General features: G+C 36.9%; 57 protein-coding genes and 1 other annotated feature (1 of these 58 running past the window's edge). Of the genes, 16 read left to right on the top strand and 41 right to left on the bottom strand.

The annotated features are described in order from the left end of the window. A protein-coding gene (locus tag QGM71_RS00285; RefSeq protein ID WP_327605505.1) for a PspA/IM30 family protein crosses the window boundary here: on the bottom strand, positions 1 to 446 show its 5' portion. Its footprint begins 223 nt before the window's first position; only the first 446 of its 669 coding nucleotides appear in the window; it begins with the start codon at positions 444 to 446; the stop codon falls past the left edge of the window. 154 nt (positions 447 to 600) lie between these two features. On the opposite strand from QGM71_RS00285, the gene QGM71_RS00280 reads away from it, so the two are divergent. Then, entirely contained in the window at positions 601 to 1698 is a 1098-nt protein-coding gene (locus QGM71_RS00280; RefSeq protein WP_327605504.1) for a M24 family metallopeptidase, read from the top strand. A 40-nt stretch (positions 1699 to 1738) separates the two neighbouring features. Here the strand turns inward: QGM71_RS00280 and ald are convergent, their stop codons facing one another. Then, a complete protein-coding gene (ald, locus tag QGM71_RS00275; protein WP_327605503.1) occupies positions 1739 to 2857 on the bottom strand; it encodes an alanine dehydrogenase in 1119 nt (372 codons plus the stop codon). 166 nt (positions 2858 to 3023) lie between these two features. Then, a complete protein-coding gene (locus QGM71_RS00270; RefSeq protein ID WP_327606414.1) occupies positions 3024 to 3179 on the bottom strand; it encodes a hypothetical protein in 156 nt (51 codons plus the stop codon). A 133-nt stretch (positions 3180 to 3312) separates the two neighbouring features. On the opposite strand from QGM71_RS00270, the gene QGM71_RS00265 reads away from it, so the two are divergent. After that, positions 3313 to 3741, top strand: a complete 429-nt coding sequence (locus tag QGM71_RS00265) for a universal stress protein (RefSeq protein ID WP_327605502.1) — start codon at positions 3313 to 3315, stop codon at positions 3739 to 3741. Positions 3742 to 3778: 37 nt separating this feature from the next. Here the strand turns inward: QGM71_RS00265 and QGM71_RS00260 are convergent, their stop codons facing one another. The 6 genes from QGM71_RS00260 to QGM71_RS00235 form a co-directional block, all read right to left on the bottom strand. Continuing rightward, positions 3779 to 4294: a MogA/MoaB family molybdenum cofactor biosynthesis protein gene (locus QGM71_RS00260; protein ID WP_327605501.1), complete on the bottom strand. Its 516-nt coding sequence runs from the start codon at positions 4292 to 4294 to the stop codon at positions 3779 to 3781. Between the two features lie 98 nt (positions 4295 to 4392). Further along, positions 4393 to 5574 carry an acetate kinase gene (locus QGM71_RS00255; RefSeq protein WP_327605500.1) on the bottom strand — a complete coding sequence of 394 codons (1182 nt, stop codon included), beginning with the start codon at positions 5572 to 5574 and terminating at the stop codon, positions 4393 to 4395. A gap of 33 nt (positions 5575 to 5607) precedes the next feature. Continuing rightward, positions 5608 to 6591 (bottom strand): class I SAM-dependent methyltransferase, encoded by a 984-nt coding sequence (locus tag QGM71_RS00250; protein WP_327605499.1) that lies wholly within the window; start codon positions 6589 to 6591, stop codon positions 5608 to 5610. Between the two features lie 241 nt (positions 6592 to 6832). Continuing rightward, a complete protein-coding gene (tpx, locus tag QGM71_RS00245) occupies positions 6833 to 7333 on the bottom strand; it encodes a thiol peroxidase (protein WP_327605498.1) in 501 nt (166 codons plus the stop codon). Between the two features lie 142 nt (positions 7334 to 7475). Next, on the bottom strand, positions 7476 to 7928 hold the full coding sequence (ytfJ, locus tag QGM71_RS00240; RefSeq protein WP_327605497.1) for a GerW family sporulation protein: 453 nt from the start codon (positions 7926 to 7928) through the stop codon (positions 7476 to 7478). 12 nt (positions 7929 to 7940) lie between these two features. Next, complete coding sequence (locus QGM71_RS00235) at positions 7941 to 8516, bottom strand: DUF2953 domain-containing protein (RefSeq protein WP_327605496.1); 576 nt, start codon at positions 8514 to 8516, stop codon at positions 7941 to 7943. A 135-nt stretch (positions 8517 to 8651) separates the two neighbouring features. On the opposite strand from QGM71_RS00235, the gene QGM71_RS00230 reads away from it, so the two are divergent. Then, on the top strand, positions 8652 to 9458 hold the full coding sequence (locus QGM71_RS00230) for an NAD kinase (RefSeq protein WP_407702983.1): 807 nt from the start codon (positions 8652 to 8654) through the stop codon (positions 9456 to 9458). A gap of 18 nt (positions 9459 to 9476) precedes the next feature. On the opposite strand, the gene QGM71_RS00225 is transcribed toward QGM71_RS00230, so the two are convergent. The 6 genes from QGM71_RS00225 to refZ form a co-directional block, all read right to left on the bottom strand. Continuing rightward, a complete protein-coding gene (locus tag QGM71_RS00225) occupies positions 9477 to 11078 on the bottom strand; it encodes an amidohydrolase (RefSeq protein ID WP_327605494.1) in 1602 nt (533 codons plus the stop codon). 106 nt (positions 11079 to 11184) lie between these two features. Next, positions 11185 to 11385 (bottom strand): alpha/beta-type small acid-soluble spore protein, encoded by a 201-nt coding sequence (locus QGM71_RS00220; protein ID WP_327605493.1) that lies wholly within the window; start codon positions 11383 to 11385, stop codon positions 11185 to 11187. 113 nt (positions 11386 to 11498) lie between these two features. Continuing rightward, positions 11499 to 12701, bottom strand: a complete 1203-nt coding sequence (gene thiI, locus QGM71_RS00215) for a tRNA uracil 4-sulfurtransferase ThiI (protein ID WP_327605492.1) — start codon at positions 12699 to 12701, stop codon at positions 11499 to 11501. 6 nt (positions 12702 to 12707) lie between these two features. Beyond that, positions 12708 to 13847 (bottom strand): cysteine desulfurase family protein, encoded by a 1140-nt coding sequence (locus tag QGM71_RS00210; protein WP_327605491.1) that lies wholly within the window; start codon positions 13845 to 13847, stop codon positions 12708 to 12710. Between the two features lie 71 nt (positions 13848 to 13918). Then, a complete protein-coding gene (ezrA, locus tag QGM71_RS00205; RefSeq protein ID WP_327605490.1) occupies positions 13919 to 15610 on the bottom strand; it encodes a septation ring formation regulator EzrA in 1692 nt (563 codons plus the stop codon). Positions 15611 to 15799: 189 nt separating this feature from the next. Beyond that, positions 15800 to 16438: a forespore capture DNA-binding protein RefZ gene (gene refZ, locus QGM71_RS00200; RefSeq protein ID WP_327605489.1), complete on the bottom strand. Its 639-nt coding sequence runs from the start codon at positions 16436 to 16438 to the stop codon at positions 15800 to 15802. 132 nt (positions 16439 to 16570) lie between these two features. Here refZ and QGM71_RS00195 point away from each other — a divergent pair, with 132 nt between their 5' ends. Beyond that, positions 16571 to 17056 carry a GAF domain-containing protein gene (locus QGM71_RS00195; protein WP_327605488.1) on the top strand — a complete coding sequence of 162 codons (486 nt, stop codon included), beginning with the start codon at positions 16571 to 16573 and terminating at the stop codon, positions 17054 to 17056. A gap of 80 nt (positions 17057 to 17136) precedes the next feature. On the opposite strand, the gene QGM71_RS00190 is transcribed toward QGM71_RS00195, so the two are convergent. Then, positions 17137 to 18972 carry a sensor domain-containing diguanylate cyclase gene (locus QGM71_RS00190; protein ID WP_327605487.1) on the bottom strand — a complete coding sequence of 612 codons (1836 nt, stop codon included), beginning with the start codon at positions 18970 to 18972 and terminating at the stop codon, positions 17137 to 17139. A gap of 382 nt (positions 18973 to 19354) precedes the next feature. Here QGM71_RS00190 and rpsD point away from each other — a divergent pair, with 382 nt between their 5' ends. After that, positions 19355 to 19957 (top strand): 30S ribosomal protein S4, encoded by a 603-nt coding sequence (gene rpsD / locus QGM71_RS00185; protein WP_327605486.1) that lies wholly within the window; start codon positions 19355 to 19357, stop codon positions 19955 to 19957. A gap of 618 nt (positions 19958 to 20575) precedes the next feature. On the opposite strand, the gene QGM71_RS00180 is transcribed toward rpsD, so the two are convergent. After that, complete coding sequence (locus QGM71_RS00180; protein ID WP_327605485.1) at positions 20576 to 20797, bottom strand: hypothetical protein; 222 nt, start codon at positions 20795 to 20797, stop codon at positions 20576 to 20578. 358 nt (positions 20798 to 21155) lie between these two features. Beyond that, positions 21156 to 22427 carry a tyrosine--tRNA ligase gene (gene tyrS / locus QGM71_RS00175; protein WP_327605484.1) on the bottom strand — a complete coding sequence of 424 codons (1272 nt, stop codon included), beginning with the start codon at positions 22425 to 22427 and terminating at the stop codon, positions 21156 to 21158. Between the two features lie 55 nt (positions 22428 to 22482). After that, positions 22483 to 22696 (bottom strand) — a binding site (T-box leader). A gap of 123 nt (positions 22697 to 22819) precedes the next feature. Between tyrS and QGM71_RS00170 the strand changes: the two genes are divergently transcribed. The 4 genes from QGM71_RS00170 (at position 22820) to QGM71_RS00155 (ending at position 28410) form a co-directional block, all read left to right on the top strand. Beyond that, on the top strand, positions 22820 to 25792 hold the full coding sequence (locus QGM71_RS00170; protein ID WP_327605483.1) for a transglycosylase domain-containing protein: 2973 nt from the start codon (positions 22820 to 22822) through the stop codon (positions 25790 to 25792). 157 nt (positions 25793 to 25949) lie between these two features. Next, positions 25950 to 26603: a GNAT family N-acetyltransferase gene (locus tag QGM71_RS00165; RefSeq protein ID WP_327605482.1), complete on the top strand. Its 654-nt coding sequence runs from the start codon at positions 25950 to 25952 to the stop codon at positions 26601 to 26603. Beyond that, a complete protein-coding gene (locus tag QGM71_RS00160) occupies positions 26603 to 27256 on the top strand; it encodes an acetoin utilization AcuB family protein (RefSeq protein ID WP_327605481.1) in 654 nt (217 codons plus the stop codon). The genes QGM71_RS00165 and QGM71_RS00160 overlap by 1 nt, the downstream gene beginning before the upstream one ends. Next, on the top strand, positions 27253 to 28410 hold the full coding sequence (locus QGM71_RS00155) for an acetoin utilization protein AcuC (RefSeq protein WP_327605480.1): 1158 nt from the start codon (positions 27253 to 27255) through the stop codon (positions 28408 to 28410). The genes QGM71_RS00160 and QGM71_RS00155 overlap by 4 nt, the downstream gene beginning before the upstream one ends. Positions 28411 to 28431: 21 nt before the next feature. Here the strand turns inward: QGM71_RS00155 and motS are convergent, their stop codons facing one another. From motS to ccpA, 3 genes are all read right to left on the bottom strand, one after another. Beyond that, entirely contained in the window at positions 28432 to 29217 is a 786-nt protein-coding gene (gene motS / locus QGM71_RS00150; protein WP_327605479.1) for a flagellar motor protein MotS, read from the bottom strand. Further along, positions 29207 to 30028: a flagellar motor protein MotP gene (gene motP, locus QGM71_RS00145; RefSeq protein WP_327605478.1), complete on the bottom strand. Its 822-nt coding sequence runs from the start codon at positions 30026 to 30028 to the stop codon at positions 29207 to 29209. The genes motS and motP overlap by 11 nt, the downstream gene beginning before the upstream one ends. A gap of 63 nt (positions 30029 to 30091) precedes the next feature. After that, a complete protein-coding gene (ccpA, locus tag QGM71_RS00140) occupies positions 30092 to 31090 on the bottom strand; it encodes a catabolite control protein A (protein WP_327605477.1) in 999 nt (332 codons plus the stop codon). Positions 31091 to 31405: 315 nt separating this feature from the next. On the opposite strand from ccpA, the gene QGM71_RS00135 reads away from it, so the two are divergent. After that, the gene (locus tag QGM71_RS00135) at positions 31406 to 33538 is read left to right on the top strand and encodes a cell division protein FtsA (protein WP_327605476.1); all 2133 of its coding nucleotides are present in this window, start codon (positions 31406 to 31408) and stop codon (positions 33536 to 33538) included. Positions 33539 to 33846: 308 nt separating this feature from the next. Here QGM71_RS00135 and QGM71_RS00130 read toward each other — a convergent pair whose 3' ends face one another. From QGM71_RS00130 to QGM71_RS00090, 9 genes are all read right to left on the bottom strand, one after another. After that, positions 33847 to 34272 carry a YtxH domain-containing protein gene (locus QGM71_RS00130; protein ID WP_327605475.1) on the bottom strand — a complete coding sequence of 142 codons (426 nt, stop codon included), beginning with the start codon at positions 34270 to 34272 and terminating at the stop codon, positions 33847 to 33849. Between the two features lie 28 nt (positions 34273 to 34300). After that, positions 34301 to 34705: a DUF948 domain-containing protein gene (locus QGM71_RS00125; RefSeq protein WP_327605474.1), complete on the bottom strand. Its 405-nt coding sequence runs from the start codon at positions 34703 to 34705 to the stop codon at positions 34301 to 34303. 267 nt (positions 34706 to 34972) lie between these two features. After that, on the bottom strand, positions 34973 to 36286 hold the full coding sequence (murC, locus tag QGM71_RS00120; RefSeq protein ID WP_327605473.1) for a UDP-N-acetylmuramate--L-alanine ligase: 1314 nt from the start codon (positions 36284 to 36286) through the stop codon (positions 34973 to 34975). 147 nt (positions 36287 to 36433) lie between these two features. Next, the gene (locus QGM71_RS00115) at positions 36434 to 37549 is read right to left on the bottom strand and encodes a nicotinate phosphoribosyltransferase (RefSeq protein WP_327605472.1); all 1116 of its coding nucleotides are present in this window, start codon (positions 37547 to 37549) and stop codon (positions 36434 to 36436) included. Between the two features lie 88 nt (positions 37550 to 37637). Further along, positions 37638 to 39800 (bottom strand): DNA translocase FtsK, encoded by a 2163-nt coding sequence (locus tag QGM71_RS00110; RefSeq protein WP_327605471.1) that lies wholly within the window; start codon positions 39798 to 39800, stop codon positions 37638 to 37640. Between the two features lie 185 nt (positions 39801 to 39985). Further along, positions 39986 to 40588, bottom strand: coding sequence for a YtpR family tRNA-binding protein (ytpR, locus tag QGM71_RS00105; RefSeq protein WP_327605470.1), 603 nt, complete (start codon positions 40586 to 40588; stop codon positions 39986 to 39988). 13 nt (positions 40589 to 40601) lie between these two features. Further along, positions 40602 to 41408 (bottom strand): DUF1444 domain-containing protein, encoded by an 807-nt coding sequence (locus QGM71_RS00100; RefSeq protein ID WP_327605469.1) that lies wholly within the window; start codon positions 41406 to 41408, stop codon positions 40602 to 40604. A gap of 34 nt (positions 41409 to 41442) precedes the next feature. Further along, entirely contained in the window at positions 41443 to 41760 is a 318-nt protein-coding gene (locus QGM71_RS00095; RefSeq protein WP_327605468.1) for a thioredoxin family protein, read from the bottom strand. A 127-nt stretch (positions 41761 to 41887) separates the two neighbouring features. Beyond that, entirely contained in the window at positions 41888 to 42415 is a 528-nt protein-coding gene (locus QGM71_RS00090; protein ID WP_327605467.1) for a hypothetical protein, read from the bottom strand. Between the two features lie 165 nt (positions 42416 to 42580). Between QGM71_RS00090 and QGM71_RS00085 the strand changes: the two genes are divergently transcribed. Continuing rightward, on the top strand, positions 42581 to 43021 hold the full coding sequence (locus QGM71_RS00085) for a YtoQ family protein (RefSeq protein ID WP_327605466.1): 441 nt from the start codon (positions 42581 to 42583) through the stop codon (positions 43019 to 43021). A gap of 57 nt (positions 43022 to 43078) precedes the next feature. On the opposite strand, the gene QGM71_RS00080 is transcribed toward QGM71_RS00085, so the two are convergent. Continuing rightward, positions 43079 to 43579, bottom strand: a complete 501-nt coding sequence (locus QGM71_RS00080; RefSeq protein ID WP_327605465.1) for a DUF84 family protein — start codon at positions 43577 to 43579, stop codon at positions 43079 to 43081. 63 nt (positions 43580 to 43642) lie between these two features. Continuing rightward, a complete protein-coding gene (locus QGM71_RS00075; protein ID WP_327605464.1) occupies positions 43643 to 44710 on the bottom strand; it encodes a M42 family metallopeptidase in 1068 nt (355 codons plus the stop codon). A 191-nt stretch (positions 44711 to 44901) separates the two neighbouring features. Between QGM71_RS00075 and QGM71_RS00070 the strand changes: the two genes are divergently transcribed. Continuing rightward, on the top strand, positions 44902 to 45219 hold the full coding sequence (locus tag QGM71_RS00070) for a PepSY domain-containing protein (protein WP_327605463.1): 318 nt from the start codon (positions 44902 to 44904) through the stop codon (positions 45217 to 45219). Positions 45220 to 45320: 101 nt separating this feature from the next. On the opposite strand, the gene QGM71_RS00065 is transcribed toward QGM71_RS00070, so the two are convergent. Together QGM71_RS00065 and trmB are read right to left on the bottom strand one after the other, a co-directional pair. Beyond that, positions 45321 to 46187: a YtnP family quorum-quenching lactonase gene (locus QGM71_RS00065; RefSeq protein ID WP_327605462.1), complete on the bottom strand. Its 867-nt coding sequence runs from the start codon at positions 46185 to 46187 to the stop codon at positions 45321 to 45323. 251 nt (positions 46188 to 46438) lie between these two features. Continuing rightward, a complete protein-coding gene (trmB, locus tag QGM71_RS00060; protein WP_327605461.1) occupies positions 46439 to 47086 on the bottom strand; it encodes a tRNA (guanosine(46)-N7)-methyltransferase TrmB in 648 nt (215 codons plus the stop codon). A gap of 73 nt (positions 47087 to 47159) precedes the next feature. On the opposite strand from trmB, the gene QGM71_RS00055 reads away from it, so the two are divergent. Further along, positions 47160 to 47447, top strand: a complete 288-nt coding sequence (locus QGM71_RS00055) for a YtzH-like family protein (protein ID WP_327605460.1) — start codon at positions 47160 to 47162, stop codon at positions 47445 to 47447. Here the strand turns inward: QGM71_RS00055 and QGM71_RS00050 are convergent. The 6 genes from QGM71_RS00050 to QGM71_RS00025 all read right to left on the bottom strand — a co-directional run bounded on the left by QGM71_RS00050 (position 47434) and on the right by QGM71_RS00025 (position 53136). After that, positions 47434 to 48252 (bottom strand): phosphotransferase family protein, encoded by an 819-nt coding sequence (locus QGM71_RS00050; protein WP_327605459.1) that lies wholly within the window; start codon positions 48250 to 48252, stop codon positions 47434 to 47436. The two genes, QGM71_RS00055 and QGM71_RS00050, sit on opposite strands and share 14 nt — an antisense overlap. An 84-nt stretch (positions 48253 to 48336) precedes the next feature. Further along, entirely contained in the window at positions 48337 to 49275 is a 939-nt protein-coding gene (locus QGM71_RS00045; RefSeq protein ID WP_327605458.1) for a diacylglycerol/lipid kinase family protein, read from the bottom strand. A 3-nt stretch (positions 49276 to 49278) separates the two neighbouring features. Then, entirely contained in the window at positions 49279 to 50205 is a 927-nt protein-coding gene (locus QGM71_RS00040) for an NERD domain-containing protein (protein WP_327605457.1), read from the bottom strand. Further along, positions 50198 to 50764 (bottom strand): RNA 2',3'-cyclic phosphodiesterase, encoded by a 567-nt coding sequence (gene thpR / locus QGM71_RS00035; RefSeq protein WP_327605456.1) that lies wholly within the window; start codon positions 50762 to 50764, stop codon positions 50198 to 50200. The genes QGM71_RS00040 and thpR overlap by 8 nt, the downstream gene beginning before the upstream one ends. 18 nt (positions 50765 to 50782) lie before the next feature. Beyond that, positions 50783 to 51499 (bottom strand): pseudouridine synthase, encoded by a 717-nt coding sequence (locus QGM71_RS00030; protein ID WP_327605455.1) that lies wholly within the window; start codon positions 51497 to 51499, stop codon positions 50783 to 50785. 17 nt (positions 51500 to 51516) lie between these two features. Continuing rightward, positions 51517 to 53136, bottom strand: a complete 1620-nt coding sequence (locus tag QGM71_RS00025; protein ID WP_327605454.1) for a putative polysaccharide biosynthesis protein — start codon at positions 53134 to 53136, stop codon at positions 51517 to 51519. Between the two features lie 176 nt (positions 53137 to 53312). Here QGM71_RS00025 and QGM71_RS00020 point away from each other — a divergent pair, with 176 nt between their 5' ends. The 3 genes from QGM71_RS00020 (at position 53313) to QGM71_RS00010 (ending at position 56209) form a co-directional block, all read left to right on the top strand. Further along, entirely contained in the window at positions 53313 to 54584 is a 1272-nt protein-coding gene (locus tag QGM71_RS00020) for a BaiN/RdsA family NAD(P)/FAD-dependent oxidoreductase (RefSeq protein ID WP_327605453.1), read from the top strand. A gap of 74 nt (positions 54585 to 54658) precedes the next feature. After that, complete coding sequence (locus QGM71_RS00015; RefSeq protein ID WP_327605452.1) at positions 54659 to 54841, top strand: hypothetical protein; 183 nt, start codon at positions 54659 to 54661, stop codon at positions 54839 to 54841. A 177-nt stretch (positions 54842 to 55018) separates the two neighbouring features. Further along, positions 55019 to 56209, top strand: a complete 1191-nt coding sequence (locus QGM71_RS00010) for a dicarboxylate/amino acid:cation symporter (protein ID WP_327605451.1) — start codon at positions 55019 to 55021, stop codon at positions 56207 to 56209. Positions 56210 to 56401: 192 nt separating this feature from the next. On the opposite strand, the gene QGM71_RS00005 is transcribed toward QGM71_RS00010, so the two are convergent. Next, entirely contained in the window at positions 56402 to 57148 is a 747-nt protein-coding gene (locus QGM71_RS00005) for an SDR family NAD(P)-dependent oxidoreductase (RefSeq protein ID WP_327605450.1), read from the bottom strand. Between the last annotated feature and the right edge of the window lie 523 nt (positions 57149 to 57671).

Here is a 57671-nt window from a genome sequence, read left to right as displayed (position 1 = left end):
GTTTTGGCAGTTTCAGCACGCGCCTTCAGGGCATCTTTTTTTAACTGCATTTGATTGTATTCCTTTTTCATTTCAGCTAGCTTCGCTTTAATTTCTGTTGAATCACTTTTTGCCTTTAACCATGATTCATTTAATTGTTCATATTGTTTTTCATTTCCCGATTTATCTTCTAATGCTCGACGCGCTAAATCGTCGTTGCCTGCTTCAATTGCTTTCTCTGCCTGATTCTGTCTTTTTTCTACTAATGCCTGAGCGTCATTTGCTTTTCGTTTTAGCATTTTTTCATTTGCAATTTGTTTCGCTACTGCTCCTTCTGCTTCCCTGATATCTGCTTCCATATCTCGCATAAACTGGTCCAGCATTTTAACTGGATCTTCAGCCTTATCCAACATAGCATTCAATTCAGAACCAACAACTGTTTTCATCCGTTTGAAAAATTTAAACATATAAATTCCTCCTTAGAATTTTAGTATTTTTAAAATACACTTATTATATAGTACGTCTATTCCCTATTTATAGTTTCATAAAAATACATTTTTATTAATTCCCGTATATCTCTGCTATAATAGCACCACAAATAAATTTCATGAGGTGAAACGAATGTCAGAACGTCTGGAATCGTTAATAAAGGAATTGAAACGGAATAATTTAGATAGCATGCTCATTACATCGAAAGCAAATTTTTATTATTTAAGCAACTATTATACAGAACCACATGAGCGTATTATAGCTGTATACGTAAGTACCTTACATGATCCCATACTAATTGTGCCTGCTATGGAAGTAGATGATGCAAAAGCAGCTGGATGGAATCATGAAATCATCAGTTACCACGATCATGAGAATCCATGGCAATTATTTTCAAACAAATTAAAAGCAATCGATAAGACCCCGCAAACAATTGGTCTTGAGCATGATCATATTACATTAGAACGCTATGAGGCAATTAAAGAGATCCTACCTAGTGCAACTATAACAGATGCTCAGGAAATAGTGGCAAACTTACGTGTTATTAAAAGTAAGGAAGAATATGAACTCATAAAAGAGGCCGCATCACTTGCAGACTTTGGAATAGAAACAGGTGTAAAATCGCTCCGGGAAGGCATCGGTGAACTGGAGGTTATCGCAACAATTGAATATGAATTAAAAAAACAAGGCATTCAGGAAATGTCTTTTAATACAATGGCATTATCCGGCACAAAAACAGCGTCTCCCCATGGAACCCCATCCATAAAGGAAATCATCTCAGGAGATATGGTATTGTTTGACCTGGGTGTTATATATAAAGGATATTGTTCAGATATTAGCAGAACAGTTGCCTTTAAATCTGTCACAGATCAGCAAAAAGACATTTACAATACGGTTTTAGCTGCTGAACAAAAATCGATTGATGCATCACAAATTGGTACACCAGTTGGAGAACTGGATCTAGCTGCCAGGAATCATATTGAAGAAGCAGGTTATGGAAAGTATTTCACGCACCGAATAGGTCATGGATTAGGCATACAAACACATGAATATCCTTCCATGCACAGTAATAATAACCTTCTACTTAAAGCAGGTATGTGCTACACCATTGAACCTGGTATTTATGTTCCCGAAATAGGTGGTGTAAGAATTGAAGATATGATCTTCATGACCGAAAATGGGCCGGAAATTCTAACCAAGTACCCTAAAGAATTACAGATAATCGAATGATAAAAAAAAGAGCACATCGTAAAATGTGCTCTTTTCATGTTTACTTTTGTAAAAGCATATGTGCGTCGTTAAATTCAAGTCCATGTGCTTCTGCTACGCCCTGATACGTTGTAAAGCCATCTAATGTATTGATTCCCTTCATCAATGCTTCGTTATCAAGACATGCTTGTTTAAAACCTTTATTAGCCAATTGCAATGCATAAGGAACCGTGACGTTTGTTAATCCAATTGTAGATGTACGTGGAACTGCTCCAGGCATGTTGGCAACTGAATAATGAACGACACCATGTTTTGTAAAGGTTGGATTGTCATGTGTTGTTATTCGATCACTGGTTTCAACAATGCCACCTTGATCAATCGCAACATCCACAATAACCGATCCTTCAGACATTGCTTGAACCATTTCTTCCGTTACTAATTTTGGTGCTTTCGCTCCAGGAATTAAAACTGCTCCAATTAATAAATCAGATTCCGCAACTGCTTCACTGATGTTTAACGGGTTGGACATCATCGTATTGATTGATGTACCAAAGATGTCATCTAATTGACGAAGACGTTCCGGGCTCAAGTCTATTATTGTAACATCAGCTCCTAACCCAACAGCTATTTTAGCAGCATTAGTACCTACTACCCCACCCCCAATTATTGTCACTTTTCCTCGTTTTACTCCTGGAATACCAGCAAGAAGAATACCTTTTCCTCCTTTTGGCTTCTCTAATATCTGTGCACCAATTTGTGCTGACATGCGTCCTGCTACTTCACTCATTGGTGTAAGTAATGGCAATGTCCTGTTTGGCAGCTGAACTGTTTCGTACGCTATACCCACAACTTTTTTATCGATTAACGCTTTTGTTAATTCAGGTTCTGCTGCAAGGTGTAAATATGCAAATAAAATTAGTCCTTCATAAAAATAACCGTATTCTTCGGGTAGTGGTTCTTTTACCTTCATAACCATCTCTTGTGACCAGGCTTCTTTAGCCGTAGAAGCAATAAAAGCACCTGCTTCTTTATATTGTTCATCTGTAAAACCTGAGCCCAAACCTGCACCTGTTTCGACGTATACATCGTGACCTGAACTTTTCAAGGTCAAAACTCCTGAAGGCGACATAGCAACCCTGTTTTCGTTATTCTTAATCTCTCTTGGTATTCCAATTCTCATCTTTGTACCTCCATTTTATCTTTCCTGTATTCTTCACATGTCTGAGCGTTCTTCATCTTAATAAATCATACCGGTAAAAAATTTATTCTATTCTAGATTACCAAATTATATAATGAAGGGAAAGCGAAAAATATTCCACCCTGTAATCAGGATGGAATATTTGCAATTATCTTTTGCGGTTATTGAAGGTATATATATTCTTATTATTATGAAGTTGCTCAACAACTCCACTTTGGTAGCTTTCATTCAGTTGATTTTGTACTGCAGCAATCCCACTAGTGTCTTCAATCAGCTGCTCTTGTTTTTTATTTTTCTTATCCAAGAATATCACCTCCATTTTTAGTGTATCCATAAAGTTGTCACTATCTCAAAAAATCTTTTTCCATTTTTAACAAAAGTTGATTGTTGCTGCTTGGATAAGGGTATATAATTAGTAGAGGAAGGGGAGATAAAACATGGAATATAAAAATATTGTTGTAGCAGTTGACGGTTCTGAGGCCTCTGAAAAAGCTTTCAAAAAATCATTGGATATAACCAAGCGCAATCATGCACGACTTATTCTTGCTCATGTAGTTGATTCCCGAACATTTGCCACAGCGGAAGCTTATGATCGCACACTTGCAGAACGTGCCGAGGAGTATGCAAAAGAACTACTGGATAGTTATGTTGAAAACGCAAAATCAGTTGGTGTCGAGGATTTGGTTAGGTGTGTTGAGTATGGTTCACCTAAAGTGAAAATCGCCAAGGACATTGCAAAGGATTTTGACGCAGACTTAATTATCTGTGGTGCTACTGGTATGAGTGCAGTAGAGCGATTTTTAATCGGTAGTGTCTCAGAAAGCATAACACGGTATGCTAACTGTGACGTGCTAGTGGTACGTTAATTTTTTATTGAGGTAGCGCTTCTTATACGAAGCGCTGCTATTTTTTTATGTCTTTTTTAATTTCATGGACAATATGGGATAATTCAGGAAGGATTAGTTTAACCATAGCCAGTCGTACCGCACCAGATGAACCTGGCGTTGAAAATATAGCAGTATCTTTGCGCACCCCTGCAATAGCTCTAGAAAGAATTGCTGCGGAGCCTATATCTTCCTGATAGCTTAACAATCTGAAAATCTCACCAAAACCTGGCATCTCCTTCTGAAGCATTTCTTTTACAGACTCTATTGTTACATCTCTATGTGCAATTCCTGTACCGCCATTTGTTATGACAACATCCACTTCGGGGTTTTCACATCCAGCTTCGATTATTTTCTTTATTTCATTTCGATCGTCTTTAATAATTTCTCTGTATTTAACCTTATGTCCCGCATTGTCCAGGAGTTCTGCCATCAAGTTGCCACTCTTATCTGTCTTTTTTGTTCTTGTATCACTGATTGTTATAATCATACAATTAACTACTTTCCGGTTCTTTTTATGTTCTTCAACCGACATCCTCTTTTTCCTCCCCATTATTTCGTTTTTATAACTGTATAAAAAAAGGTTTTGCCATGGATAACCATATCAAAACCTCATTGTTTAACATAATCTTTCTAAGTTAATCTAACCGTATCCCTTGCAATCATGACTTCTTCATTGGTTGGAATAACAATTACCTTAACTGGAGAATGAGGATAATTAATAAATTGCTCTTTTCCCCGAACTTTATTTAAGGCAGGATCCCAGTATATACCCATGAATTCCAAGCCCCTCAATACCTTCTCCCTGACGATGTCACTATTTTCGCCAACACCCGCCGTAAAGATGATTGCATCCACACCAGACATTTTTGCAGCATAAGAGCCTAAATATTTATGAATTCTCCCGGCAAAAACCTCTAATGCCAGCTCAGCACGCTTGTTTGTCTCAGCCTCTTGTTCAATATCTCTTAAGTCACTGGAAAAACCAGAAAGGGCAAGCATTCCACTTTTTTTATTTAAAACATTAATTACTTCTTCCACCTTTTTACCTGTTTTATTCATAATATAAGGGATTAAGGCAGGGTCAATATTGCCCGATCTCGTGCCCATTGTTACTCCTGCTAATGGGGTAAAGCCCATTGAAGTGTCAATTGATTCACCATTTTGGATAGCAGCAATACTTGCTCCGTTACCTAAATGACAAGAAATCAAACGAAGCTGCTTTAATGGTACTCCTATTAATTCAGCTGCACGTTGTGATACGTATTTATGTGAGGTACCATGGAAACCATATTTTCGGATTCCGTATTCTTTATAATATTCATATGGCAAGCTGTATAAGTAGGACGATTCCGGCATCGTTTGATGGAATGCCGTATCAAACACTGCTACCATAGGCACATTAGGTAAAATGGCTTTAAACGCATGAATACCCGTCAAGTTAGCAGGGTTATGCAGTGGTGCCAATTCGGATACCTCATCAATAATTCGAATTACTTCATCGGTTATTTTTACAGAATCACTAAAACGTTCCCCACCATGAACGACACGGTGTCCAACTGCATCAATTTCATCCAGGGTTTGAATTACCCCAGATGTTGTGAGAGCATTCAAGAGCCTTTTTACAGCTTCCCCATGATCAGGGATATCACTTACTACCTTTTCCTTGTTTTCGTTAACTTCCAAAGTAAACACTGAATCACTTATACCAATACGCTCAACCAACCCTTTTGCAGTAACTTTTTCTTCTGGCATCTGGATTAATTGAAACTTTAAAGAAGAACTACCAGCATTTATAGCTAACACATTACTCATAGATGTATAACTCCTTTATTTAATGACCCGTGTTTAGTCAGCCTTGTATGTTTTAAACCACGAGTTCATCTGTTCTAGAATATCTTCCATGCCTTTTGTATTTTTAAACGACGGCATCTTCACTAACAATGGCTGCTTTGGAGCACTTGTATTTTGCCCCTTCTTTTGCAGGATTAAAATACTCTTGATGTTCTTTTCTGATTTAAACGCACTTTCAGGTAAACGGATAACCCCGACAATATGTGCATTCCCCTGAATATACCGATGAAGTTTGTCAGATTGATCGCTATCAAACAAAAAGTCGGGAATTACAAATAATAAATAACCCCCATCTACTGTATAATTCATACTTTGCTCAATAAATAAATGATGAGCATAGGAATGTCCTTCATCTGCTTTAAGTTCATATTCTGTTGCTGTAATATCATCGGGATAATATCCAACAGGTAAGTCTGCAACGATCAGATCAACAGGATCCATCAGGAATGGACGTAAGCTGTCCTGATGAAAAAACTCTATCTTTTTTTGCTGCAGATTCGCATTCAGTACTGCTAGCTGGATCAGCGTCGGGTCCACCTCACTTGCATAGGTCACCACCTGTTGTTTCAGTAGCCCTAGAACAGTTGTTATTAGATTTCCTGTTCCACTTGCAGGATCAAAAACACGAAGATGTTCTTTATCCTGTGTGACTTTATCTGCAAGGTAGCCAACTAGCAACGCAACTGTTTCAGGCGTCATTAAGTGTTGTTGCTGTGTTGAATCTTTCATTCCCTTTAAAATTGCTAATTGGGTTGCTTTGCGAATTTCATCTACTTTAAAAGTCGAGAGATCAATATCTTTCAAAACAGCCTGTAACTTATGAGTAATTATATCATCCAGCTCTTCTGAGATACTTTGGTGAAAAAGCATTTCCATGGTTAATCCTAAACTGTCTAAATATGGTTCTTTTACTTGCTCCTGTATTAATTCCGTCGTATTGTTCATCCATTCATATAATAGTTCTACATTTGATTTCATGTCATAAATCCTCTCCATTCGGCTCCATATAAAGCGTATCTATTGTACCAAAGTAAACAGGTATATGTACAAAATTATGGCACCGGGGCTGTGCTATGGAAATAAAGTAATGGTCCGGATTCGTATTACTAGTATTAACTGTATACTAGTTCCTTATGGGTGTGTCGAGGTAAATCATATTGACTGTTTATTATTAAAAACTCTCCCTCACAATTAACAGCGAGGGAGAATTATGTGAATTCTATTCAGCTTTGCCCGCAGCTTCCAAAGCTTTATCATAATCGGGGTGATTGGTGTTCTCTGAAACATACTCGGCATAAGTAATCCTGTTATTAGAATCAACAACAAATATTGATCTAGTAAGTAACCGCATTTCCTTAATTAATACACCGTATTTTTCTCCGAAATCAGCATCTCGGTGATCGGACAATGTGTCCAGTTTCGTAATATCATGCTTTTTCACCCAACGTTTTTGAGCAAAAGGCAAATCCATACTAACTGTTAGTACTTTCACGTTTCCGATTTTATCTGCTTCTTCATTAAATCTTTTTGTTTGATCAGCACATACACCAGTATCAATAGATGGGACTACACTAATTAATTTAACTGAACCTTTGTAATCATCCAGTGTAACCTTTTCCAAGCCATTTGAAAGTACGGTAAATTCAGGTGCCTGATCACCTGCCTTTAGTTCGTTTCCCATTAGTGTGACAGGATCTTGATGGAATGTAACATTAGCCATATGAATCATTCCTCCTCCTAAAAAATTGTCTACTCTCTAATTATGAATAGATAACTTGAACATGTCCACTATTTCACATTTTAAACATGTATTGGTGTCGCAGTAATGAATATTCCCGGCATTTTACCATTCAAAACTAAAATTATATATCATACTGTGTTGAACTACGTGAATTGCGCTTCTGTTCTTTATTTCTTGATTGATTCGTTTGACCTGATTCCTTGATTATTTGCTGTACCTTGTCTACTACCTGTGGAGCGAAATCAAGCATTTTCTCATATAAGTGTGTGTGTTGATCCAAATGAACCATCTTTATCCCTTTGTCACTTACAATCAGAAATGCAACTGGAGTTATAGAAACCCCACCTCCGCTTCCCCCACCAAACGGCAATTCAGATTCGGAATCTCCCTGACTATTACTGGAACTAAATTCGCTGCCTCCAGCTGCAAAACCAAATCCCAGTTTTGATACGGGAATAATAACACTTCCATCTGGGGATTCTACGGGATCACCAATTATAGTATTTACCTCAATCATACCTTTTAAGTTTTCCATCGCTGTTGTCATTAAGCCCTGAATTGGATGTTCTTCCATTATGATCCTCCTTTAAATAACTGCCTTATTTTTTATTGGATATAGCCGTATTACCTTAATAAGTGCGTGTATAGCATGTCCGATTTTTATCGATATCATACAGTCAAAATTAGATTGAAAAAATCTATTTTGGTAATGAGGAATAACTTCTACTACTGGCTTGCATACCAAATTGCTTCTTTCTTTAAGAATACCAATCAGCATATATTTAACTGTCCAAGTACCACCTGTCGCAATGCCAGTAGTACTTGCATCACCAGTGCCTCCTCTTGTGATCCATACTAGCTTATGGAATTGGGATTTTTTTAATATCGTATTGGTATAACTATTTACTTTACGCATCATATGAATGGAGTGATGGATGCGGGCTGATAAATTGTCATAATTGAGTTCACCTATCAACTCAGTTACGTCCGTGTTATTCTCATTAATCGGCACCCTTTTTGTAAAAATGGGTATGCGTAACACAGTAGCAGTGATCCCAATAAAGCGTTCATTTGGTGTGTATGTAAAGTTGCAAGTAAAATAAACCCGTGAAAATAAAATGATAAATAGTAGAATCAAAAACACAAGAAAAAGCCATAGCATGATTCCCAACTCCTTTCTGGAATTCATTTTATTTTGCTGCATATCTCATTATTTACTCTTAATTATGACAATTTATTAGGAGATGGCTGAATAAAATGATAAAATTAATTTAATTCAAACACAGCATGGGAGGTTATGTTAGTGACCAATCGACGAAATATGTTCTTTTATTACAAAAAAGAAAAAGAAATCGAACATAAATTACAGGCTCTTTTTAGTTTGGCACGTCAAAATGGCTTCTCCATCGTTGAGGATGCTAAAGATGCTACCATTATTATTAGCGTCGGTGGCGATGGCGCTTTTTTACAAGCTGTAAGAAAGACAGGTTTTCGAGAAGACTGTTTATATACAGGAATAACACAAGCAGAAGAGTCAGGGCTATACTGTGATTTTAATATGGATAATTTTGATGAAATGCTTCACAGTATGGTACATGAAGAGATGGAAGTTCGCCGCTTTCCAGTAATAAATGTTTTGGTTAATGGAGAAACATCATTTGAGTGTTTAAATGAAGTAAGTGTCCGCTCAACAATTATTAAATCGATTGTTATTGATGTCCACATTGATGACATGCACTTTGAAACATTCCGGGGAGATGGTTTAATTATAGCAACTCCAACTGGAAGTACAGGCTATAATAAATCAACAAATGGCGCAGTTATTGACCCTATAATACCTTGCTTTCAAGTATCTGAACTTGCCTCTATAAACAATAATAGGTATCGGACACTAGGATCTTCTTTTGTACTAAGTCAGGATCGTCAACTTTCATTAAAGATTATTCAGGATGGGAATGACTACCCTATCATCGGCCTGGACAACGAAGCATATTCGATACGAAATATCCAAAACATTGCCGTGACATTAAGTAATAAAGTGGTTAAAACTGTAAAGCTTAAAAACAACTCTTACTGGGACCGCGTGAAGCGAACATTTTTATAAAAAAAGTAGAATCCTTCTTTAGTAAGAAGGATTCTTTTCATATACAATTTCGCCGTCAATTACAGTCATCTCTACTTTTATATCATGAATGTAATTTGGATCGACTTGGAATATATCTTCTGCCAAAATTGTAAAATCGGCTTTGTAGTTTTCAGCTATAATACCCCTTACAGATTCCTGATTAATAGCATAGGCACTGCCAATAGTATAAAGCTGTATTGCTTCAAATACGGATAATCTTTCATCAGGACTATAAACTTCTCCATTATAAGTTGATTTACGCAGTACAGCGGCCTGGATGCCCAGCAAAGGATCCACCTCTTCGATGGGAGCATCAGACCCGCCAGCACAATGTATGTGATTAGTAAGTAACGTCTTCCAAGCATAAGCAAGTTGCATTCTATTTTCTCCAACCCGGTCAATTACCCACGGGAAATCAGAACTTACAAATGATGGCTGGATATCAATTACAACAGATAACTCCTTTAAAAGCTCTAGTGTTTCTTCGTTTAAGATCTGCCCATGAATAATTCTATCCCTTGCACCATTTTTAGTTGGATATTTCTGAATTACTTCTGCTATTTCAGCTACAGCTTTATCACCAATTGCATGAACAGCAATTGGTAAATCATGTAGCCGTGCTTCCTTAACAATCGCTTCCAGTCGTTCTCTGCTATGTATTGCAACACCTTTATTTCCGGTATCATCTGCGTAATCTTCCGTTAACCAGGCCGTTCTACCTCCAATAGCTCCATCAGAAAAAATTTTAACTGCACCCAATTCTACATACCTTGTACCATCCAAATAGCCTAAGTTCTGTTCCACCATGGCTGGCAGTACTTCATGATGGACCAATAAATGGGCTTTAAACCTCTTTTCTCCCCCATTTATTGCATTCTTAAAAGATTCGTAAGTTTTTCTAAAGCCCCCGTAGTAGTTAAGATCTTCGCTGTGTCCACCCACTAGACCTTTAGAAAGAAGATCGTCAACAGCAATCCTAATTATTTGTTCTAAATACTTTTGAGATACACTAGGCATCGCCTTTTTAATTAGATCTTGCGCAGTATCAAGAAAATAACCCGTAGTGCTCCCGGTTTTATCTCTAACAATAATTCCGCCTTGTGGGTTTGCTGTATTTTTATTTATATTTGATAGTTCAATTGCTTTTGAATTAGTTATAATGGCATGTCTGCACACCCTTGTGAGCATTATAGGATTTATTTTACTTATTTTATCCAATTCTGATTTATGTATAATGGATGTATCTTCCCATTGATTTTCATTCCAACCTTCACCTAGCAGCCACTCATCTTCCGATAAATTTGCTGTACGATTTTCCAGCGCTTCCAACACCTCACCAGCTGACTTCATTTGGGATAAATCCAATCGGAGTAATTTTTCACCATGCCCAATTATATGTAAATGACTGTCAACAAAACCGGGAAGCATTGTCTTCCCATACAGGTTAATTTCCTGATGAATTTGCTCATAATAGGTGTGGTATAATTTTTCATATGTACCTACAGCTTTAATAATATCATTTTCTGTAAAGACTGCCTCCACTGCTTCCCCTTCATTCTCTAATGTATAAATCTGTCCACCGAACCATAATATCCCCATATGTTAATCTCCTTTAAGTAACACTTTACTTTGATAAAGTTTTTTTATCAAGATAAAAATCAAGGGCTATCCCTTAAAAAGGAATAGCCTGTTAGCCATATTATTGTTATTGAGATCCACCGAATTGCTGTTCAGCCATCTGAACAAGACGTTTTGTAATTTCTCCACCAACAGAACCGTTAGCACGAGAAGTTGAATCAGCACCAAGCTGCACACCGAATTCTTGAGCAATCTCCGTTTTCATCTGATCTAAAGCTTGCTGAACACCAGGAACTACTAATTGGTTTGAATTATTATTATTAGCCATGTTAGTTCACCTCCTTGGTACCTTTATAATGTGTAACAAGGGAGGAAAACATTCATAATTAAAATTGGTAGTTGTTGTTATAATATCCTTGTTTTTTAGTTTCGGGAAATTTATTATAGAAGGTCTTCAAATTTACTCTCAATATCCTTTTTATCGGTCACTTTCATAACCTCTATACCCGATACAGCTTCTTCTATCAATTGTGTGAAATCAGTTTTTGTTTCAAATTGATTAGCTTTATCACGTCTGGGCTTTGTTTTTGGAGACTTTGGTACAAATATTGTACAGCAATCTTCGTATGGCAAAATCGATGTTTCATACGTGCCAATTTTTTTAGAAATAGCAATAATCTCCGTCTTATCCATTGTAACCAACGGACGAATTACTGGATAGTTTGTAACCTCATTAATTGTATTCATACTCTCCATTGTTTGGCTGGCAACTTGCCCAAGGTTTTCACCAGTTGTCATGGATAAGATTGATTCTTTATCACACACTAGCTGACTAATCCGCATCATCATACGACGCATGATTGTCATCGCATACCCATCAGGCATTTCCCGAAAAATCTCTTGTTGGAGTTTGGTAAAGGGTACGATGTGCACCTTGACAGAAGTCCCATACTTAGTCAACTGCTTCGCTAAATCAAGTACTTTATCCTTCGCCCGCTCACTTGTAAAAGGTGGCGAATGAAAATGAATCGCCTCTATTTGAACGCCACGCTTCATAGCTAAATAACCTGCTACCGGACTGTCAATACCTCCAGATAGGAGCAATAGTGACTTACCTGAAGTACCAACTGGTAATCCGCCAAGTCCAGACACAACACTTGAGGTAATATAAGTAGCTTCCAATCTTGTTTCTACTTTTATCTCTATGTCGGGGTTATGGACATCTACAAGAATACCTTCTGTATGCGAAAGTAGATGACCACCTAGAACTTGATTCATTTCTTGAGAACGCAATGGGAAGTTTTTGTTAATTCTCCTGGAAGACACCTTAAATGTGGATGCATTTTCTGCATTTTTTAATGCAAATAATGCTGCTTCCTTTATGTGCTCTACCTCATTTTCAACTTTTACGGCCAGACTGAGACTTTGAATCCCAAAGATATTTTTACATTTTTCAATTATGGGGTCCGGTTCATGTCCATTTAGTAAAACAAACATTCTTCCTTGTGTGCGTTTAACCTTTGCTGCTGGAAATTCTTTAAGTTTCTGCTGAATGTTTTCTTGTAGCTTTATGATGAATTTTTTAATATTTTTCCCTTTTAATGCCATTTCTCCATAGCGGATTAATATATGGTCATACTGCATAATTATCTACTCCATTACTTCTTTAAATTGTGTGATCGCCTTCTGTAAAGCCTCTATGAAAAGTTCTATATCCTCTTTTGTTGTATCGTAGGAAAGGCTAACCCGAAGTGCTGAGACAGAACGCACTGAATTAAATCCACATCCAGCAAGAATTCTGCTTTCGTTTGTTTGCTTAGACGAACAAGCTGACTTTGTTGATATATAGATATCTTGCTCTCCAAGAATGTGAATAATCACTTCTGGTTTTACATTTGGCACTGAAAAATTCATGATGTGGGGGGCCGCATGTGCCGGTGTGTTTACTATTACCCCTGCCATATTTAATAATGCATCACGAAGGTACTTTTGAATCTCATACATTTTATGGACGTTATGTTTTTCCTGCTCCTTAATTAAACGTAAGGCTTTAACCATAGTAACTGTTCCAGCTAAATTTTCTGTGCCGGAACGGATAGCCTGTTCTTGATTTCCTCCGTGGAATAATGGGAATAAACTAGTACGTTTTTTTATAAATAAGATACCAGTACCTTTCAGGCCGTGAATTTTATGACCTGAGAAAGTACATAAATCAATTCCACTATCCCTCAGATCCAGTGGTATTTTACCAAGGCCCTGAACATCATCCACATGAAAAAAAAGCTTTGGATGCTGCTTAGCAACTTTACCAATTTCCTCGATTGGCTGAATCGACCCAAGTTCATTATTTACATGCATGATACTGATTAGAATAGTATCTTTTCTAATGGCAGCATGTAAATCCTCTATAGATATTACACCATTTTGATCAACAGGTAAATACGTTATCTCAAAACCTAAGGATTCCAAACTTCTGCATGTATCATATACAGAAGGATGTTCAACCTCCGACGTGATAATATGCTTTCCTCTGCCTTGGTGCTCTAGTGCTATCCCTTTAATGGCTATATTGTTTCCTTCTGTACCACCTGAAGTGAAAACTATTTCTTCTCTGTTAACCTGCAATAAATCTGCTGCTTGTTTTTTTGCTCTTATCAAAAGTTTCTCAGCCTCTCCACCGAACTGATGAATAGAGGAAGGATTTGCGAAAAACCTGGTTGATACTTGCTCGAAGCTTTTTAATATGGAAGGATGGGGTTTTGTTGTTGCACTATTATCCAAATAAATCATTTCTGTAACTCCTTTGTCCATGAAGAAAAGGATATTATATAATATCCTTTTCAAGTAAGTAACTTATTCATTTAATGTACTGCTGCTTGGAACTCTTCAATTCGCTTTAAAGCTCCCGGCTCAATTTCTTCTACTGCTTTTGCAGCTTGTTCTAAAGATAATTCATATTCATAGGATCTGAATAATCGTTCTGATTCTGCTAATTTCGCAGCTAAGAAAGGATATTGACTGCGATATCTGTTTGCATACTGGATTACTTGTTCAGTAAGGAACGCTTGGTCAAGCATGATATCTGCTTGTTCTACTGCATGACTGATGGCAGTCTTCGCTTCACTTAACGCTTGTTGGACTTCAGCCATATCCAGAGGCTGTTTTTCAAGCGTCCTTAGCACACGGCTATTCTTTTCAGATGCTGCTTCTATCATATCCCAGATGAAGTTTGGTATTCCGGGAATGTTGCTCTTTATTAACTTCCTATTTGTTTCACTGAGCTGATCTCGCATTTCTATAAGCTTTTCTTTTGCTTCCAGCTCATCTTTACGTAAATTGTAGATCCTTTTCTTAAATGCCTCGTGCTTCTCTTGCAGCTCTTCAATTTGCTTAAAACCATTTTCTACTTCTTCTCGTAATTCTGAATGAGTTGTACTTTCGTCATCCATACCCACAGCTAATTCATCCAGTTGTTTTTTTAATCCAGTTATCGTTTGCTCCAGAGACAGATATCTCTCCATATCTGTATCCTCAAAATAATAAGCCTGCTTCAGTTTTTCCACTTCAGATTTCGTTTGTTCAAAGGTTTCACTAAATTGATCTAATGAATGCTGATAGCTTGGTATTTGATTGTCAAGATAGTTCTTTGCAAGTGCTTCTCTTTCCAACAGCTGGTACATTTCTATTATTCTCTCTTCTATATCTACAGCAATAGATTCTGCTTCTGACGTGTCTCCGTTTTCCATTCTGGTTACACTGCTCAAAAGACGTTCCTGATATGTACGTATTTCTTTCTCGAAAGCCAGATGCTCTACTCGGTAGCCGTCTTCTTTCATCCCTTTTAACCCAGAATAAAGATTATCTAACTGAGCTGGTAAATCATGTTTACACAGCTTATATATTGCAGGGAAAGAATCAATCTGTTGGTCCAGGCCCTTCAAATCAGAATTCAATTGATCCACCAGTCGCTTTGCTTCTAAATAATCTCCTGATTCTACCAATTCATGATATTCCGAAAGCCTTCTTTCCAGCTCATCAATTTCAATATCAAAATGATATTCTGCTTTACCATATTGGTAGCGGCTTTGTGCAAGCTTTTTGCGCAGCAATTTAATTTGGGGTTGTATTCCTTCTATTTCTTTTCGGCTTATTTCTTCTGATTCCAGGAGTTCATCTACTTCCTGAAGCATTTTTTCAATATCATTTTCAATGGATTGCAGTATCTGTTCTACTTTACTTAATCTTTTATTAGCCAGGGAAAACCTGTAGCGATCAGCGGCTTCCTCAGCATCAAATAAATGCTCTTCAATATCAGGTAGTTCTTTCGTTAAAATGAACTCCCATCTCTCTTTCCATGTCTCAAACTTTTCTTGTGTTTCGCCTGACAAATTCAGTGTCTTAATGCGTCCCAACTGGGAAGCGACGTCTCGGCCCATGATATCCATTTTCCAGCTTTCATGCCTGTCAACAACATCATATACCCGCTTGCGCAAAATAAGCCCTATGATAATTAATGCGATTATTACTAGAATGATGCCAATAAAATATGCCATATAATGCCTCCTAACTAAATTCCTATATAAGAGGATGTTGTTTTTGAGCCTCTTGAAGTACAAGGGTGTAATAAGATTTATTGAAAAACCGTCATTTAAATAATATAGTACCTATAATACCATGTTAATTGCACTTTTGGCTAAAAATATACAAATAAATTAATCTACCAACAATTTTTTTGCTTTTTTTTAACTACTGACTTCATTATTCTTTTTACCGCCTTGATGGTGCACGATAAAATCCAGCCATTCATGAATAGTTTTAACATATTTTTTCACAAAAATAGCATGAGAATAATCTCCTATAATATGGTTTTTCCATTCATTATGTAGAATATATGGGGTGATTAGCATTCCTTTCAATTGCATTAACATATAATGCCGGTCTTCTTCACTCTTTTTATCCCTTTTTATCGTATTAAAAAAGGTGGAGCTTATGTAATGGTTTTCTTTTGCTAAGTAGGTTACTGCCATTTCCCTTACAAAAACCGAGTCCAGAGATAATTCTCGATGAATGAAACAAGATAATTGATGATTCTGTTGTTTGTACTGTATAATGGTGAAAATCATTTTTTTTAATTTATCTAATTCGGTATTTGTCTCAAGGCTTGCCAGCGTTTCATCAATTGCATTTAAATATGCTTCGTAATACTCGGTGACCGCATATTCCAATAATCCTTGTTTCCCTTTAAAGTAATAACTTATCAAAGAAACATTGACGGAAGCTTTCTCTGCTATATCACGTACCGATGTTCCGTGAAATCCCTTTTGAAAAAATAAGACTGAGGCAGCGTCTATCACTTTTTGTTTAGATGGGTTCGTTTTCATCAATATTCATCTCCTTACAACTCAAATACGACAAAGAAACAATATATCCTGCATTTTATTATCGACAAAAAACACACAGACTGTCGAACCTTGCAGATTTATTCTAAATTTCATTATGGAAGGAAAGTGTATATGTTTCAAGAATCAGCATACTCGGGAAGCAAACGTAAAGATTACGAATTACTTTTAAAACAGTTACAGGCCTTAAGCGAGGATGAAGTAGACTCAACTGCTATCTTAGCGAATGCTTCTGCTTTATTAAATCAATTTTTATCAGAGGTAAATTGGGTTGGCTTTTACCTTTGGAAGGAAGAGGATAATCAACTTGTACTTGGACCATTCCAAGGGTTACCAGCATGTATTAGAATAGGATATGGTAAAGGTGTTTGCGGAACTGCAGTCAAAGAAAGAAAAACCCAAAGGATAGCTGATGTACTGCAATTCCCTGGTCATATTGCATGCGATAGTGCGAGTAGATCTGAAATAGTAGTTCCAATTATTAAAAATAACGCTGTATATGGAGTTCTTGATATCGACAGCCCCACCACTGACCGGTTTGACGAAGCAGACCAGCAATATCTTGAAGAATTCATACACATACTCGAAACATTTATCTGAAAAGGAACATACCAAAATATAGCTGGCTAATTCTTCTTAGCCACTATATTTATTTAATCATTCTTTCTGAAGGGAAATCCTCATTTGATCTTCACATTTTTTACAACACTGTTTTTCCCAGTAGTCTTCGCTTCATAAAGTGCTCTATCTGCCCGAATAAAAAGCTCATCAACGGAATCATCTACAGACTTTGTCCAGGAAGAAACTCCACATGAGAGTGTCACCATTGGCTCCGTGAATTTTTCTACTTGTCTTCTAATTAAACCAGCAATTTGAACCCCTTCATTTATCGTAATTTCAGGGGCATATATTGCAAGTTCTTCTCCTCCCCACCTTGCCGGCGTGTCTTCGCTATCAAGAAATGTCATTATAATTTTTGCTACTTGAATAAGTACCTTATCCCCAATATGATGACCGTATTGATCATTAACCAATTTAAAGTCGTCAATATCGAATAATATAAGAGATCCCATCTCCCCTTTTTGCATATGTGTAACTATCTTGTCTTCCAAATGATTTCTTGAATATAATTTTGTAAGATAGTCTGTTATTACAGCTTTTTCCAGCTTGTCTTTTAGTATAGTATTTGTAACAGCTAAAGTGGAATGTTGAACAAGAGCTTGCATTAATTTAAATTTTTCAAAACTAAAGTAGTATGGCTCTTCATGCATAATAACAATCAAACCATGATTTGTACCGGAGTTGCTCATTGGTATTACCATTAATGAACGATAATCAAAATTATCTTTCCAGCTGTAATTACCATTAAAAACAGATTCCTCCTTTCCCATTTCGGTTACAGACAAATATGCTGCAAATGCATCCCCTTTTTCTGTATAAAAAAATGCAGTACTTCCAGTTAATATATCAAATTTCGGATTCTTCTCTTCATTATAATAGATAAAACCTACCTGTGTGGCTTGACATGAAGCTATAATTTTATTTCTGACTAATTTTGTGATTTCAGATAGCTTTAAGTTGGAATTCAACTTATGTGTAGTATCATTAATTAATTTCAAATCAGATACTAAATGAATTGAATTCTCGTACAATGTCGCGTTTTCAATAGCTTTTCCAGCAGTTTGTGCAAATTCAGTAATGAATTCTATTTCCTGTTCTGTTAAATCAACTGCATACTTCGTTACAAGTTGTATGACCCCATAGACACCTTGTGTACCGATAAGCGGCGCATACAAGTATGTACTCTTTCCATTTAACCTATTTTCTATCTGTACTTCCCCTGACAGAAAGGCCTGTGTACTGACTCTTTTTGTTACATCATCACTATACTCTATTGTTTGAACCGGCAGGGTAGGGTCAACCTCGCTATCCTGAGATAATAATAAGTTAAACGAAAGGTTTGGGTAAAGTCCTTGTAACTCGGCAATAATTTCTCTTATTATGTCTGTCTTATCTGTGTTTGACAGCAAGCGTGATGACAGTTCATACAAGAACTTGTAATTTAGATCACTTTCACTTTTCGATTGGTATTGGTGAATCATAGTGAGCAGTATTTCTGTCTCACTTTTACTGACTTGCAACAGCTCTTTATTATATTGATTATCAAAAGCCAGATATAACAATGCCTTTGGGCCTTTTTTCGGTTTTAAAGTTAATATACATGTTTGAACCCTATCCGGGCTGATCTTGTATATCTTTTCTTCGGTAACAGTCCCACCTTCAGCATCTATTTCTTCATTTAGAAATTTCTCTTCATCTATTAAATGTGAACCTAACTGATAGGTTTTACTCCAATGATCATAAATATATAAACCAATGTACCGCGCATTTGTTATTTGTTTTAATTGTTCAATTATTATTGTAAAAATCTGTTCATTTGGGTGATTATAGAACTCGGAAATCAATTCAAAATAAACACTGCGTAATTTTCCTTGTAACTGATTTATATTTTCCATTAATATCACCTATCATAAGTTTTCGTATAGTCTAACATGAGAATTTTTTGTTGTCTGAAGTCTATCCAATATATATATCCATTATATACTAACTAGTTCTTTTTTCCTATAGTTTGTTTCGCACTTGCCGTTTGTTTTTTTTAGGTTGACATATGGTTGTTTAACTTATATACTATACTTTGTGTAAAATAATAGGTAGCCTATGTGAACCAACGCTTGAAACCATTTTGTTCCTCTTCGATGAATTTCATCTGTAACCCAAGAGGTGTATCGTGTAACTCTCTGCTGCTGGAGCGATGGTACATGAAAACATAATGGACAACGAAATGGAACACGCTCATTTATTTTTTATGCAAATAAAATTAAAGAGGAGTCATGTCTTATGGCACGCTATACTGGATCAGTATGGAAAAAGTCTCGTCGTCTTGGCATTTCATTAACTGGAACTGGTAAGGAATTAGATAAACGTCCTTACGCACCAGGTCAACACGGACCAAATTCACGCAGGAAAGTCTCTGAATATGGTTTACAACTACAAGAGAAACAAAAATTACGTTTTATGTACGGATTAAATGAACGTCAATTCCGTAACTTGTTTACTCAAGCAGGTAAAATGAAAGGTATTCATGGTGAAAACTTCATGATTTTACTTGATGCACGTTTAGATAACATGGTTTACCGCATGGGCCTAGCTCGTACGCGCAGACAAGCCCGTCAGCTAGTAAACCACGGTCACGTGTTAGTTGATGGATCACGCGTTGATATTCCATCCTATCGTCTGGAACCAGGTCAAGTTGTCAGTTTACGTGAAAAATCAAGAAACCTGGATGTAGTTAAGGAAGCTTTGGATGTGAACAACTTTGTTCCTGAATATATCTCTTTTGATGCAGATAAATTAGAAGGTACTTTCACTCGTTTCCCAGAGCGTTCAGAACTGCCAGCTGAAATAAATGAAGCACTTATTGTTGAGTTCTACTCTCGTTAATAACTTAACAAAAATTAACCCCTTGGAAATGTTGGTAAACAACATCTCCAAGGGGTTTTTAAGTATTTATAATACCTGTTTTGTTCTATTAAGTAAAAGCCCCGATTGGTTAATAACAAAGGCGTAAGCGCCTGGGTAGGACGTATGGCCTGCGTCCGCGCATCCGCGGGTGGGGGCGACGTTGCCGCGCAGGAGCGGCGTAGTTAGTCGTTCTTCCACTGCCCGCAGGAGATTCACTCCAGAGTATAAGATACATTTAGACTTTCGCCATTTCTGGCGATAAGTCAAGTTCATCAAAAGGAAACATGCTCACTTCCGCGGGTATGCCGACGCCTGAGCACAAACCCGGTTATAGGTGGCCTTCCTTATGTGTAACGAATTGGTTTATGTTGAGTTAGATTAATAAGAGGCTGGAAGGGCACTAGGTGATGGGCGCTGGTCGATGATAACACCACGTTCTTGAAATAGGTAAGATGTATCGCCGACGTAGCTATCCCTATCCTGTCCGTTGAAACTGGACTTAGCTCTTGCTGTCAGAGAGTTTTATAGAGCCAAATTTATCTCTTATTTCATAAATACAAAAATAAGGTGCCGATTAGGCACCTTGTCCAACTTTCGCTAGCAATGTTTTCTTCTTTTTCTAAATCTGCGGCCAGTGAATCTTCCTGCCACTCTTTGGTCTCTGTGCTTATCCCTGTCTCTGACTCCTTCTACAACTCCTCGGTCTCTGTGCTTATCCCTATCTCTGACTCCTTCTACACTTCTCCGTTCTTTCTTCCTGTCCTCATCTCTGACATCTCTTCTCCTTCTTCGAAAGGATTCTTGGCATCTACAGCCCATATACTCACCTCCTATACAATATTTTATGTAATAAAGCCACTAGAGTAACGGCACCAACTAAAAAGGTGTTAAATATGTGTTAGTTAATCATTAAATACCACCGAGTTCAGTAATGTTCTCCTTGTTTATCCATTTCTACTATCACGGGATACCTTGAGAATACCTATTGGCTTCATCGGCACTAGGACGTCCTCGAAAAGGGAGGTCAGCTTTTCTTAGTACGACGTATCGTTGACGTAGTTTTCCCTATCCTATCTGTCGAAGTTGATTATGGCTCTTGCTGTCAGCTGTTTTGGAGCCATATTCATATATTTTCTAGCAAAAAAAGACACGAACAAAGTGTTCGTGTCTTTTCGTTCTATTTAAAATCGATTAAGTAGTATTTTTTCTTTCCCCGACGAATAATAGTAAATTTCCCTTCAATACGATCCACTTCACTTACCGTGTAGTCCAAATCCCGTTTCCGTTCTCCATTAATGTAAATCGCACCATTACTGATATCTTCTCTTGCTTGCCTTTTGGAAGAAGAAATTGATGCATTCACTAATAAGTCAATTAGCGTAATATCTTTTTTAGATACTTGATATGTTGGTACATCTTTAAAGCCTTGTCCGATGTCGCTTGCTGATAATTGCTTTAAATCTCCGCTAAATAATGAAGCTGATATTTTTTGAGCTTGCTTCAAAGCCTCTTGGCTATGAACTATTTCTGTCATTTCTTCCGCTAGACGCTTTTGTGCGATACGATTTTCGGGACTGCTGTTCACTTCATTTTCAAGCTCATTCATTTCATCTTCAGAGATAAATGTGAAGTAACGCAGGAACTTGATAACGTCACGGTCATCTGTGTTTAGCCAAAATTGATAAAACTCATATGGTGTTGTTTTCTCAGGGTCAAGCCAAATCGCACCACCTGCAGTTTTACCGAATTTTGTACCATCCGCTTTTGTAATTAGTGGCACAGTCAATCCATAAACTTTTATCTCTTCTTCTTGCTGTTCTCTTGAACGGCGTATAAATTCCATGCCTGCAGTAATGTTTCCCCACTGATCACTTCCGCCAATTTGTAATGTGCAATTTTCTTGTTCATATAATTTTAGAAAGTCTAGCGATTGCAGTATCATATAGCTGAACTCGGTAAAAGTTATCCCCTGTTCGATCCGTGCAGAAACAGACTCTTTTGCAAGCATGTAATTTATCCCGAAATGCTTTCCTGCATCACGAAGAAAATCGATTACAGTCATACTTGCTAACCAATCATGATTGTTTCTTGAGAGAACAGGGTTTTCCCCATTATCAAAATCAAGCAGCCTGGCTATTTGCTGTCTAATTTTTTCACTATATTCTTTAACAACTTCAGTTTCATTTAACGAACGCTCACTGGTTCGACCACTTGGATCGCCAATCATTCCTGTTCCCTCTCCAATTAAAGCAATTGGCTTGTGTCCCGCTTTTTGGAATCTCTTTAGCATGGTTACAGGAAGCAAATGCCCAATATGCAGGCTGTCAGCTGTCGGGTCAAACCCGCAATATAATGTGACCTTGTTTTCTGTGAGGTGCTTTTCCAGTCCTTCTCTATCTGTTGTTTGATGAATTAACCCTCTTGTTTCCAGATCCTGTAGAATTGTCATACCATTCACTCTCCATATCTTAAGTTAAATAACAAAAAAACTCCCCCCTTAAATAAAAAGGGACGAGTTTAACACGCGGTACCACCCTTGTTGCAATTAAATTGCCACTTGGGGTTGTTAACGATGTTTCCACCGTTTCTTAAATGGTTGCCATAAAAGAAATTGCTCCAGATTGTAATTCACCTGCAAATATATACTAGCTTACACCTACCGCCAGCTCTCTTTAAAAGGGATTTGCAAAAGCTACTATATTCTTTCCTCGCAAATTGTTATCTTGTTTATATATATATTCATATCATATTAATGCTTAAAAAGCAATATAGTGGTATTTCTTATTCAACATAAAACGTACTTATGCTATAATTAGAGGTGGAATTTTAGGAGGTTTTACAATGGATTTTAAACAACGGATTCATAAATACAATCAAAAAATACAACAAATATGGAAAGAAGGAATTATCCAGAGATCATCACGTATCACATACGATGTGTTTTGGAATGTAGTACTATTTTTCTTTATAGTTGGATTTGTCGGGTTATTCTTTGCCGGTGGTATTGGTGCAGGTTATTTTGCATCTCTGGTAAAGGATGAACCAATAAGAGCGTACGACGTTATGGCACAGGATATTTACAATTATGAGGAAACATCCAAACTCTATTTTTCCAACGATATATTCCTTGGGGATGTTCGTGCCGACATACATAGAGAAGAGGTCTCGCTTGACAATATTTCTGAAACACTCATAAATGCAGTTATTGCAACAGAGGATGAATATTTTGATGAACATAAAGGGGTTGTTCCTAAAGCCATTGTTCGTGCAATGATGCAGGAAGCATTTAACTCAGATATGAAAACAGGTGGAAGTACACTAACGCAGCAGCTGATCAAAAATCAGATCTTAACAAATGAAGTTTCTTTTGAACGTAAAGCTGTTGAAATTTTACTAGCACTTCGACTCGAACGTTTCTTTGAAAAAGAGGAAATCTTAGAAGCTTATCTGAATATAGTTCCATATGGACGTGAAGCATCCGGAGGAAACATTGCTGGAATTCAAACAGCAGCCAGAGGTATTTTTGGTGTAGATGCAAAAGACGTAAACCTGCCACAAGCAGCTTATTTAGCAGGACTTCCACAGAGCCCCTCTGCTTATACACCGTTTGAAAATTCGGGTGGATTAAAGGATGAGGATAGGTTAAAACCCGGTCTGAATCGGATGAACACTGTCCTAAACAGAATGTATGAATCTGAATATATTACAAGAGATGAATACGATGAAGCACTGAACTATGATATCGTTGCAGACTTCACTGAAGCCAGGGAATCTCCTTTAGATAATTACCCGGATTTAACTTATGAAATTCAAGCAAGAGCCAAAGATCTGCTGGTAAACTATTTAAGTGAGAAAGATGGGTATACAGAAGAAGATTTAGCCAATAACCAAGAATTGAAAGATGAATATGAAATAAAAGCAGACCGTGATTTAAGAATGAATGGCTATCAAATTCACTCTACAATTGATAAAGATATTTACGATGTCTTTAAAGAAGTTATAAAAAATTATGACCACTATGGTCCTGACCGAACATTTACAGTAAAAGATGAAGAAACTGGAGAAACCATAGAGAAGACAGAGCAAATTCAAGCTGGTGGAATGTTAATCCAGAATAACACTGGAAGAATAATCAGTTTTGTTGGCGGTCGGGATCAAAGTCATGAAGAAGAGTATAATTATTACAATTATGCAACGAAAGCAAAGCGATCTATTGGTAGTACAATTAAACCATTACTTGATTATGCACCTGCCATGGAAAAAGGTGTCGTACAGCCTGCTACAGCGCTAGCTGATTATAATAAACAGCTAGCTGGCTGGCCCGCAGATAAGCCGAGAAACTATGGTGGTGGGAATTACGGGATTGTTTCTGCACGTACAGCTTTTGCTAATTCCTATAATATTCCAGCGGCTGAAATATATACGAAAATAATAAATGATAATCCTGCTAAAGAATATTTAGATAAAATGGGTATTACCTCACTATCAGAAGGTGACTACGTTTACCCATCACTTTCTATCGGTTCTATGGATGTTGGTATTACAGTTGAAGAGAACACCAATGCCTTTGCCACCTTTGGTAATGACGGAAAGTTTGCAGATGCATATATGATTGAGAAAATTACAACCAATGATGGCGAAGTAATCTACGAACATGAACAAGAGACCGTAGATGTATTTACCGCCCAAACAAACTACCTAACAATTGATATAATGCGTGATGTCATTAGTAGCGGAACAGCACGTTACCTGAATTCTCGATTAAAACATGGGAATGTAGATTGGGCAGGCAAAACCGGAACATCAAATGATTATAATGATGCTTGGTTTGTCGCAACAAATCCAAATGTGACTTTCGGTACTTGGATTGGCTATAGGACACCGCATTCTATAAATGAATGTTCAAATTGCTCCTTAACTTACAGTCAAAGAAATCTTAATTTATGGGCAGAGCTAATGAACAGTGCACAGGATATTAATCCTGAATTATTAGCACCTACAGAAAGGTTCAAGCGTCCGGATGGAATTGTAGAAAGAAGTTATTGTGCAATCTCGGGAATGCTTCCATCTGAGCTTTGTAAAAAAGCAGGCTTAATTAAAACAGACCTATTTAACTCGAAGTTTGTTCCCAAGGAAGAGGATGACAGTTTAGTTACAGGTAGTTATGTGATGGTTGATGGGAAAGCAGTGATCGCGGGGCCAAATACACCAAGTGAATTTACAGAAGGAGATGGGCTGGCCTTTAATCCGGAATTTCTGAAACGAAATGATTATGATAAATTAAGCGATTTATCGCAACTCTTCCCTCGAGGTGCAGACAGGGAAAAATGGGAGAAAATTGGCATTCCTAATACAGATGTCGGAAATGCAATTGAAGATGATGGTAAAAATCCATCAGCTCCAACATCCCTAAAGAAGTCTGGAAATAAGTTGTCTTGGAACAAATCCAGTAGTAAAGACGTAGTAGGATATCGAATTTACCGTTCAGATAAACGTGGTGGAAATTTCAGTCTAATAGGTAGTACAACTTCTACTGATTATTCTATAGGTGACAATAGTGCTGTCTACCATGTTAAAGCTGTTGACTATTTTGGACTGGAATCTTCTGCGTCAAAAGAAATTTTGGTTGGAGATACTTCCAAACCGGAACCTGAAACACCGGATGAAGAAGATAAAAAGAAAGATAAAGACGAAGATAAGGACAAAGATAAAGATAAAGATAAAGATAAAGATAAAGAAGAAGATCAAGAAGACGATGACAACGAAGATGATGATGACAATAGCAACGATGAAGAAAACGAAGATGAAAACTAGTATTCCAGATAGAAGGGCAGAACCCGCCATTAATGAAGGGCGGGATCCTCCCTTCTATTTTTATACCCCAAATTATGAAATTACTAAAAATACCAACGTTATTGCTGTATAATGGTAATTATGAAAGCGTATTTATCTAACAATAGGTGGTGAAATGATGAATCATACAAAAGAATACCACTCTTTAACACGTCCAACGTCGAGTGGCATAATTACTATTGAAGGTCCTCTTCCTTCTGCCAAGCTTAAGAAATATCATTTTCATGAACAACTAACTGCATTCCGACCGCCAGACAAACAGTTTGAGGCAGTATTAAGTATTGCCGATTTTCCAGAGGGGCGAATTATTATAGCTAGAACTGAAGATACAATTATTGGTTATGTAACATACCTTTACCCTGACGAATTGGAAAGATGGTCCGAATTTAATATGGAAGACCTAATTGAACTGGGAGCCATCGAAGTGGTACCCGAATACCGAGGGGCACGAATTGCTTCGGGTTTATTAGAAGTATCAATGATGGATTCTTTCATGGAAAATTATATTGTTATATCCACAGAATACTACTGGCATTGGGATTTAGAAAGAACGGAATTGAGTATATGGAACTACCGAAAAGTAATGGAAAAGATGATGGGTGCAGGGGGTCTACTACCAGCTCCAACGGATGACCCTGAAATTATTTCACATCCAGCCAACTGCTTAATGGTACGCATTGGAAAAAATGTGTCAGAAGATTCGATTAAAAGATTTGATACATTACGGTTTTTACAGCGGCACCGTTACCGCAACATGAGGGAGGGATTATAGTGTTAGTAGAAGAGATTATGAAAACTGATGTTGTCACTTTACCACCTACTGCGTCAATTGCTCAGGCTTTACAGTTACTGCAGGAACATCGAATTAGACATATTCCAATTGTGAATGAAGAGTATCAGATTATTGGTATTGTCTCCGACCGCGATGTCCGTGATGCCAGCCCGTCCATTTTTATGAAAGATACTGAGCAGCAGGAGCTGGAAAATGAAATTCAAACGATTATGAGCCATCCTGTCGTAACCATCCATCCATTAGATTTCGTTGAGGAAATTGCGCGGATTTTTTATGATGAAGAATTTGCTTCCTTACCTGTTGTCAGAAAAGGAAATAAACTAGTAGGTATTGTAACTGAAAAAGATATGCTCTATACGTTAATTCAATTAACTGGTACTCATGTGCAAAGTTCGCATATCGAAATAAAAGTACCACATAAACCTGGTATTTTACCAGAGGTCACTTCTATATTTGGAAAACGAAAAGCAAATATAGTTTCTGTTTTGGTTTACCCATATAAAGATGACCCTAACTATAAGATCTTGGTTTTCCGTATACAAACTATGAATCCGTTGCCAGTAATACAGGACTTGCGAGAAGCAGGATATGAATTAATGTGGCCAAATAATATACCGGAGCCAAAATTATGACAGGCAAGGCTTCCTTTGTTTTTTCTAATGCTTTCTTGGATTATCGCTTCAACCCTGACCATCCCTTTAATCAAAAAAGGGTTGTACTGGCGAAAGAATTATTAGAACATACAAATTCCTTGAGTGCACAGGATATTATAAAACCACGTTTGGCAACGGAAGAAGAACTTTCATTATTTCATGACAAGGCTTATATCGAAGCTGTTAAAAAAGCAAGCAGGGATGAATTAACCGAAAGTGAAGGTATTGAATACGGACTAGGTACAGAAGATACACCTATTTTTAATAACATGCACGAAGCTTCAAGCTATCTCGTCGGTGGTACACTGACAGCAGTAGATGCCGTCTTAAATGGGGATGTGGATCATGCACTTAATCTAGGTGGAGGTTTACACCACGGCTTCAAGCGAAAAGCAGCAGGCTTCTGTATCTATAACGACGGGGCTGTTGCAATTAAATATATTAGAGAAAAATTTAATTTAAAAGTCTTATATGTTGATACGGATGCTCACCATGGTGACGGCGTTCAGTGGGCTTTTTATGATGATCCAAATGTTTGCACATTCTCCATTCACGAAACAGGGAGATATTTATTTCCTGGAACGGGGCACGTAAATGAAAGAGGCATTAAAGAGGGACATGGTTATTCTTTTAATCTGCCAATTGATGCCTTTACTCAAGATGAATCTTTTTTACAAGTATATGAGTCTGCTTTCAGAGAGATTGCTGCTTTCTTTAAACCAGATGTGATTGTAACTCAAAACGGAGCAGATGCTCATTGTTTTGATCCTTTAACACATTTATGTGCCTCTATGGAAATTTATGAAAGAATACCATTATTGGCACATGAGTTGGCTCATAAATACTGTAATGGCAAATGGATTGCACTTGGCGGCGGAGGTTATGATATCTGGAGAGTGGTGCCCCGCGCATGGGCCCAAGTATGGAATGTGATGAAAACAGGTAAGCCATCGGAAGGAAAAATTCCATTAGCATGGTTAACAAAATGGCAAGCAGAGTCACCCATCGCATTGCCGGAAAATTGGCATGATACGGAAGATGTTATACCTGACATTCCCAGGAAGGCTGAAATTAGCGAAAAAAATGAGAAGTTATTAGTTAACATATTAAAATATGCTAAGACAATCCGTTAAAATACTAAAGGAGATGGCTTATTAGTCATCTCCCTCCTCACTCTCTAAAATAACAATTTCTACTCGCCTGTTTTTACTCCAATTTGCAGGTGAGTTATTTGGAACAATCGGCCTGGTGTCAGCATAGCCAACTGATGAAAAACGAGACTCATCAAATTCCTCTTCAATAATTAAATACCTGATTACACTACTAGCTCTTGCACTGGAAAGTTCCCAGTTCGAAGGATAGCGGTAATTGGATATCGGACGACTGTCTGTATGTCCCTCCACTTTAACATCATTAGGTAGTTCATTCATTAATGTGCCGATTTTACTTAAAAATGGTTTTCCCATATCAAGTATCTCAGCATCACCTGAGTTGAAAAGTATGCTTTCCTGTAGGACCAGCACTACACCCCGTTCGGTTCTATTTGCAGATATTACATTGTTTAATTCATTTTCATTTAAATACCCTTCAACATCCTGTATTAAGCTAGTTAACGATTGCTCCTGCTGACTAGTTTCACTATCACGAACGGTAGTGTTTCTTTTTTGGCTGGGATTCTCAAATTCGTTTGAGTTTTTCCCGCTTTCCATATTACTTGTATTCTCTGTTGGATTCTCCATTGGTACTGGAGATGGATAAAAATCAAATATCATGCGATTTTGGAAAGATTCAGAGATTGCTTCAAATTTAACTAAATCTATTTGTGACATAGAAAATAACAAAATAAAAAAGACTAAGATCAGTGTTACCATATCTGAATATGTAACCATCCATTTAGGAGCACCATTGTTTTTTCTTCTCTTTATTACTCTACGCTTCATTCATGCTCTCCTCCACGAAGCCCTGTTCCGCTTCCTGTTGTTTCTTTTTTGTCTCTTTGGGGAGAAATGCACCTAACTTCTCTTCTAATATTCTTGGGTTCTGACCTGATTGTACGCCTATGACGCCTTCTATAATTATTTGCTTTATAAATATCTCTTCCTCTGACTTACTTTCCAGCTTATTTGCCATTGGGACGAACACTAGGTTTGCCAGAACTGTCCCATATAACGTAGTTAGCAAGGCTACAGCCATGCTCGGGCCTAAAGTTGCCGGATCCTGCAGGTTATTAAGCATAAGTACCAAACCTACCAGTGTTCCAATCATTCCCCAGGCAGGAGCATACTCCCCTGCTTTCTCTATTAAGGTTCTTCCTTTATAATGCCGGTCTTCCACGGCTGTAATTTCTGCATTCATAATATCATTAATAACTTCCGGTTCTATACCATCTACTGCTAGAAGGATGCCTTTACGGATAAAAGTATCCTCCACCTCTTCTAATTCATTTTCCAGTGCAAGAATCCCTTCTCTCCTGGCTCGTTCGGATAAGCGAATAAATAACCCAATAAGTTCTGGTAAACGTTGGTCATTTTTATGAAAAGCCTCACCTATTATTTTATTGGTTAACTTAATTTGCTCCATTTTAAAATTAATTAGCATCGAAGCAACTAATCCACCGATGACAATAAAAATGGACGAAATATCCAAGAAGGATGAAGCTCCACTACTCCCACCCTTAGCTATTATAGCAAGCATAATCATAATAAAACCTAACGTAATGCCGATAGGAGTTAATAAATCTCTTTTCCTCATAGTCTCTCTCCCCAACCTAGTTGAATACTCGAGCTCTTACTACTATTTATATCGGCATTTTTTTTATTTTGTTGAGTGTCTTTCTTCAATTCGGTGAGGTAAAACCACTTTATTGTCTGCTACTTCTTCTTTGTTCATATACTTGGTTAGTAAACGCATGGCAACAGCCCCTATATCATACATCGGTTGTACAATTGTAGATAGTGTTGGGCGAACCATGGTAGCCAGTCTTGTATTATCAAAACCAAAAACTTCAATATCTTCCGGGACCTTATAACCTTTATCCTGTGCTCCATGGATAACACCCAAAGCCATCTCATCCGAAGCAACAAACACGGCTGTTGGTCGTTCATCGAGTTCTAGAAGATGATTAATAGCTTCTATTCCAGAATCATAGGAATAATCGCCTTTAATGATTAACTTGTCATCAACAGATTTTGACGCATCTTTTAAAGCACGAGTATAGCCATTATATTTAAGGAGATTTATGTGCGTATCCACTTGTCCTGAAATAAAAGCAGGATGTGCGTTACCTTTGTTGATTAGAAAGCTTGTTGCTTCATAAGCTGCTGCCTCATAATCAATATTAACAGAAGGAATTACATCGCTTTCATCATATGTTGCAGCCAGTACAACAGGTACCGAAGAGCTTTTGAATTGGTTTACATGATCCTCAGAAATATCTCCACCCATAAATAAGATGCCGTCCACTTGCTTTTCTAACAATGTATTGATCAATTGCAGTTCCTTATCTTTATTTTGATCTGAATTACTTAATATAATATTGTACTTATACATAGTGGCAATATCTTCTATGCCTCTTGCTAATTCGGCAAAAAAGATACTGGAAATGTCGGGAATTATTGCTCCAACAGTTGTTGTTTTTTTACTGGCTAATCCCCTGGCTACAGCGTTTGGACGATAACCCAGCCTTTCAATAGTTGCTAATACCTTTTTGCGAGTTGTTGGTTTGACATTTGGATTTCCATTAACAACACGTGAAACGGTTGCCATTGAAACATTTGCTTCTCTTGCTACATCATATATTGTAATATTATTCATGCTATTCTTCCTCCTAGTATAGGGTGAATCTTCATTTAGTAAATTCCTTCACTTAACATTTTAACATGCTATGAACCTCTATCTGTCCGTTTACCAGGCCAAATTGAAAAATGCCCTTCTATTTTCTTAATCATACTCCACTCTGAAAGAAATTACAAAAAATTGAAGGAGTAATCGAGCATAAATTTTCGTTTTCTACAGCCTCTTATCTGAACACTTTATAATAATTAGAGACAATTATAGCTAATTATTTTTTCTTTGTCATTAAAAAGCTTATACTAGAGAAGAGATTTATTCTGAAAGGACTAATTTACTATGGGAAATCAAGTATTTGCTTTGGACATTGGTACTCGCTCTGTGACCGGCATTCTAATGGAGAAACTGAACGATAAATTTGAAGTTCTTGATTATCATACAATTGAACATAAAGAAAGATCGATGAGAGACGGGCAAATTCATAATGTTATTGCAGTTTCTGATGTTATAGGAGAAGTAAAAGAAATATTAGAACAGCGAAGTGAGAGAAAGCTGAAGAGGGTTTGTGTAGCCGCTGCTGGCAGAGCGTTAAAAACGACACAGGCCCAAGCAGAAATTTCACTGAACCAACAACCAATAACCAATGGAGATACAATAAAACATTTAGAATTAAGTGCAGTCCAAGCTGCACAGCTAAAACTAGCTCAATTAGAAAATTCTTATGACTATACAAACTATTATTGCGTGGGTTATTCTGTTTTGCACTATAAAATTGATCAAGATCAGATAGGATCACTCATCGATCAAAGCGGAGAAGTAGCCAGTGTAGAAATTATCGCAACTTTCCTACCTAAAATAGTCGTTGAGTCCCTATTGGCTTCCCTTACTAGAGCAGATTTGGAAATGGAAGCACTCACATTGGAACCAATTGCTGCAATTCATGTTCTAATACCGGAATCGATGCGGCGGTTAAACGTAGCGCTTGTGGATATAGGTGCCGGAACTAGTGATATAGCTATCACCGATAAAGGTACTGTAGCTGCTTATGGTATGGTTCCTAAAGCAGGTGACGCGATAACTGAAGCGATAAGTGATAGCTATTTACTCGATTTCCCAATGGCTGAGCAAATGAAAAGAAATATTGTTACTAACGGTTCTGCGGTAATCAAGGATATACTGGGGTTTGAATCCTCCATTACCTACGAAACCTTAATCACCGATGTTTCAAGTAAAGTAGAAGAGCTTGCTGCTTCTATTGCTGAGGAAATAATACAGTTAAATTCAAAACCCCCTAAAGCCGTAATGCTCGTTGGTGGTGGCAGCCTCACACCTGACATCACCTCTGCTATTGCCAGCAAATTACAATTGCCTGCTAACCGGGTAGCAGTGAGAGGGATTGATGCTATTCAAGAACTGAATAAAAACGAAAAGCTCCCAAGTGGTCCTGATTTTGTAACTCCGATAGGCATTGCAATTGCAGCTAAACAAAATCCAGTTCATTATATTACTATTGTTGTGAACGAAAGAACCATTCGCATGTTTGAGATGAAACAGTTAACAGTAGGGGATTGCCTTGTGCAAGCAGGGATAGATATCAACATGCATTACGGAAGGCCTGGGATCGCTTCCATTGTATCAATCAATGGTAAAGCTATTACTCTACCTGGAGAGTATGGCACTCCTCCAGCAATCTATTTAAATAATGAAAGAGTAACGGTTGATAGTCACATACAGAACGGGGATACAGTGACCATTGATAAAGGAAAAGATGGTAGAGAGCCTCGTGTCTCATTAAACGAACTAATCGAGGAATTACCTTCTTTATCCATTTACTATAATGAGAGTAAATATAAGTTAACAACAGATTTCTATGTAAATAATCAATTAAAATCGAAGGAATACACCGTCCAGGATAAAGACAATATTGTACTTAATCAAATTAGAACAGTAGGAGACTTTATAACAAAAATAGGTACAGATCAAATAGGAAACACAAAAGATTTCAGTCTGTTTATCAATAATAAAAAAACTACTATTTTGATTGGAGAAGCAAAAATAATAGTAAATGATAATAAAGTAAAGCTGGATTATCTATTAAAACCAAATGACCGATTATACATTTCAGCTGCAAAAGAGCCCCGAGTTGTCGATCTTTTAAATCAGTTGGATAATAATTATTGGAACAGAATTGAAGTTACCTTTAATGGGGAGCCTATCACAATGAAACAACAGAGGCTACTGATTACTAGAGAAAACACAGAATTAAATCCGGATAGTTTGCTAAAACCTGATGATTTCATAGAAATTAAAGAAAAGAATCACGACCCATTTATTTTTCAAGATGTGTTTCGATACGTTGATATAGATCGGACAAGTGCCAGTGGAAAGTTTAAGTTAAGTAAGAACGACCAATCCACCACTTTTGATGATGTATTGCATGATGGCGATCAGTTACGTCTTGACTGGGATTAACTAAATCATTCAGTTCATGTAACTGGGCGCTGGCCGATGAAAACACCACGGCCTTGAAAAAGAAAAGCACTTTTCCTGCGTGCGATGTATCTCACAGATGCTTTCCTTATCCTGTGGCTTCATCGGCACTAGGACGTCCTGGGACTCCGCACTTCTCGTCCCACCGAAAACATTTGTCCGTCGAAGCCGGACGTGGCTGTTTAAGTGTAAGAATTAATTGCAGCCAAAATTTTATACTTTTCTATTTCTCAAAAAAGGCTGCTTCAGTTTTAGTTCAAAACTGAAGCAGCCTTTTAAAGCTATAATAATTATTTATTATTTGTATCTTCCAGTTTATCTGCTGCCTCTTCAATAGCATCCGCTACCTGGTCAGCTGCTTCTAGAGCTTCATCTTCTTTATTCCTTTTTTCCTGCAATTTATTTTGAACGTTCTTTGTTAACTCTTTCGTTTTTTCCGAAGCAGTTTTAGTCAGCTGCGAAGTTGAATCCATCGCTCTTCTTTTTAATTCAGAACTGGTTGTATAAGCTTTATCTTTCCAATTGGATCCGGATACCTGAGCATTGTCTTTCCATTCATTAGCACGATCCTTAACCTGAACTGCACCTTCATTTAAATCTTCTCTTAATTCTCTTCCCGACTTAGGCGCAAATAATAGAGCAACAGTGGCCCCCACAATCCCGCCAATTAGTGTTCCAATGATAAAATCCTTACTATTAATGTTATTGTCTCCCATTCAAATTCCTCCTCGTATAGTTTACTAATTATTTATTTTTTCTTTTCCATAAATCCATCATCGCAGCTCCCCATTTCACTGCTTGAGAAGCCTTCTCAGGGTTTTGTGTAGCAGTACGAGAAATACTGGACGATAGTTGCTTGAGTGAATGATTGAAATCCTTTACTGTATCTCCTATTCCTCTTGCTCCTTCAAATAATCCATCTAATTTAGAGGACTTTTGATTAATATCATCCGCTAATTTATTGGTCTTATTTAATAATTGAGTTGTTTCAGTTGTTATGCCCTGCATTTGTTCCTCAAGACCCTCCAATGTGCCTGCAACATTATTTAATGTTTGTTTTGCAGCCTTTAGGGTTATTGCCATATAAATAACTAATACCGCGAAAGATACAGCTGCAATTAGTGCAGCAATATATAACATGATTTCCACTGAAGTATCACTCCCTCTGTTCTGTAAATGATGTGTAGTGTGACGTTAATTAGCAAAGTGTTTTTACAAATACAAATGTAAATCCCTTAAGAGTATTAATATCCCTTTATTCATAATACCCTTATTGGTAATACCTAAACGTATAATTATCTAATAAAGACATATGTACAGTAAAAAATATCACTATAGTACTACTTCGACAAATAGGTAGCATCTTCCTTTATTTTCTCAAAATTAATAAAAAAAAGCCTGTAGATCAGACTCTTTTTAGTTATTTATCGTTTTACCCTGTATTTTATTTTCATAGGCTTGTTGGAATTTCTGGATATCTCCAGCTCCCATAAAAATCAATACGCTATCTTTATAAGTAGTTAATACATCAGTATGGGACAAGTCTAAAATAGAGCTGTCCTTAATCAATTCCTGGAGGTCTTGTATAGTGAGTTTCCCGGCATCTTCCCTTGCTGATCCAAATATATCACACAAATACACATGATCTGCCTGGCTTAGACTGTCTGCAAATTCCTGAAGAAACATTTTTGTTCTAGTAAATGTATGTGGTTGAAAAATTGCTACAATTTCTTTATCTGGATACTTTTTGCGTGCCGAGTCAATCGTTGCTGTAATCTCTATAGGGTGGTGTGCATAATCATCAATTAATACTTGTTGATCAACAATTTTCTCTGTAAATCTGCGTTTGACACCTTTAAATGAATTTAATTTCTTAATGTCTTCCGCGTCGATCCCCTCGTAATGACATATTGCAATAACAGACAGTGCGTTTAGAATATTATGATCACCGAACATTGGGATCATAAACGTATCATAGTAAGTGTTTCTAACAAATACATCGAACTCTGTACCATTTTCAACTTCTTTCACATTTTGTGCTTGAAAGTCGTTAGATGCGGCAAACCCATAATAAACTACTGGGACCTTTGCTTGTATTTGCTGTAATTGCTCATCGTCACCGCATGCTATAATACCTTTTTTCACTCGATCAGCCATAGATTGAAATGCATCAAAAACATCATCAATACTCGTGAAATAATCTGGGTGGTCAAAATCAATATTCGTCATAATTGCATAATCAGGTTCATATTGCAAAAAGTGTCGACGGTATTCACATGCTTCGAATACAAAGTATTGACTATCAACATGACCGGTCCCAGTACCATCGCCAATTAAGTAAGAAATTGGAAACGTGCCATTTAATACGTGCGCTAAAAGGCCGGTAGTAGATGTTTTTCCATGTGCTCCCGTGACCGCAATACTAGTAAATTGCTTTAACCACTCTCCAAGGAATTCATGATATCTATAATAAGTAACTCCTTGCCTTTTCGATTCTTTAATCTCCAAGTGATCATCTGAAAATGCATTACCTGCAATTACTGTGTAATCTTCTTTGATGTTACGTTCTGAAAAAGGGAATATAGGAATGCCTTTGTCTTCTAGTGCTTCTTGTGTGAAGAAGCGCTTTTCTACATCTGACCCTTGCACACTCTCACCAGAATCATGAAGAATATGTGCAAGAGCACTCATTCCAGTCCCCTTTATACCAATAAAATGGTAAGTTGTCATATAAAAGAACCTCCAAATTGTGCGTAAAAAAGGATTGAAATTTACGATAAATTTCACACCTATTTTATAATTATAACAAAACCTCTCTAGAAATAAAAATAATATAATATTTTTTTAGTATTCCCGAAAACTAAATAATAACTGCCTTTATTCAGTATTCCCATAGTACTTAACCATTTCCAAACGGGGATTTGGCCGATATCTACGTCCTTCTTTAGCTGCAGGTGTGCCATTTAACAGCACGTTATCACCTGTAAAGCCGATGTTAATCTTAAGTAGACTTCCACCAACGCCATACATATCTACTGGAACCCCCAGCGTCTCAAAGTGTGCAATACGGCCTTCCGTAAATCCACCGCTGGCCACTATTTTGACATGTTGGAAACCTTCCTCATTCAATGCTTTCCTGAGAGCAAAAATGAGCTCTGGATTTACTCCACGAGGATCAAATGTCCCCATCAAGTGGTGGTTTCTTAAGAAATATTTATCAACAAGTGTTCGTGATGTATCTAAACGTACCCCTTTTAAATCATCCCCAAACTCACGGGCCACTTTGAGAGAATCAGTTATTACGTCATTATTGTAATCCACAAGCGCAACAAGCTCATCTTCAGGGTACATCTCATGATATGCTTTGGATGCTGCTATTATATCGCCGCGAAACATCTGAATTAGCGCGTGAGGCATTGTTCCCATGCCTTCTTTCCCCCACCATTCATTCATTGCGTGCGTTGCCTGCGCTGTTGAACCACCAATAAATGCAGAGTAACCATCGCCAGCTTGCTGGGTATAATGATCATCACGATCTCCCATAAAAATAACGGGCTTTTGCTCCCCAGAAGTTCTAGCTGCTTTTACAACATTGTATACATTTGTAGCCACCGATGTTCTTCTTGCTAGAATCCCATCAATAATGCCTTCCAGAAAACCAAATTGCTGGTATGCTCCCGAAATGGTTAGCACAGATTCAAAAGGAGTTATCTTGTCGCCATCCTTCAATGATTTTATTTCCAGCGTTTCTGGATTCTCAGCAAAAGTATGGACTAAAGAGATTGCTTCATCTGTCCCACACAACACGGCATTTTCTTTTTGAAAAAATTGCATGGTTATATAGTTGTAGGGCAATTTTTTTTCAGCAATCTCTTTCGTTTTCAAAAAATATACTGCTGAAAACCAACCTTCTTTAATCCGCTTATCGAATTTAAACGTTTTATTTGTAAGACGATCTATCTTTCCTGTTAATTTTTGTCCAATTTCCTTCATAGGTTTCTCCTTAGCATAATTGATCTGTTTCCATTATCATATATAAATATTATACATTATACAAGGCTAAAATAGCTTCTGAAGTAAGTTACTGTGTTTCCTCTATTTGTGCGGAAGATACTAACACATCCCTGGGCTTACTACCATTTTGCTGTGAGATGATGCCACGCCTCTCAAGTGTATCAACAAGGCGTGCAGCTCTATTATAGCCTATTTTAAATTGTCTTTGTAATAAGGAAGTACTTGCGCTATTTTGTTGTAAAACAAATTCAATAGCTTCATGTAAAAGGATATCTTCGTCCTCATCCACATTAATCTGTTCTAATAATTGTTCCTGCTCGAACAGGTAATTCGGTTCCGCAATACTTCTTGCATAACTTGTTACCCGCTCTATTTCTTCGTCTGAAACAAACGGGCCTTGTAATCGAATACTCTTTCCCGTACCATTCTCAATAAATAGCATATCTCCTTTACCTAAGAGTTTCTCTGCACCACTAGTATCAAGAATGGTACGGGAATCTATTTGTGACGATACACTAAAAGCAATTCGCGTTGGAATATTTGCTTTGATCAGACCGGTAATAACATCAACTGATGGTCTCTGTGTTGCTAAAAGAAGATGAATTCCACAGGCTCTGGCTTTCTGAGCAATTCGGCTGATAGAATCCTCTACATCCTGTGGTGAGACCATCATCAGATCTGCCAATTCATCTATTACAATAACGATAAAAGGCATCTTTTCATCCATTCGGTCCTGTTTCACTACTTTTTGATTATACCGTTCAATGTCACGTACACCCTCATAAACAAATTTCTCATATCGTTCTTCCATCTCATTAACTGCCCATTTTAAAGCCACTGTAGCTGCTTTTACATTAGTAATAACAGGAGCTACTAAATGTGGTATGCCATTATAGGGTGCCAACTCCACCATCTTGGGGTCAATCAATAGAAATTTAACATCCTCATGGGTCGCCTTATATAACAAGCTAATTAGGATCGTATTTATACAGACACTTTTTCCTGATCCTGTAGCACCAGCAATTAGACCATGCGGCATTTTTTGGATAGATGTAATTAATGGTGACCCTTCTATACTTAACCCTAGGGCAATTGGTAATGGGTACGTGCAATTTTTAAATTCCTCTGATTCAAAAATACCTTGTAAGCCAACCATTTGTGGCTTCGGATTAGGTATTTCTATCCCAATTGTATTCTTTCCTGGAATAGGTGCTTCAATCCGTATATCCTTAGCAGCCATATTCAGTTTCAAATCATCACTTAAATTTTTAACTTTACTCACTTTAACTCCTAACTCGGGCTGAACCTCAAATCTTGTAACAGATGGTCCCTGGGTAGCTTTCACTACTTTGGCTTTTACGTTAAAGTGCCTAAGTGTTTCTTCTAGTAAATTCTGTTGCTTAATTACCCATCTATTATCTTCACTGCTTTTTTGCTCTGCATCATTCAAGAGATGATACGGTATTAAGTTAGTTTGTTCTTTAACTACTGCCTTCTTCTCAGCTAGCTTCGCTTTTTCATATAAATTCTTCTTATCTCTTGGAGTCATGATGACATTATAAGGTTCTTGTTTAGGTGAAACACTTTTATTTGAATTCTTTTTATTTTTGATATCCTTGCTGCCTGGACTTTTGTTTTTTTTGTTTCTCTTATGTAACCATTCCTGTTCAGTATCCGTATTTTTAATTTCCTGGTTGAACTCTTCTGCTACTGTACTGGCTGCTTCAGTTAAAGAATCAGCATTTTGATTAACAGCCTCTTTTGTTTTTGAGATAATCAGCTCTTCTTTATCTACAGGTTCATGCTGTTCTCCTATTTTATCCTGCTTTCTCTTGTAAGCAGGTATACTTTCAACTTCTTTTTCCTTTCTCTTTTGTTGAAAACCGTAAATAGGAGATGGTACCTCGGTTAACTGAAATGGTATTTCTGTATTTTTTTTATATACTTTATCACGTTCCAAGTTTGGATATTCTCTCTTTCTGGTTTGGTGAGGAGTCCTGTTCTCTTCCAAGCTTTTATTTCTCTTTCTCTGAAATGCAGGCACATCGGCTGGCGTCTCTTTTGTTTTTTGATCAGGAATTACAGGAAAACGGAATGTTTTATCCTCTGGATATTGGTACATCATTTTAGCCTGTAAATTTTGGTTTTCCTGGTTGATGTTCCTTTTCTGTTCTTCCTTATCTTCCTCTGTAAAAAGAGCTTTCAGCTTTTTAATCCATTGATCCCACACTTGTATTCACCCATTTCTATTTCTTCTTTCTGTTTCGTTTGTAGTTGGACAGCAAGTAAAATGCCTTGTCAATAATTAATATACTTCCTATTTTAACAGTTTTTTACGTTCTTTGTAGATAAAAACTTCAGTTAAGGTAATAAAAAGAAAAACAACCTATGTAAAATACGTAGGTTGTTCGCTTCTTATAACGAGAACTCTTCACCAACAGTAAATGTATCTTCAAGAACATAAATACCCTTTTCTTTTGGTGCATTTGGTAATCCTAACTCTTTTTGGGAGCATATCATACCATTCGATGGGACCCCTCTTAATTCTGTCGGTTTAATCCTTAATCCACTTGGCATTGTTGCACCCACCTTTGCTACAACAACCTTTTGGTCTGCATCAATATTCGGGGCACCACATACAATTTGAAGTACTTCATCCCCTACATCTACTTGACATACACTTAATTTATCGGCATTCTCATGAGGGCTTTTACTTTTTACATACCCAACAACAAATTTAGGGCTTAAGTCAAAATCAAGGGAATCAGTTAAATTGCTTCGTTTAAACAGCGCTTTTAACTGACTTAGCAATTCTTCTGTTAATGTAATCTTCCCCGATTCCTTTAAATCAAAGTGAGTTGAGGCATTAAAAATATTATAACCAAGTAAGGAACCATCTGTAGTTGTAATTTTTGTAATATCAGCAACTGTTGTATGCTTTAATTCATATCGATTGCCTTCTTTAACAGGAATAATTAAAACGTCTCCTACACCTATTGGATTATAAAAAACATCCATCCCATTCACCTTCCTATTCCTTTTCTGGTTTATTTTTTGCAAGTATAAAAATGGGCTCCAATATTTTGTCTTCATAAATGAATGAAAGTGAAGTTATTGGAATTCTTCCATCAGCAAAAAACTTCATAGTCATTTGTGCTAATATATCATACCCTGTTTTGTTTTGAATGTCAGCTAATATTAAAACATCCTGATGTGGTACCGCCACAGCGAGTTCACCTTTTGCATTTGCTTTCATTTCTTCTAAAAAAGCTTCGTTCAAAATTCGACTTGCGTCATACCCGTCTTGCTTAGCGACAAAATAAAAATCATTATCTGCAACACGATCATGCTTGTAATCAACGTCCAGAGAACGAACATTAAAGGTTGCGATTTCATCTATTCTATCTAATGTCCAACCTTCATTTTTTAATAAGGTCTGATCAATTAATCGATAAGATTTACCCAAATCAAGCGCATAGTAAATTCGCGTTTCTGCAGTATGATCCTTACAGACCAGGCTCTCTCCAGCCTTTGTTTTAGTGGGAAAAGAGGTTGCACGAATTACTGGATAAATATACTTTTCCATCCCAGTTAATTGATGTTCTTCATTCATTATTCGAAGTGCCTCTGTAATATGCTCTTCCAATTCATCAATAGCCTCTTCCCCACGCTGATTATATTTTGCAACTACGTTAGGTAAAGTTATTGACATTCCTTTTTTTGATTCTTTCCACTCCACTCGGAAGGTGTCTTTATCTCTATTGTAGGATGTTCGATAGTTGTCATTCGCAAGTCTATCTTCCAGGATTTTTTTTAATTTTAACGTAGTCATCTTCATCATGTTGCCTCCTGACATGTTTAAACCGAACTTACTATTCTGGTAACTTTTTTAGGAACTGCATAATTTCCTCTTCCGTTTTCCGCTCCTTACTCACCAGTCTACCTGATTCTTTACCGTTTTTAAACGCAATAAAGCTTGGTATACCAAAAACATTATATTCCTGGCATACATTAATAAACTGATCCCGATCAACCTTTATAAATGTATAGTCAGGGAACTCCCCTTCTATTTGAGGTAAAATTGGTTCAATTACAACACAATCCGGGCACCATCCTGCTGTAAAATACAAAATACTATCTTTAGTTTTTATTAATTCACTAAGGTGTTTTTCTGATTCCAGTTTTATCATTTAATATCAACTCCCCTTCTAATCATAGCTTTGTTTTTACTTAGTTTCAATTAACAAGAATTATGGTATGAATCCAAAAGAAAAAGCTGTACCCTGAGATGGACCAGCTTCTGTTATATTTTTGCGTTTATTGTGATTCATTTTGTTGTACTGCTATGGATCTGGCTACCTTCATAAGTTCTCTGGCATCATCATCCATTTTCATTTTAGTAGTAAACGTTGTTACTTTTACGCCACCTACTCCTACTTGTAATTCATATTCTCTTTCTTCATCGGGCAGGATACGTATATAACCAAACTTTTTATCGTTACTGAAAGATTCCAACAGTAATGCGTTCGGACTTTGTGCTGTACTGTAGTTTAATTTACTTAAAGGATTTTCAATTTTATTATAAAATACAATATAAGTTCGATCACTATCGCTTAAAATAATATTACTATCAACTTCATCGGTTACTTCTACACTCCCCGGAAGATAAAATGCCATATTATTCAGTTCATAATTCGTTTCAATTGGTTCATTGTTTACGAATATATCTTCAGCCATTTTTTTTGCATCTATTAATGCTTCTTCTTCAGATTTAGTCCCACAACTACTTACTACAACAATGAATACTAACATTATTCCTATCACTAATCGAGTTGAATTCTTCAAGTTCAACCTCCTACTAGAGTCCTATAATCTATTCCACTCATAATAATACTACGAAAACTACTAAAATTAAATGAAAACTTTATCCAAAACGATTTGTTTTTTTTGCAATAGTTAGCTTTTTGTTTATTATAGTAATAGAAAGCTATTGTCTTAGGAGGTATAATCATGAAATTAACTGTTTATCTGGCTGGCCAAATCCACGATGATTGGCGGGAACAAGTGAACCATAAGGCTAAAGAAAAAAATCTTCCTTTAACATTTGTCGCACCACAGACAAATCATGATCGCTCTGATGATGTTGGCGAAGATATCTTAGGGAAACAACCTGGGGATGTTTATAGAGATGATGCTGCATCAAGTGTGAATAATTTCAGAACGCAAGTATTAATGCAAAAATCGGATGTCGTAATAGCGCTGTTTGGTGAAAAATATAAGCAATGGAATACAGCAATGGATGCAAGCGCTGCAATTACGATGAATAAACCAACCATCATTGTTAGACCCGAAAGTCTAGTTCATCCGCTAAAAGAGCTTTCAAATAAAGCGAATGTTACTGTGGAGACGGTCGATCAAGCATTAGATGTTCTAAATTATATTTTTGAATAGCATGATACAGTGGGAGTACTTTCCACTGTATTTTTTCGTCTACTGACTACTACTCGGCTATTTCCCGTATTCCCACTGCCCTCTTAAAAGTCTTACCACATGTGTAAACATTTCCTGCCTGGATACCAAATCATTCGTAAAGATTCCAATTGCACCCTCTTTTTTTCGCACATCATGCTTTTTGGAATAACTATCCATTACATCCCCAAGTTCCATTCCGCTCTTTAATTGTTGATTAATTTCTTCAGGTAACAGTATTCTAGCGCCACTTGCCGTATAAATAGTACCATTTTGTGTAACTAACGCTCCCCAGTTACATAAAAATAATCGGTTATCTACATACATAACCCCACCTTCCAGTCCGATGCCCATCCCGTTTCGAATGGACTCTGCACATTGAATAGCTCGATTAATAGCGCCTTTTCGTGTTTCTTCATCAGAAAAGGGCTGTGCAGCAACATGGGATTCTACATCTAATGAAGAGATGACGCCATTTGCAAAAACTTCCTGTACTGCCTTTATCTTGGTAGGGTTTTTAGAACCGACTATAATTTTCATTTTTAATTTCTCCTCATCATAAAACAACTGCTACTGACTATCCAGCAGCAGTTAGTACAAAATTTAACTTGATTGACGAATGTGTGCCAGTGTGTTCTGATCAGTTTCCTTTACCAGCTTAACAATAAGCTCTTTTGCAGCTGCATAGTCATCGATATGAATCATAGAAGCCGAAGTATGGATATAACGCGAGCAGATACCAATCACTGCTGAAGGTACACCTTCATTTGATATATGAACTCTCCCTGCATCAGTACCTCCTTGAGAAATAAAATATTGATAAGGAATATTATTTGATTCTGCTGTGTCCAGAATGAATTCTCTCATCCCGCGGTGCGTAATCATCGTACGGTCAAAAATACGAAGAAGAGCTCCTTTGCCCAATTGGCCAAATTCTTTCTCATCACCAGACATATCGTTTGCGGGGGAGGCATCAAGTGCATAGAAAATATCTGGATCGATCATGTTAGCTGCTACCTGTGCACCACGTAAACCAACTTCCTCCTGTACTGTAGCTCCTGAATATAATTGATTAGGAAGACTCTCCTCTTGGAGCTCTTTTAGTAATTCAATTGATAATCCACATCCATAGCGATTATCCCAGGCTTTAGCAAGAATTTTCTTCTTGTTGGCCATAGGAGTAAATGGACAGATAGGAACAATTGACTGACCCGGTTTAATACCGATTTTCTCCGCATCTTGCCTATCATCTGCACCTATATCGATCAGCATATTTTTAATTTCCATCGGTTTTTTACGTTGTTCTTCTGTAAGATTATGTGGTGGGATAGAACCTATTACACCAGTAACCGGTCCACTATTTGTCATTACTTGAACTCGTTGTGCAAGCAGTACTTGGCTCCACCAGCCTCCCAGTGTTTGAAATTGAATCATGCCATTTTTTGTAATTCGGGTAACCATAAACCCAACTTCATCCATATGCCCTGCTACCATTACTTTAGGTCCTTTGCCACGTTTAACACCAAAAACTCCACCAAGGTTATCTTGTATTACCTCATCTGAGTATTTTTTCAATTCTTCATTCATAAATCCGCGTACAAGATGTTCGTTACCCGGAGCCCCCTGCAGTTCAGTTAAATTTTTAAACAGATTAAGTGTATCCTGATTCATTCAATTACCTCCATCTTTACTTCTATGCAATGTATCCAGTATAACGGAATGTGTCGCTCATTTTCCACTATTCAATCATATCGTTGTATTATTTTCTATTTTATTTTTTTTAAGGTATACTATCATATGAAGTACCTAAATGTTAATCAGAAGTATCTTTATCTGAAATTCATAGCAAGAGGTGAAATAAGATGAGTATGAAAAGAGTAGTACTAGCAGCCGGGTTAGGCGTAGCAATAGGTTACTTAGCTAGACAACAAATGGATAACTTTCAACGAATAACACCCGAGAAAGCACTGAAACAAGCAAAGGAAACATTTAAAAAACAAGGTCCAATCAGTGGATCATGGATTTATATGAAGCCAGAAGAAATAGAAAGAAACGGACTATTATATAACGCTTATCGTGGAGGTGTAACCAGGAACATCGACGGTGAAAATAAACAATATGAATTTTACGTAGATGTAGAAACTGGTGCCGTAATCAAGTCGATGGAAATCGCAAGCTAAATTTAAAACCAGCTGCTCAATATTTGGGCAGCTGGTTTTTATCATTTTATTCATTATTCAGAGCAGTTTTAGAAGAACAATGACTTATATTATCTGGTAATTCAGGTATTATTTTGCTTATATTCATATCGCTCTCGTTCCATTACAGTTAATCTTTCACCTGACTCATTAAATCTTATTGCTCTATAATATGCATCATGATAAAACGTATACCATGCTTTTCGTTTATAACCAAAATCCATCCATTTCTCTTTCTGGTGAACAGAAGTTACTGGAAAATCATCATAAGCCAGTGCCCATAATTTATTTTGATGCGCATGTGTTGGCATAATATCAGCCATATGTATAAAGCAGCCTTCTTTTTCTTCAAAAATGATAATACAGTGCCCATCACTATGTCCACTCGTATGAATCATTTTTAGCCCACGTGTTATCTCAATCTCTTTTTCAAATGTTTTAACCTGGTGAACAATGGGCTCCCAATTCATCTTCCAATACGTATTTCTGGAACGAATATTCGGATTTCTCATTTCATTCCATTCCACTGCAGACGTATAGATAGTTGCATTTTCAAAAACCGGCACATATGAATTACCTTCTACTTTAGTTAAGCCACAGGCATGATCAAAATGTAAATGTGTCATCAGTACAGCATCAATGTCACTTACAGTCAACCCCGTTTCTGCTAATGACCTTTCAATTGAAGATTCTTCCAATACACCGAAATTCCGCAATTGTTTATCTGTTAATTTATTTGTACCCATTCCAGTATCAATTAAGTAAATTTTTCCGTCCATTTGCACTAAGATTGGATCTGTTCGTAACTCGATCTGGTTATTATCATTTTGAGGATACTTTTTACTCCACAACGCTTTTGGAACGACACCAAACATTGCTCCTCCGTCCAGAAAGTTAACTCCTCCATTTAACCATGTTAAGTTGGCTCTTCCCACTTGAAGCTTTTCCATCTGTAAATCCTCCTCTTTCTCATCTATATCCAGTGTAGCTAAATAAGTAATATACTGCAATCGCTATCATTTTGAAACTATTATGTTGAAACCATAGGGAGAAGCGCTATCACGCTGAAAACACTCCAAAATCAGGAGGGTTCCATTTAAGCTAACTACAGTTAATTGTTTTTATAGTTTCTTATGCAAGAAAAAAAGAACCTGACTGGTTCCTTCTCATTTATTATAATTTTTCAAGATCGGTCCAAGATTCATTTCTTGTTCAGAAAACGCGCTCTGCATCTGTAAATAGGCTGCCCTTTTGCAGAGAATTTCTCTTCATATTCTGTCATGACATTTGTTGGATCATCATGGTCGTGCAAGTCTAAATTGATTTCATTTAACTCCATTCCATATTTTGAGAAGCTAACCAGCGAGTATTCAAATAAACCTCTATTATCCGTCTTAAAAATAACTTCTCCTGAAGGGTTTAAAATTACCTGGTATTTCTCTAAAAAGGATTGGTATGTTAATCGTCTTTTCTCATGGCGATTCTTTGGCCACGGATCAGAAAAATTCAAATAAATCGTAGTTAATTCATTTTCTGAAAATATTTCCAACAGATCAGCAGCATCTTCATTTAAAAGTAAAATATTTTTCTGTTCGGATAGGATTACTTTTTCGGCAGCTGTTACAATAATACTTTTGACAAACTCTACCCCTATGAAATTTACATTAGGATACTGTCCTGCCATACCAATAAGAAATTGTCCTTTCCCTGTTCCTACTTCAATATGAATCGGATTATCGTTACCAAACAACCTACGCCACTTATTTTTATGTTTGCTCGGATCCGGAATTATGAGATGGCTGTTTTCTTCTAAAAAATCATCAGCCCAGGGCTTGTATCGTTGACGCATTGATGATCCCTCTTTCATTGTTATTGTATAGAAAAATTAAAATGACTAAAACTAATACCTGAGGTGATTAAGAATGGGACTAACAGTTAACAATCAACTAACTTTACTGCAGGATATACTGGACGAACAAAATGGAGAGTGCTGTGGGCACGTCTCTGAATATCAACAAATTAAACGTCTCGTTAAATCAATGATAGCTAATGATAGTATTACGGATGAGCAATTATTACAGTTACTCCCTGAAATTTATAATTACGGTCGCGAGGGAGAATCATCACAAGACCTGCCTATGCATATTACAATGAACAAACAGAATATTGATAATTGGATTACTGCAATCCAACAGACTAATTTACAATAATCTGTTCGACATGCTCGTTAAGTTCCTGAATGCTTCCTAAGCGTTCCATAACTTTTTCCGGTTCATTTCGTTCACTGTGCCAACACAGATAATTGAGTGCGTCCAGCAATAAATACCAATACATTCGTTCAATTAAGTGCTCGTCTTTGGCTATGCCGTAATTGGCAAGCCAGTCATTCCAACCTTCTTTCGGAATGTACCATTTCATTACCATTCCAAAATCTGTTACAGGGTCAGCAATCATTGCGTTATCCCAGTCTATTAAATATAAGTTACTTTCTTTTGTAAGCAGAATGTTATTATGATTTAAATCGCCATGGCAGACAACATATTTTTGCTTTCTTGTTATCGGCAACAAATGTTCTAAGTATACTAAAGCTGTACGAACATCCTTATATTTTGTTGTAAGGTTTGTATTACTAAGACGATACTTCATACCTTTATAGCTTTCATCTGAAGTCACCGGCTTCTTGCCTAAACGCATGAGCATGTGCAATAGCTCAGAGGAATGGTGAATCTTACGTAATAATTCCGCAACATAATGATGCTGCATTTCCAGTGGCTTCAGCTCTCTGCCTTCTAACCATTGCTGTGCAGTTATTACATCACCATTTTCCAATCGCTTTGTCCATATAAGCTTCGGGACAATTCCTTCTGCCGACAAAACTGCCAGAAAAGGGGAAGAGTTTCGCTTAAGGAAAAGTCGTTCATCATTCTTGTTTGCAACATATGCGTCGCCAGTTAAACCACCTGCCGGAGTTACCTCCCAGCCTTTACCTAGTACTTGCTTAAGCCAGTCCACCATAAATTCCTCACATCTTTCAAAATTAGCGTTCACTTATACATTTTATAGAGATCCACTTAAAAATACAACTGTGCGAATTGTTTGCTAAGCACTTGTATCTTTTTTCGTTGTCTTCCCCGCAATCCGAATAGATTGAGATTCTTTTGTGATAACACATTTATTGCAAGTATCTGTTTGTCCGTCGACTTGATAGTGTACTTTATTCTTTGAAAAAACGCCCAACTTTGTCGTTTCTATTATTTCAACTTCTTTAAAATTTACATGTTTACCAGTAAATACTGTCATAAACAATGTAAGGACTTTCCACTTCGATATAGAATGGATCAGGAGCACTGGGAATACAGTAGGCTGGTTTCGTGCACTTGGGATGATCTTCATGCCACCACCATAGAAAGGATGGTTAGCAACAGTAACCATCCAACAATTTGGTACCCTGCGAACTTCTCCATTAACCTCTAGGGTAACTTCCATAGGCTTATATTTCAATAATACCTGAATAAGTGCGATTAAATAACTAATTGTTCCAAAGCGAAATAGAGTAGTCAACTTCTTATGTATGGATGCATTAGCAGCTTGTGCTACCTCAGCGTCGAAACCAAATCCCATACTGTTAATAAAAAAACGACTTTTCTTATTATCAATTTTATAATTTCCTAACCAGTACGGTAAATCTTTTTCCCCATTAACAATATTATTAACTATCTTTAATGGTTTAGCTCTATTGGATATTCCCCTTGCAAAATCATTTCCTGATCCACCTGGTATAAAAGATACAGTAATGTCATGATTTCTCAGACCATTGATTACTTCGTGAAGTGTGCCGTCCCCACCTATGACGATAACTGCTGTTACCAATGAGTACGATTCTTTAATTGAGTGTGCAATTACTTCTGCATGTCCCTTGTATCTTGTATAGCAATAAATGCTTTCTGTCTCACTATATAGTTTACTCTTCCTTAATTTATTAAAAATTCGCTTTGGACGCCCATTTCCTGCTTTAGGATTAATAATAAAAAAATACATACCCTATTCCTCATCCATAAAATGGAATGTGTTACTATCTTCTTCCCACTCCGGTCTTTTTACAGAAGTTGTTTGGCAATGATTCAATAATGCTTCTGCAGCTTTTAACTGTCTATTCTTTAAAGGGGAAACAAGCAGGCGCTTTTGTTTAAACCACTGTTCATATCCAATTCTGTCAACAACCTTCGTATTGTAAGGTGCATTGGAAAAAACAATGTGATTCTTCCGAGACAAGACTGTTTTCTCAACTGGAAAATCCAGATCAATTTTACTAAGAATACTCTTCACTATTTGTTCTGTTCGTTTTAAGGCAATTAACGGACTTAGAATCCTTTTTTGCTCTTGTCCCGTTTCTACTGTCCAGGTTCGCTCTTCACCGGCCATTATAGTCGCTTTCTCATTTTCTTCAACTAAAATTATAATTTCTATGCCGATTGGACTGATTACTATAATTTCACCATCGATTGGCGCATTTTTAATATTAAAAATCGGATAATACATAACCAGGTAAGTATCCGGAAATCTTTGCAGAAAATATTTTAATGTTGAATTATTATAGTACGTTTTATCAATAAATGATAAATCTGTAACTGTAGAGGTAGCCCATTTTAATTGAATAAGTAATAATTTGTCCAGGAAGTATTGTTTCAGTTCTGACTCCGTATCAGGCAGTTGCTCTTTTTGTTGCTGATGGACCTCCTCTTGTTCATTTTCTTTTCTAATAAGAGACTTCCACCAAGATAATTTAGTTGCTGTTTCGGCGGCATTTGATTCATCTTCTACATTTTCTTCTGGATTGTTCCACAAGTAGTTAAGTTTTTTCCAGTTTTCTTGTTTTAATCGAATATACTGGCTGGGATAGCGAAAAGCATTCCATTCGTAGCGGGAGACATAATCCTGTAATTTAATTAACTGAGCCAGATCAACCACCCCCTCTTAATCTATATCTGGAAATTGCATTATACTTTGGGTTTCTAGTTGGATGAATTTCATACAAGGCAATTTCTCCTACATACAGCACTTGTTTCTCACTGAATTTCTGCTTGATAACTTCTATTGATTCAACGATAGAATCGTTTGCCCACTTCTTTGCTAGTGTAATATGGGGACGATAAGGTCTTCTTTCTATTTGGAATCCTGCATTTGCAGCACAGCTTTCAACCAGTTCATATAAGTGAAGTAAGTCTGATGATGGCTCTACTCCCGCCCAGAGAACCCGGGGTTGCTGGTAATTACCAAAAGTTCCTAGTTGCCCTGCAAAAGTGGAGAAACCATTTATATGTTCAACACGTTTAAGTTCTTTTTGTAACGCATCTAATTTATTATCGGCAACCGCACCTAAAAATTTAAGCGTAATGTGTAAATCCTGTTTATGTGGCCATTGCTTATAGGATACCTTTGTTCTAAGTTCATCCTGCCAATTTGAAAGTTGCTCTCTCAGTAGTTCCGGAAGAGGGATTGCTATAAAATAATGTGATGAGGATGACATCGAATAACTGACCTCCATTTACTTTTTTAATGAGAGACAATAGTTCAATTCCTTCTCTGAAAGTTCGCGGTATGATCCCTTTTCTAAAGTTTCATCTAAATATAATTCTCCCATACTCATTCTTTTTAAATAAACTACTTTTTTGCCAACTGCCTCAAACATTCGTTTTACTTGGTGATATTTTCCTTCAGTAATGGTAACCTCAATTTCGGAAACCTCTCCACTGTATAAGATAATCAGTTCTGCTGATTTTGCTTTGTACCCATCTTCTAAAACGACGCCGTTCTGAAAACTGTCTATATCTGATTCAGTGACCTTGCCTTGTACTTTTGCATAATAGATTTTATCAATATCCTTCTTTGGTGAAAGTAACTGGTGAGCAAGGTCTCCATCGTTTGTTATTAACAGCAGCCCTTCTGTATCTTTATCCAGTCGCCCGACAGGATATGGTTTAAAATGCTGCAGTTCAGGTGATAAGATATCAATGACTGTATTATCTCGATCATCTGTGGTAGCCGAGATATATCCAGGAGGTTTATGGAGCATAATATAAATATATTTCTGGTAATGAACTTGTTCGCCATTCACTTTTATTATATCCATTTCGGGATTGATATAAGTACTTCCATCCTTTATAATAGCCCCATTTACTAGTACTTGTTTTTTCTTGAGCAGACTCTTCACTTCTTTTCTACTGCCTGTCCCCATATTTGCCAGCATCTTGTCAAGGCGCATGAAAAATACCCCCCTAATTATTTACGAAAAATTTTATCTAAAAAACCAATTCGGCTGCCTAATATACGTTCCAGCAACGTTGATTGATATGCAAACCACAGATAAACACCGCCACCAAAGATTACCCCTGTAGCTAACATTAGCGTCGCACCCCAACGTGTATCCTCATATGGAATAAAGCCACCTAATACTGCTTTTAGAATCCAGATTATAATACACATTAGAATGATAAAAATACCAATCAACATTGTTCTTTTAAATGTTTGTTTAAAGGAAAACTGGATCGCGGAATTAATCCGCCATAGGTTAAGAGCTACAGCTATAAATGCAGCTAATCCGGTACCAAGTATAGACCCTACAGGGCCAAACATATAAATAAGCTGAATGTTGAATAATACTTTGACAAGAAGTCCAGCTAATAAACTGATTACTGCAAAACGCTGTTCATTAATCCCTTGTAGGATTGCGGATGACACACTGAACAATGCAAATAATAACGCAACAGGGGCATACCATCCTAAGAGGCGGCCTGCAAGCTCAATATTTTTTAATCCATACAATGAAGCATATGCTTCATTGGATAACAATGAAAGCCCTACAACGGCCGGTATAACCAGCACAAGAACAATTTGCAGTGCTTGGTTAATTTGATTGTTTAATAATTGATTGTTTTTTTCTGTAAACGTTTTTGTTAGGGCTGGTAACATAGATATTGACAGCCCTGTTGCTAATGTAATCGGAATAATGACCAGCTTATGTCCATAAAAGTTTATCACAGCAAATGCTGTTTCCCATACATCTTCCTGACCTCTGGCAACCATTGCCCTTTCGAACGTGAATTGATCCACTAATTGATATAAAGGTATAGCCAAACCTACCAATACAAAAGGTCCAGCATAACGAAATAATTCAATAAATAAATCCTTTGTTGAAATATCATGGGTGTATGTTTGCTTCTGAAGTTGTTTCTGTATGTATGGTTTGCGTTTTCGCCAATAAATTAATAATACAAAACAGGAAGCAAGAGCTCCAAGAAATGCTGCGAAAGTTGAAAATCCTACAGCAGTAGTAACACTCCCATCTAATAGCTTGATGATGATATAAGCTCCACCTAATAAAAATACAATGCGTACAATTTGTTCGATAACCTGGGAAACAGCTGTTGGTCCCATTGAGTTATACCCTTGAAAGAATCCCCTGACGATACTCATCGCCGGTATAATCAGAAGTGCAATGCTTACCATACGAATGACAAATGTTACATCAGCAACAGTTATACTTTCAGGGTCATCACTTGTTATCATTTGATTAGCTAACCATTCAGCACTAAAGAACATTGCCAGGAAGGCCAGGAAACCAGTAACTGCCATCAAGGAAATTCCCGCTTTAAACATCCGCATTCCGGTTTCATAATCGCCGAGAGAATTATATTTAGATACGAATTTCGATACGGCTAAAGGAACACCAATTGTGGAAATACTAATAAAGATACTGTATGGCGTATATGCAAACTGAAAAAGGACTCCTCCTGTTTCTCCAACTAGTGCATAAAAAGGAATGACATAAATCATCCCTAAAAACTTTGACAAAAACGATGCACCTGTAAGTAACATCGTGCCTCTAACTATATTCGACATTTTTTCACCTGCATTATTTTCTATTTATATTCGTTATTTTATCACATATACTAACCTTTCTTATACTATATTCGTTTGCAGATGAATTATTTTGACCTAATTCCTTTTATTTAATGATAAAAATTGAGCATTTAATTATATAAGTGATAAGATACATACGAAAGGGATGAATGAATTTGACATACGATGTAATTGTAATCGGCGGAGGGCCTTCTGGTTTAATGGCGGCTATTGCTGCCGCAGAATATGGGGCTAAAACAATGTTAATTGAAAAAGGAAGCAAATTAGGTAAAAAATTAGCTATTTCCGGTGGTGGAAGATGCAATGTTACAAATCGCCTGCCTCAGGAAGAAGTTATTAAACATATTCCAGGTAACGGAAAATTTTTATATAGTGCGTTTTCTGTTTTTAATAACTACGATATTATCGATTTTTTTGAAAAGATGGATGTACAGTTAAAAGAAGAAGATCATGGACGGATGTTTCCTGTTTCTAACTCTGCAAAAACAGTTGTAAATGCTCTTATTAATAAATTAGATGAATTAAACGTTACTATTCGTTTAAACACTCCTGTAGAAGCTATAAATTATGAAGAAAAAGAACATACAGTTCTTTTACATGGCCAAGAGAACATTCAAACAAGAGCTTTGGTTTTAGCTGTTGGTGGAAAAGCTGTTCCTCATACTGGATCAACTGGTGACGGATACGCATGGGCAGAAAAAGCTGGGCACCGCATAACCGAGCTTTATCCAACTGAAGTAGCATTAACTTCCAGGGAGCGGTTCATCAAGGACAAAAGCCTACAGGGATTATCCCTCAGAGACATTTCTTTAACTGTATTAAATAAAAAGAAAAAACCTATTATTACACACAAAATGGATATGATCTTCACCCACTTCGGTGTATCAGGACCTGCCGTATTACGTTGCTCACAGTTTGTTGTTAAGGAGTTAATGAAAGGCCGAGAGGAAATACCAATGGTTTTGGATGCCTTGCCAGATGAACGATCGGAGGATCTGAACAATCATATACTTAATCTGATGCAAAATAATCCTAAGAAATCTTTTAAAAACTTAATAAAAGGAATGGTTCCTGAGCGCTTTCTAACCTATATTTTATCAATAAACAATATATCTGAAGAGCATAAATCTGCAAACATTTCTCATGATACAGTCCGTGCTATAGTTAATGATATGAAAAATTTTATATTTAATGTTCATGGCTCACTATCGTTGGATAAAGCATTCGTTACAGGAGGAGGAGTTTCTATAAAAGAAGTTGTTCCTAACACGATGCAATCAAAAAAGATGCATGGTTTATATTTCTGTGGGGAAATTCTTGATATTCATGGATATACTGGCGGATATAATATTACTTCAGCACTAGTTACTGGAAGACTTGCCGGAATGAATGCTGCAAAAGAAGTTTCTCCTTCTAATGGTATATGATTCCTAGGATGAAACGGTGTATTCGAGTTATCCTAAGTTATGTCTGGGACCATCATAGAAAGGGTTGATATCGAATGCAAAGGAATGGAATGTGGTTACCATTAATCGCTTCTGTCGGTGTTGGAGCAGCAACTTACTATACGATGACTAAAAACAATCAGAGCATTGGACAAACCATGCAAAAAATGATTCCGTTTGTATCACAAATGAATGGCAATGGCGGAAATTCACAGCAAGGTTCTAATGGAATGGGCTAACAGACAATTAAACGTACCTTCTAAAGGTACGTTTTTTATAATAGAAAAGTTTTTTTTATATTTCTTTATAATTACCTTTAATTTACTGTATAATAGCGGTTACTATGTCTATGCTTAGCAATTAAGCTATAGCCTGGATAGGTACCATTAATTTACATAACAAAGGAGGAAATAACTATGAAAGGCTTTGGCTTATTAGCACGCATTGTATTAGCTATTATCCTAGGTATCGCAATAGGCTCTATTGCAAATGAATGGTTTATCCAATTATTCGCTACTTTTAATGGGCTTTTTGGAAACTTCCTGGGCTTTATCATCCCTTTAATAATCATAGGTTTTATTGCCCCGGGAATTGGTTCAATGGGTCGGGGCGCAGGGAAACTGCTTGGGCTCACTGCATTTATTGCTTACAGCTCAACAGTCATAGCAGGAATACTGGCCTTTCTAGCCGCAAAAAGTATTTACCCTACATTATTAAAAGGGCAATCGTTACTAGCTTTTGCTGACCCTACAGAAGGTTTGAGATCCAGTTTCTTTGAAGTAGAAATGGCCCCGCCAATGGGTGTCATGACGGCTCTCCTTCTAGCCTTCGTCATTGGGCTTGGGATTGCTGCCATAAAGGGAGAAGCTCTCCTAAAAATAACAACAGAATTTCGTGACATTATTCACTTGGTAATCGAAAGAATTATTATACCATTACTTCCTTTTCACATTTTTGGTATTTTTGCCAATATGACCTATACTGGCCAAGTTAGTACGATACTCAGTGTATTTGCTAAAGTATTCGTCATGATTATAATCCTGCATCTGCTTTATTTATTGATACAATATTCAATTGCAGGAACACTAAGTAAGCAAAACCCATTTATCATGTTAAAGAAAATGATGCCTGCATACTTTACGGCACTTGGAACCCAGTCATCCGCAGCAACAATACCGGTAACACTAAAACGATCTAAAACATTAAAGGTACGTGAAAGCGTTGCAGATTTTACTATTCCTTTACTTGCAAATATTCATTTATCGGGAAGTACTATTACACTATTAAGTTGTGCGCTAGCTGTCATGTTCCTTCAAGGTGATATGGCTACATTTAGTTCAATAATGCCCTTTATCTTATTATTGGGAGTAACAATGATTGCTGCTCCTGGCGTCCCCGGAGGTGCAGTAATGGCTGCGATCGGCCTTTTGGAAACTATGCTAGGATTTGGACCAACAATGGTCTCACTTATGATAGCATTATATCTTGCTCAAGATAGCTTAGGTACAGCCTGTAATGTAACAGGTGATGGGGCTATAACTTCGATTGCCAATTCATTAAGTAGGCGTAAGAAACTCACGGAAACAGATAAGGTTGAAGCATTATAAGTTTTTTTGAAAAAGCTTAACAGGGGTTCGCTCATTTGAGTGAACCCCTGTTTGTTTCATAAACTTTATTTTCAAGCGGTCACATTACAGAGCGCGCTTTGTATAAATTATTCAAGTAAAAAGCCTCTTTAATACAGGTATTAATATAGTCTTATTCCCTTACTAAACGCTATTTTTTCTAAATTTTGCTATTCATTCACCTGCATTTCCCAGAGTCATTCCACCATCAACGACCAATTCTGCTCCCGTACAATACGAACTATCGTCGGAAGCAAAATAGGCGACAGCCTTCGCAATATCAATTGGTTTGCCAATCCTTTTTAATGGTACTGTTTGATAATATTCAGGAACCTCATGTCCATTCGTAGCCATTTCGGTATCAACCCCTCCTGGATGTATCATATTAACTCGAATCCCTTTTGGACCTAGCTCAATCGCTGCTGATTTAGACATCGCTACTACGGACGCTTTACTTGCAGCATAAGCGGATGAATGAGCAATAGGCGAAAATGCTGAGATCGAAATATTGTTTACGATTGCACCTTTTCTCTGTTTCTCCATAAGTGGTATTACGGATTGCATTCCAAGAAACACCCCAATTTGATTGACATTTATTAACTGAACGTACTCTTCTGTCGAAATCTCAGTAAATGGTTTGCGTATTAAAATACCAGCGTTATTTACTAAAACGTCAATCTTACCGAATTTATCCACGATATCTTCTACCGCCGTTTTCCATTCTATTTCCTTTGTAACATCCAACTGAACTGGATAGGCACGAGTATTTCCTATTTCTTCAACTACTTTCAAAGCTTTTTCATAATGACGCGCACCTACAATCACGACACCACCTAAATCCATTAGATGCTCAGCTATTGCTTTACCTTGTCCTCGATTAGCTCCCGTTATCAGTATTACACGATCCTTTAAATTAGGCATAGAAACTCCCCTGACTAGTCTATATTTTTTTATTTTTTAATTTTTTTATTTTCTCCCCTGAAAAAATACATATTTTGGATTTATAAATTCTTTTCTCTTTAACCCCTTATCATAAAAAGAATATTAAATTTTTAATTGCATTATATATTAAAGAGCAAATATCAAAAATAATCCAATTAACATATAAACTAACATAAATATTCAAGTGGAAATTAGCCATTCCCAATTTCCTGAATTTGTAAGTGAAATGTAAACATAATAGCCATTGTTACCTAACAAATTGGTGTACAACACTATAACTTTAATTGGTATTAAACCCTAAATCCTATTATACCAATATAATAGGACCATCAAATTAGTATACTCTTTTCAATTGAAATTTCTCTTCCTTTGGTTTTATTTATCATGTGGCCGTGGAATAATTGCTAAGCGCTCGAGTTGGAGTTGTTTTGACTTTTGTAACTTATAGTAATGGCATTGAAAAGACCCAGTATACGATGAACGCATACTGGGTCTATCTGTT

The sequence above is a fragment of the Virgibacillus tibetensis genome (assembly GCF_036026595.1).
Lineage (GTDB): Bacteria > Bacillota > Bacilli > Bacillales > Amphibacillaceae > Virgibacillus_P > Virgibacillus_P tibetensis.
The sequence above is the reverse complement of the archived record's forward strand: the minus strand, read 5'-3'. Positions and strand labels throughout refer to the sequence as shown.

Excerpts from the sequence above, each read along its gene's own strand:
- ytfJ (WP_327605497.1), bottom strand. The coding sequence starts at position 7,928 with ATGGAAGAACATCCAATTCAGGGCTTAATGACAACAGCGATGGAAAAC.
- QGM71_RS00045 (WP_327605458.1), bottom strand. The coding sequence starts at position 49,275 with ATGTATTTTTTTATTATTAATCCTAAAGCAGGAAATGGGCGTCCAAAG.
- QGM71_RS00080 (WP_327605465.1), bottom strand. The coding sequence starts at position 43,579 with ATGAAAATTATAGTCGGTTCTAAAAACCCTACCAAGATAAAGGCAGTA.
- thiI (WP_327605492.1), bottom strand. The coding sequence starts at position 12,701 with ATGCAGTATGACCATATATTAATCCGCTATGGAGAAATGGCATTAAAA.
- murC (WP_327605473.1), bottom strand. The coding sequence starts at position 36,286 with ATGACAACTTACCATTTTATTGGTATAAAGGGGACTGGAATGAGTGCT.
- trmB (WP_327605461.1), bottom strand. The coding sequence starts at position 47,086 with ATGCGTCAACGATACAAGCCCTGGGCTGATGATTTTTTAGAAGAAAAC.
- QGM71_RS00115 (WP_327605472.1), bottom strand. The coding sequence starts at position 37,549 with ATGAAGGAAATTGGACAAAAATTAACAGGAAAGATAGATCGTCTTACA.
- ezrA (WP_327605490.1), bottom strand. The coding sequence starts at position 15,610 with ATGGCATATTTTATTGGCATCATTCTAGTAATAATCGCATTAATTATC.
- QGM71_RS00280 (WP_327605504.1), top strand. The coding sequence starts at position 601 with ATGTCAGAACGTCTGGAATCGTTAATAAAGGAATTGAAACGGAATAAT.
- QGM71_RS00170 (WP_327605483.1), top strand. The coding sequence starts at position 22,820 with ATGGATTTTAAACAACGGATTCATAAATACAATCAAAAAATACAACAA.
- QGM71_RS00070 (WP_327605463.1), top strand. The coding sequence starts at position 44,902 with ATGAGTATGAAAAGAGTAGTACTAGCAGCCGGGTTAGGCGTAGCAATA.
- QGM71_RS00010 (WP_327605451.1), top strand. The coding sequence starts at position 55,019 with ATGAAAGGCTTTGGCTTATTAGCACGCATTGTATTAGCTATTATCCTA.
- QGM71_RS00135 (WP_327605476.1), top strand. The coding sequence starts at position 31,406 with ATGGGAAATCAAGTATTTGCTTTGGACATTGGTACTCGCTCTGTGACC.
- thpR (WP_327605456.1), bottom strand. The coding sequence starts at position 50,764 with ATGTCATCCTCATCACATTATTTTATAGCAATCCCTCTTCCGGAACTA.
- QGM71_RS00265 (WP_327605502.1), top strand. The coding sequence starts at position 3,313 with ATGGAATATAAAAATATTGTTGTAGCAGTTGACGGTTCTGAGGCCTCT.
- QGM71_RS00030 (WP_327605455.1), bottom strand. The coding sequence starts at position 51,499 with ATGCGCCTTGACAAGATGCTGGCAAATATGGGGACAGGCAGTAGAAAA.
- motS (WP_327605479.1), bottom strand. The coding sequence starts at position 29,217 with ATGAAGCGTAGAGTAATAAAGAGAAGAAAAAACAATGGTGCTCCTAAA.
- QGM71_RS00230 (WP_407702983.1), top strand. The coding sequence starts at position 8,652 with ATGTTAGTGACCAATCGACGAAATATGTTCTTTTATTACAAAAAAGAA.
- QGM71_RS00155 (WP_327605480.1), top strand. The coding sequence starts at position 27,253 with ATGACAGGCAAGGCTTCCTTTGTTTTTTCTAATGCTTTCTTGGATTAT.
- ccpA (WP_327605477.1), bottom strand. The coding sequence starts at position 31,090 with ATGAATAATATTACAATATATGATGTAGCAAGAGAAGCAAATGTTTCA.
- tpx (WP_327605498.1), bottom strand. The coding sequence starts at position 7,333 with ATGGCTAATGTTACATTCCATCAAGATCCTGTCACACTAATGGGAAAC.
- QGM71_RS00250 (WP_327605499.1), bottom strand. The coding sequence starts at position 6,591 with ATGAAATCAAATGTAGAACTATTATATGAATGGATGAACAATACGACG.
- QGM71_RS00235 (WP_327605496.1), bottom strand. The coding sequence starts at position 8,516 with ATGCTATGGCTTTTTCTTGTGTTTTTGATTCTACTATTTATCATTTTA.
- QGM71_RS00210 (WP_327605491.1), bottom strand. The coding sequence starts at position 13,847 with ATGATTTATTTGGATAATAGTGCAACAACAAAACCCCATCCTTCCATA.
- QGM71_RS00255 (WP_327605500.1), bottom strand. The coding sequence starts at position 5,574 with ATGAGTAATGTGTTAGCTATAAATGCTGGTAGTTCTTCTTTAAAGTTT.
- refZ (WP_327605489.1), bottom strand. The coding sequence starts at position 16,438 with ATGAAAACGAACCCATCTAAACAAAAAGTGATAGACGCTGCCTCAGTC.
- QGM71_RS00005 (WP_327605450.1), bottom strand. The coding sequence starts at position 57,148 with ATGCCTAATTTAAAGGATCGTGTAATACTGATAACGGGAGCTAATCGA.
- QGM71_RS00190 (WP_327605487.1), bottom strand. The coding sequence starts at position 18,972 with ATGGAAAATATAAATCAGTTACAAGGAAAATTACGCAGTGTTTATTTT.
- QGM71_RS00100 (WP_327605469.1), bottom strand. The coding sequence starts at position 41,408 with ATGAAGATGACTACGTTAAAATTAAAAAAAATCCTGGAAGATAGACTT.
- QGM71_RS00095 (WP_327605468.1), bottom strand. The coding sequence starts at position 41,760 with ATGATAAAACTGGAATCAGAAAAACACCTTAGTGAATTAATAAAAACT.
- QGM71_RS00015 (WP_327605452.1), top strand. The coding sequence starts at position 54,659 with ATGCAAAGGAATGGAATGTGGTTACCATTAATCGCTTCTGTCGGTGTT.
- ytpR (WP_327605470.1), bottom strand. The coding sequence starts at position 40,588 with ATGGATGTTTTTTATAATCCAATAGGTGTAGGAGACGTTTTAATTATT.
- ald (WP_327605503.1), bottom strand. The coding sequence starts at position 2,857 with ATGAGAATTGGAATACCAAGAGAGATTAAGAATAACGAAAACAGGGTT.
- rpsD (WP_327605486.1), top strand. The coding sequence starts at position 19,355 with ATGGCACGCTATACTGGATCAGTATGGAAAAAGTCTCGTCGTCTTGGC.
- QGM71_RS00085 (WP_327605466.1), top strand. The coding sequence starts at position 42,581 with ATGAAATTAACTGTTTATCTGGCTGGCCAAATCCACGATGATTGGCGG.
- QGM71_RS00055 (WP_327605460.1), top strand. The coding sequence starts at position 47,160 with ATGGGACTAACAGTTAACAATCAACTAACTTTACTGCAGGATATACTG.
- tyrS (WP_327605484.1), bottom strand. The coding sequence starts at position 22,427 with ATGACAATTCTACAGGATCTGGAAACAAGAGGGTTAATTCATCAAACA.
- QGM71_RS00075 (WP_327605464.1), bottom strand. The coding sequence starts at position 44,710 with ATGAATCAGGATACACTTAATCTGTTTAAAAATTTAACTGAACTGCAG.
- QGM71_RS00130 (WP_327605475.1), bottom strand. The coding sequence starts at position 34,272 with ATGGGAGACAATAACATTAATAGTAAGGATTTTATCATTGGAACACTA.
- QGM71_RS00220 (WP_327605493.1), bottom strand. The coding sequence starts at position 11,385 with ATGGCTAATAATAATAATTCAAACCAATTAGTAGTTCCTGGTGTTCAG.
- QGM71_RS00225 (WP_327605494.1), bottom strand. The coding sequence starts at position 11,078 with ATGGGGATATTATGGTTCGGTGGACAGATTTATACATTAGAGAATGAA.
- QGM71_RS00050 (WP_327605459.1), bottom strand. The coding sequence starts at position 48,252 with ATGGTGGACTGGCTTAAGCAAGTACTAGGTAAAGGCTGGGAGGTAACT.
- QGM71_RS00180 (WP_327605485.1), bottom strand. The coding sequence starts at position 20,797 with ATGGGCTGTAGATGCCAAGAATCCTTTCGAAGAAGGAGAAGAGATGTC.
- QGM71_RS00025 (WP_327605454.1), bottom strand. The coding sequence starts at position 53,136 with ATGTCGAATATAGTTAGAGGCACGATGTTACTTACAGGTGCATCGTTT.
- QGM71_RS00195 (WP_327605488.1), top strand. The coding sequence starts at position 16,571 with ATGTTTCAAGAATCAGCATACTCGGGAAGCAAACGTAAAGATTACGAA.
- motP (WP_327605478.1), bottom strand. The coding sequence starts at position 30,028 with ATGAGGAAAAGAGATTTATTAACTCCTATCGGCATTACGTTAGGTTTT.
- QGM71_RS00165 (WP_327605482.1), top strand. The coding sequence starts at position 25,950 with ATGAATCATACAAAAGAATACCACTCTTTAACACGTCCAACGTCGAGT.
- QGM71_RS00260 (WP_327605501.1), bottom strand. The coding sequence starts at position 4,294 with ATGTCGGTTGAAGAACATAAAAAGAACCGGAAAGTAGTTAATTGTATG.
- QGM71_RS00065 (WP_327605462.1), bottom strand. The coding sequence starts at position 46,187 with ATGGAAAAGCTTCAAGTGGGAAGAGCCAACTTAACATGGTTAAATGGA.